Raw genomic sequence first — 49,748 nt, 5'->3', positions numbered from 1 at the left:
TCCTCGCCCCCACCCGACCCGCCTGGACCGACTCCCACGGCCGCGTCTTCTCCTCCGACTACGAAATCGGACCCGACGGCCGCATGCGACCCCGCATCCCACCCGACGGCGAATGGAACACCCACCACCCCGACGGCTCCACCCACCGCGCCGGCGACGACGGGTTTCCGCCCGGGAGCCACGACAAGGACGTCGACGCCGATGGCGCGCGTGCCCGCGGTGATGACGACGCGCACAAGAAGAAGGTCCACGAAGAACTGCTCGCCAAGCTCAACAAGCACGACGAAGAAGCCAAGAAACTGCTCGCCAAGTACTGGCGGCAGATCGAGGGCGACGACCAGGTCATCAGCCGCCGGCGGGCCGACGTCGAGCACGACGGGGTCGAGGTTCCCGTGCTGCGCCGGAACAAGCAGGGTGACTACGAGATCCACCACCCGGCGAACGAAAGCACCAACGTCCGGTCCGACTTCATCGCCGGCAGCCGGCGGACCGGGGGCCGCGACACCGCGCCGGAGCAACTCCTCGAAGACGCCGACGTCCTCGCCGCCGGGCGGCCGCACATCTGGTCCTATTTGGACGAGGCCAACAACGAACTGCGCGGGACCCCGTTGTCGCACAACCGGTTCGACACCCCGCTCGACGAGTTCGACCAGGCCGGGTTCAACGACGTGCAGAGCAACCACTGGAACAACAAGCTGGGCGAGCTGGCCGCCGACCACGCCGTGGCCGACGGGCTCGGGCGGCCCGAGTACGCCAACCGGCCGCTGCAGCCGGTCGATGTGCCCGACCGCGGCGCCCACCACTTCGACCGGGTCTACCAGGACGCCGACGGCAACTACGTCATCGTCGAGGCGAAGGGCCCGTCCGCCGGCTACAACGCCAACGGCGGTTACCAGCAGGGGCACCCCGAGTACGTCCGCAACATCCTCGCCAAGATGATCGAGCGCGGCGAACCCGAGGCCACCCACGCCCACGCGATGCAGGCGCAGCTCGACCAGGGCAAGCTGCGGTACTTCTACGTCAAGGCCCAGGTCGAGAAGGCCGACCTCACCGGGTACACCGAGGAGCAGCTGCGCGCGATGCCCGCCGCCCAACGCCCGGCGGACCGGTACGCCGGTTACGCCGCGCCGGAGTTCGACCTCACCCTCACGACGCGGCGATGACCGTCAGGTGAACGCCCCCGTGAGGGTGTCCATCTTGGTGCCCTTCGGCGGGAACTGCGGCAGGAAGTTCTTCTCCTTGGCGAAGGCGATGTACTTCTGCACCTCCGGCGTGAGCCCCTTGTACTCCGCGTTCAGCTCCAGGTGGTCGCGGATGGACCGCTCGAACGGGTTGGGCGAGTTCGGGAACTTGACGTTCGGGCTCGCGTTGACCGAGTACTCCACGTGCAGGTTCTTGATGTCGTCGCGGACCTTGTTGTACTCGCTGGGGCTGAAGCCGGCGCGGTTGAGGTCCGCGTCCGACGGGAGCTTGGACTTCAGTTGGTCGAGGCGCACGTTGGCGTTCTTCAACGGGCCCTCGAACGAACCGGACATGTTCTTGTTCGCCGTCGAGGTCAACGGCGTCATGTTGTCCGACAGGCCCGGCCCGCCGAGGTTGTCGTTCTGCAGGTGCCCGCGGATCCAGCGGTTCTTGCCGTCGGGGTTGTAGCCGTTGACCTTGTTCAGCTCGTTCTGCAGCTCCGGGCTGTAGCTGGAGTGCTTGGTGTTCTCCAGGTCCTTGACGTCGGTGAGCTCGCCCGGCTGCGGCTTCGACCCGCCGGGGCGCGGCGAACCGTCGAGGGTCTGCTTCCCGGACGACGTGCCGCCGCCCTGCGAGGTAGTGCGGCCGGAGACCGGGTCCTTGCTGCCCCACGGCTTCGAGGGACCGCTCGGCTGGTTCGACGACGTCCCGCCGGACCCGCTGCCCTTCTTGGGCTTGGTCTTCGGGTACGGCGCCGCCGCCTGCGTGGCCGCTTTCGAGCACTTGCCCGCGTTCGTGCGGCCGGAGAAGCGCCGCTGGTCGGCCGGGTCCGAGCCGAAGCCGCCGGAGGTGAGGCCGAGCGGGTCGGCCGCCATCAGCGGGTCGCCGACGTAGGTCAGCGGGTTCGGCGCCGGCGCGAGGCCGAGCGGGTCGGGCGAGATGTAGCGGGCGTTCGCCGGGTCGTAGTAGCGGAAGACGTTGTAGTGCAACCCGGTTTCGCGGTCGAGGTACTGCCCCGGGAACCGCAGCGGCGTCTCGGCCGCGCCCGCGCCGGACAGGCCCCACAGGCTCGTGCGCACGGCCCGGACCACGCCGTCCACGCCCACCAGCTCCACGGGCGTGCCGATGTCGTCGGTGACCAGCGCGGCCAGCCGCGTGCGGCCGTCCGGGGTGGTGACCGCCTGCGCCACCGGGCGGCCGTCGTCGGGGTGGTGCACCCACGTCCACGTCTCGACCGGCGCGCCGCCCAGCGTGTGCCGCGCTTCCACCAAAGCGTTGCCGTCCCAGGTGAATTCGACCTGCTCGGCGACCGCGCCCGCCGCGTCGAGGCGCTGCTTCGCGATCCGGCGGTCCAGCGCGTCGTAGTGGTAGCGCCACTCGGCGCCGTCGGGGGTGCGCACCGCCGTCAAGTGGTCCTGCGCGTCCCAGGCGAACGTCCAGGTCAGGTCGCCGACGGTGCGCCGCACCAGCCGGCCCTGGGCGTCGTGGGCGTAGCGCACCGCGCCCGCCGCTTCCAGCACGCCCCCGGTGTAGCGGCGCGGCCCGGCTTCGGGTCCGGTCCCCGGGGACGAGGACACGAGGTGGCCGAGGACGTCGTAGGCGTAGTGCTCGGCCACGCCGGGCCGGAGCACCGCGGTGATCCGGCCGGACGCGTCGAACTCATGCCGCACCACGCCTTCGGGGTCTTCACGCGCCAGGACACTGCCGTCCGGACGCCGGTGGTAGCGCCGCGTCCCGGCCGGTGTCCGCTGCGCGGCGAGCCGCCCCGCCGCGTCGAACTCCTGCTGCACCAACGGGTTCGCCCCGAAGGTGACGGCCACCGTGCGGCCCGCGTCGTCGCGCTGCAGCGCGAGGCTCGCGCCGGCGACGTCCAGCAGGTCGGCGCCTTCGATCCGTCGCCAGTGGACGTCCACTCCGGACGGTGTGCGCCGCCGGGTCGCGGTTTCGCCGTCGTAGCCGAAGGTCGTGGTGCGGCCGCCGGTGGTCTGCCGGACGACCCGGCCCCCGTCGTCGTGGGCCAGCTCGACGGCCGTGCCCGGGCCGGCGGCGTGCACGAGCCGGCCGACCGGGTCGTAGCGGTAGGTCTCGGTGCCCGCGGCGGAGGTGCGCTCGACGAGGTTGCCGAGCGGGTCGTAGCGGTACTCGACGACCTCGCCGGCGGCGTTCTCCAGCCGGACCAGCTGCCCGGCGGCGTCGTAGGCGCAGCGGGTGACCCGGCCGTCGAAGTCGGACTGCGTGAGCAGCCTGCCTTCGGCGTCGTAGGTGTACTCCCAGGTCCGCCCGGCCGGGTCGAGCACGGCGAGCAGCCGCAGTTCGGTGTCGTACCGGCGGGTGGTGCGCGCGCCCGTCGCGTCGGTCGTGGCGAGGACCAGGTCGAACGGCCCGCGCTCGGTGACGGTGACGCGGCCCAGCGCGTCGGTGTGCGACGTCTCCCCGCCTTCGCCGTCGTAGGTCCACAGCTGCCGGGAGCCGTCGGCGGCCACGACGGCGCGCAGGTTGCCCTCGACCGTCCAGGTCAGCGCGGCGCGGCCCCCGCCGTCGCGCACCGTGCGCGGCCGGCCGAAGAGGTCGGCGTCGCCGGGCGCCCACGGCTGCTCGGCGGCCGGCGGCCGCTCGGCGTCCTGGTCTTCGGCCACGCCGAGCGGATCGGTGTAGGGATCGGGCAGCGCGGTGGCCGGGTAGCGGCGGCGGAACACTCCCCCGCCGGCTGTGACCTCGATCTCGAGGGACGTTTCCGTGCGTTCGGTCAGCAGCACGCGGGTGCCGTCCGGGCGCCGCACCGCGCGCAGGATCCCGGCGTCGTCGTGCTCGAACTCCGTGCGCCGCCCGAGCGGGTCGGTGCGGGCCAGCAGCCGGTTGTGCGGGCCCCATTCGCTGCGCGTGACGCCGCCGAGCTTGTCGGTCTCGGCCACCACGTTGCCCGCCGCGTCGAACTCGAAGACCTTCCGGTGCCCGAGCGAGTCGGTGGTCGTGGTGCGGCCTTCGGCGTAGGCGAGGGACCCGTCCAGGTAGCCCTGGTCGCCGACGGTCCGGACGCAGCGGCCGGCGTCGTCGTAGACGTACCGGTACCAGGCACCGTTGTGGTCGGTCCAGCCGGTGAGCCTGCCCTCGGCGTCGTGGTCGTAGCGCGCGGGCCGGGGCGTGGAGTTGGTGCGCTGCGCGAGGTGGCCGTGCGCGTCGTAGTCGTAGCGCGCGACCGGGACGTCCCCGCCGGGCGAGACGGCCCGCACGGCCCGGATCCGGCCGCCCGCGGTCTCGAACGCGATCCGCGCGCCCGCGGAGTGGGTGAGCAGCAGGGGCGCGCCGGCGGGGTCGCGGTCGAGTTCGACGAACTCGCCGTCCTCGGCCCGGACTTCGCGCAGCAGCAGCTCACCGTCACCGGCGGGCGCGAACCGGCGGGCCTGCCCGCGGCCGGGGTCGGTGACCACGTAGTCGTCGCCGTCGGCGTGCAGCAGGCGCAGCGGCCCGTGCTGGGAAGCCGTGGTGGCGCCGGGCGCGGGCAGCGGGAAGGTCAGCACCATCGCGTCGGCCGAGTGGTAGCGCACCAGGCCGGCGTCGAGGGTCAGCCGTTCGTCGGGCAGCGCCGTCCAGGACGGGCCGAACCAGCGGCCGTCCCGGTAGGACGACACGTGGTTGCGGGTGATCAGCTCGCCGAGCGCACCGGGCACCACCAGGTCGACCTCGGTGAAGAGCACGTCGCCGGTCGCGACGTCGATCGGGTCGAACTCGCAGACCTTTTCGTCCGGTTCCTTGGTCTTCGCCGGGTCCTGACCGTCCTTGGGCTTGCCCTTCGGCGCGCCCGACGGCGTGGTCGAGTTCCCGTCAGGACCGCCGCGCGTCGCGGGCGGCGGCGCGTCCGGCCCGCCCTTGGGGGTGTCGTCGGGCCCCTTCGACGCCGGCGGCGGGTCGGTCTTGGGCGGGGTGTCGGGGCCGTCCTTGGCGCCGGAGGTGTGCGTACCGTCGCCGCCCTTGCCGCCCGGCCCGTCGAGGCCCTTGGGGTTGCCGTTGATGTCCGCGTGCTTCGGCGGCGGCCCGGCCTTGCCCGGCTTGATGTTCTTGAGCGCCTTCGCGGCGTCGGCGAACAGGTCCCCGGCCCGCTTCAGCAGCGGCACCAGCGCCTTGAGCGCGGTGACCAGCCGCTTGACCAGGTCGGCGATCTTGGAGGCGGTCTTGGCGACGGCGCCGATGACCTGCGGCACCACCCAGGTGAGGCCGATGCCGAGGGTGAACACGACCTGCAGCGCCCAGCTGATCAGGTGCCCGACCAGCTCCGCGATGATGTCCCGCACCAGCGCCCGCACCGCCGCGACGACTTCACCGGCGGTCTTGACGCCACTGGAAGCGCCTTCGCAGCCCTTCTGCGCGGTCTCGAGCAGGGTGACGGTGTCCTGCGCCCGCTGGCGGTAGCTGTCGGCGGCGTTGCCGGTCCAGGAAGCGGTGTCGGCCTTGACCATCCCGGTCAGGTCCTCGCCGATGCTGCCCAGCTCGGTCGCGACGTTCTTCCACGTTTCGGCCTGGGCGGCGATCTCGTCGGCGTTGCCGGTCAGGCCGTTGAGCGCTTCCTTGAGCGGGCCGACGTGTTCCATCAGCCACCCGACCCCGGCGGCGAGGATCGCCCCGAAGGGATCCATCGCCATGGAGAGGGCGTCGAGCGCGGTGCCGACGGCGCCCAGCGCGACCGAGGCCCAGTCGCCCGATTCGATCGCGGACTTCAGGTCGTTCGCCGACTCCAGCAGCGAAATGCCCGAATACGCCTTGGTCGAGTCCTTGGTCTCCGCGACCAGCGGGTTGCTGATGGCGCCCTACCTCCCCGTGAAACCGCCTGGAATCCCTCCATCAAAGCACGGAGCGCGCGGCGGGGTTCCGGGCACGCGCGGAAGTGGGGCGGCCGGTGCCCGAGCGCACCCGAAAGTGTGCCCGTGCTCCCTCGGCGGCTGTCCGGTCAGGCCCGCGTTGCCTGCGCGACCGGTCGCCCCCGTCGGCGGCATCGCGGTGGGTGGCGGTGTCTTGAATGAGTCATTCAGGACCTCCGAAGACCTGAATGACTCATTCAAGACGTCGGCGAAGCCGCCGCCACTGGGAAACCCTCGTTGCGGCATCCGGCGTAATTCGCCCCCGACCCGGTCACACCGGACGGCGTACCACCGATACGTCCGGCAGGGATCTTCGTCACGGGGGCGGGGAAGTTCACGAGGGGGAACGATTCGTGCTGTTTTCATCGCGTTCGAGAAGCCGGGCGGCCGTGGTCGCCGTGCTGGCCGCGGCGCTGGTCACCACCGGCGCCGGCGTCGCGCAAGCCGCGGCGCCGCCGGGAAACGACGACTTCGACGGTGCCGCCGTCGTCACCGCGCTGCCGTTCAGCGCGCAGGAGGACACTAGCGGGGCCACCGAGGCGGCCGACGACCCGGTCTGGTGCGAGGGGACCGCCTCGGCCGGGACGGTCTGGTTCCGGTACACCGCCACCGAGGACGGCCTGCTCCGCGCCTCGACCGCCGGCAGTGACCACCGGACGCTGCTGTCCGCGAACACCGGGGCGCGCGGGCACCTGCAGCCCGTCGCCGACGCCTGCGACTACGGCACGGACGCCACCATCACGTTCCCCGCCACCGCCGGCACGACCTACTCGTTCCAGGTCTCCGGCATCGAAACCCCGGGCGGCGCGCTGGCGTTCTCGCTCGGGACGGTCGCGCCGGCGGCCAACGACGCCTTCGCCGACGCCGAGCCCGTGGGCGCGCTGCCGTTCACGCGGCAGCCGGACCTCTCGGTCGCCTCCGCCGAAGCCGGGGAGCCGGACTCGACCTGCGTGGACGACGAGGCGCAGCCCTCGGTCTGGTACTCCGTGCCGGCCGCGGACGCGGCGCGTTCGCTCACCGTGCAGGCCCAGGGGACCTACGCCGCCGCCACCGTCTACGCCGGGAACTCGCTGACGGCGCTGACCCAGGTCGCCTGCGACCGGAACACCTCGAACCCGGTCGCGTTCCGGGCGGCGGCCGGCACCGGGTACGCCGTCCGCTTCACCGGGGCGCACCAGAGCTCCGGCGAGTTCAAGCTGGTGCTGGCCGAAGCACCGCCGCTGGACCCGGACGTCTACGTCTCGCCGAGGACGGCGACGGTGTTCGACAAGGTCGGCTTCTCGGCGTCGACGTGGAACTCGATCGACCGGCCGCTGGGCGGGACGTGGGACTTCGGCGACGGCCAGACCGCCCCGGTCGGCACCGACACCGTGTACCACCGCTACGCCGCCGACGGCGTTTACCCGGCCAAGCTCCACGCGACGTCGCCCGACGGGCGCACCGCGACGGTCGACGCCTCGATCACGGTCGTCACGCACGACGTCGGCATCGCCAAGTTCGTCGTCCCGACCGCCGCGCGGCAGGGCGAAAGCAAGCCGGTCTCGGTCGACGTGACGAACACGCGGTACGCCGAGACGGTCACCGTCGTGCTGTCCAAGCGGTCCGCGGACTCCTGGACCGAGGTCGGCCGGCTCACGCTGCAGGTGCCCGCGCGGGCCACCGGCAAGGTCCGGTTCCCGTTCTCCTACACCTTCGGCCCCGAGGACGCGCTCTCCGGCAAGGTCGCCTTCCGCGCGGAGGCCCAGCTGGCGTACCCGGTGGAAGACGCCTACCCGGCGGACAACGCGGTGGTCTCCATCGCCACCACCGTCACCCCGCCCGCCACCCGCATCACCGCCGTCTGACCAGGGGGAACACCGTGAAATCGTTCATCCGTCCCTTCGTCGCGGGCATAGCGGCCGTCACGGCCGCGCTGCTCGCGCCCGGCGTCGCCCACGCGGCGGCGCCGTCCAACGACGACTTCGGTGCCGCCACCGCCGTCACCGCGCTGCCGTTCACGGCGTCCCAGACCTCCAGCGAGGCCACGACCGCGCCCGACGACCCGGCGCCCTGCGGGACCGCCACCACGTGGACCGTCTGGTACGACTACACCGCCACCGCGGACGCGCTCGTCCGCGTGACGCCGTCGGCCCCCGTCGCCGCGCGGCCGTTCGTCGCCGTCTACACCGGCGACCGCGGCGCGCTGACGCCGGTGCCGGGCGCCTGCGCCGCGTGGAGCAACCCCGGAACGGCGACGTTCCACGCCACCGCGGGGACGACCTACCACGTCCTGCTCGGCCAGCAGTTCAACCAGGGCGACCTGACCGTGGCGTTCGGCACGGTGCCGCCGGCGCCGAACGACGACTTCGCGGACGGCGTGCCGGTCGCGGTGCCCGGGCAGTACGCCGGTGACCTCACGGTGGCCTCGGCCGAGCCCGGCGAGGTCCGGCCGAGCTGCGACCCGGCCGCCGACCGATCGGTGTGGTTCCGGTTCACGCCGGACCGCACCCGCCCGGTCAGCGTGCAGGCGCTCGCCGACTGGGGCCCGGGCATCACGGTGTACCGGGGCACGTCGCCGGCCGCACTGTCCGAAGTGGACTGCGTGGCCTCCGGCGACCGCCGCCCCGCGGTGTTCGACGGCGTCGCCGGGGAGACCTACCAGATCCGCGTGGCCGACGACGCCGACGCCGCGTCGCGCTACGACATCGAGCTCGCGGTGGCACCGCCGCTGTCGCCGTGGATCGGCGCGTACCCCGACACCCCGACGGTGTACGACGACGTCACCTTGACGCCGTACACGGGCGACCCCCTCCGCCGCGACTTCGTCAGCGGCGAGGTGCGTTTCGGCGACGGCGGCTCGGCCCCGATCACCGGCGCGCCGATCACGCACCGGTACGCCGCGGACGGCGAGTACCACGTCGAGGTGACCGGCTCGACCGCCGACGGCCGCACCGGAACCGCGTCCCGCACGCTGAAGGTCGAGACGCACGACGTCGCGCTGTCGGACTTCGTCGTGCCGGCGAAGGCGCGGGTGGACGAGACCAAGCAGATCAAGGTGTCGGTCTCGAACGCCCGCTACGACGAGACCGTCACGGTCACGCTGTACCGGCTGAGCGAGCACGGCTACTACCAGCAGGTCGGGCAGTCCGAGCAGTGGGTGCCGGCGCAGGCGGGCCGCAAGGTGGTCTTCCCCTTCGCCTACACCTACACCGCGGCGGACGTCGCGGCCGGCAAGACGTCGTTCAAGGTGGTGGCGACCATCGACGCCCCCTACCCCGGCGACGCCCGGCCGGCCGACAACGAACTCCTGGGGACGACGACGGTCCGGGCCGGCTGAGCCAGGCGAGCCGCCACGGCGATCGACCCGGCCGACGCAGCCGGGTCGATCGCCCCGGTCAGCTCGCGTGGACGAGCACCCCGCGGATGTTCCGGCCTTCGCGCAGGTCGTCGTACCCCTGGTTCACCTCCTCGAGGCTGTACCGCGTGGTGACCAGCTCGTCCAGCTTGAGCTGGCCCGCGTCGTAGAGCCGCAGCAGGCGGACGATGTCGTACTGCGGGTTGGACGAGCCGAACAGCGAGCCCTTGATCGTCTTCTCCATCAGCGTCAGCATCGCGCCGGACACCTGCACCGTCAGCTTTTCCGGGTTGGCCAGGCCGGTGACGACCACCGTGCCGCCCTTGCCGATCATGTCGAACGCCGCCGAGACCACCGGGGCGTCGACCGTGCCGACCGTGATGATCGCCTGGTCCGCGCCCTGGCCCCAGGACAGCTCGGTCACCTTCGCCGCCGCCTCCGCCGGGTCCGCGAACGCATGCGTGGCGCCGAACTTCAGGGCCGTTTCGCGCTTGAACTCCACCGGGTCCACCACCACGACGTACTTCGCGCCCGAGTGGACCGCGCCCTGCACGGCGTTGATGCCGAGGCCGCCGATGCCGAACACCACGGTGATGTCGCCGGCCCGGACGTCGCCCGCGTAGGTCGCGCTCCCCCAGCCGCTGGGGACGCCGCAGCCGACGAGCACCGCGGTCTCCAGCGGCAGCCAGTCGTCGACCTTGACCACCGAGTGCTGGGAGATCGTGGCGCGCTCGGAGAACGTGCCGAGCATGCACATCGCCCCGAAGTCCTGCCCGCCGCCGTGGAAGCGGAACGAGCCGTCCGGCATGTGGCCGTCGAGGATCGTCGCACCCATGTCGCAGAGGTTCTGCCGGCCGGTGGCGCAGTAGCGGCAGGTGCCGCAGTTCGGGATGAAGCTGCACACGACGTGGTCGCCCGGCTTGACCTTCGTGACGCCCGGGCCGACCTCCTCGATGATCCCGGCGCCCTCGTGCCCGCCGACGATCGGGAACCGCGGCGGCAGGTCGCCGTCGGTCAGGTGCAGGTCCGAGTGGCACAGCCCGGCCGCGGTGTACTTGATGAGCACCTCACCGGGACCGGGCCCGTCGAGGTCGAGCTCCATGATCTCGAACGGCTTGCCCGCTTCGAGCAGGACGGCTGCCTTGGTCTTCATGCGCTTTCCTTTCAGAGGGCGACGTTGACGGCCTTGGTCTGGGTGTAGAGGTCGAGCGCGGCGGCGCCCAGCTCCCGGCCCCAGCCGGACTGCTTGTAGCCGCCGAAGGGCAGCGCGGTGTCGAAGCCGTTGTACTGGTTGATCCACACCGAACCGGCCTTGAGCTGCTTGGCCGCGCGGTGCGCCTTCGAGAGGTCGCGCGTCCAGATCCCGGCGGCCAGGCCGTATTCGCTGTCGTTGGCCGCGGGCGCGAACCCCTGCTCGGCGTTGAACGGCAGCGCCGCGACGACCGGGCCGAAGATCTCCTCCCGCACCACGCTGAACTGCGGCTGGACGTCGACGAGCACGGTCGGCTCGACGAAGTAGCCCTCGTCGCCCCAGCGCTTCCCGCCGGTCAGCGCGCGGGCGCCGTCGGCGAGGCCCTGGGCCAGGTAGCCGGTGACGCGGTCGAACTGCTCCTGCGACACGAGCGGGCCGAGCTGGGTGGCCGGGTCGAGGCCGGGGCCGATCTTCACCTGGCTCGCGGCGTCGGCGACGGCCTGGGTGAACTCGTCGAAGATCCGGTCCTCGACGTACAGCCGCGTGCCCGCGACGCAGCACTGGCCGTGGTTGAACAGCCAGGCGTTGAGCGAACCCGGGACGGCGGTGGCGAAGTCGGCGTCGGCGAACACGACGTTCGGGCTCTTGCCGCCCAGTTCGAGGGAGACCTTCTTCAGGTTGCCCTTGGCCGCGTCGACGATCTTCTTGCCGACCTCGGTGGAGCCGGTGAACGCGACCTTGTCGACGCCGTCGTGCGCGGCCAGCGCCGCGCCCGCGTCGCCGAAGCCGGTGACGATGTTGACCACGCCGGGCGGGAAACCGGCTTCCTCGAACAGTTCCCCGAGCAGCAGCGCGGTGAGCGGGGTCTGCTCGGCGGGCTTGAGGATCACGGTGTTGCCCGCGGCGAGCGCCGGCGCGATCTTCCACGCGGCCATCAGCAGCGGGAAGTTCCACGGGATGATCTGCGCGCACACGCCGACCGGCTCGCGCAGCGTGTAGGCGTGGAATTCGCTGCCGGGCGGGGCGAACGGCATCGACACGCTGATCGTGCTGCCCTCGATCTTGGTCGCCCAGCCGGCGTAGTAGCGGAAGACGTCGGCGGCCCACGCCGTGTCGACGACCTGCGCGATGGTCGCGGACTTGCCGTTGTCGAGGGATTCCAGCTGCCCGAACAGTTCCGCGCGTTCGGTGAGCAGGTCGCCGATGCGCCAAAGCAGCCGTTCGCGCTCGTTGGGGCGCATCGTGGCCCACGGCCCGGCTTCGAACGCCCGGCGGGCCGCGGCCACCGCGCGGTCGACGTCTTCCGGGCCGCCCCACGCCACTTCGGTGATCCGCTCGCCGGTGGCCGGGTTGTGGGTGTCGAACGTCCGGCCGGTGGCGGCGGGGACCCACCGCCCGTCGATCAGCAGGTTCTTCGGGCCCGCGACGAACTCGCGGACCGGTGCCAGCAACGGGGTTTCGGCGACTGCCGTCATCGGGAGCTCTCCTCACGTCGGTGTGACGTGAGTCATGGTCACCCCGATCCGGCGGGGTCCCCTGCCCAGTTTCTGGACAGTTTCAGCCGGGCACGCCGAGCGCGCGCATCCGGCTGTAGAGCGTCGTGCGGCTGACGCCGAGCCGACGGGCCGCCTGCACCTTGTTGCCGTCCGTGCCGCGCAGGGCTTCGACGATCGCGGCGCGCTCGGCGCGTTCGCGGCCACCCAGGTTGGTCGTCTTCGGCACCGCCCGGTACTGCGGTGGCAGGTCGGTGAGGACGACGTCGCCGGTCGTGCGGCGCCCGATCACCTGGCGCAGCACCGTTTCCAGCTCGCGCAGGTTCGCCGGCCACGGCTGCGCGGCCAGTGCGGCGACCGCGCTGGAGGTGAAACGCAGCCGGCACCCGGGCCGGAGCTTCGCGGTGATTTCCTTGACCAGCGCGGGGAGTTCGGCCGCGCGCTCGCGCAGCGGCGGCAGTTCGACGGCAGCCCGGCAGGTCGACGCGAGCCCCGCGGTCTCCGGGGCCGACCGCGCGTCGGCGGGTCCGATGAGGACGGTCGGGCGGTCGCCCCGCGCGGCGAGCGTCCGGACCAGCCGCGCGCGCAACACGGGCGGGAGCAGGTGGATCTCTTCGACGACGAGCACGTCGCCGCCCGCGGCGGCCTCGTCGAGGCGGCGGGCCCACGCGGTTTCGCCGAGCACGGGCAGGTCGGTGGCGTCCAGGACGGTGCTCGCACGGCCGTCCGCGATCGCGTGGGCCGCCGACGTGCGCCCGGTTCCGGGCTCGCCGCCGATCAGGACCGCGCCACCCGTGCCGCGCAGGGAACGCAGCTGCCGCAACGGATCGAACTCTCGCACGGCCGGGGTGGGCGCCGCCGCGTCGGGTTCGAGCCGCAGCAGCGTGCCGTCGCCGGTGCCGGGGATCCGTTCGGCGAGCACGCGCACGCCCGCACCCGAGCCGAGCGACAGCCGCCGGGTCCAGGATTCCCGGTCCGGGCCGTCGAGGGCGAGCGCCCGCAGCACGCCGTGGTCGGCGGCGTCGAGCAGGTCGGTGGCGGCCTGGTTCATCAGCACGACGTCGGCGCCGAACACCAGCACCGGTCCCGGGCATTCGCGCATGGCGGTCTGGAAGGCGTTCAGCAGCCGGCGTTCGGACAGCCGCGCGCCTTCCAGCAGGCGGCGCTCGATGTCGCGGACCGCGCGGACGAGGAACGGCGCCAGCATCGGGTTGGCGTCGCGGGTGATGCCGGTGATGTCGAGGACGCCGGCGATGCGGCGGGTCACCGGGTGGTAGATCGGGTGGCCGTAGCAGCTGAACGCCTTGAGCGCCTCGACGTAGTGCTCGCCGCCGTGCACGACCATGCCGCGGCCGACTTCGAGCGGGGTGCCGAGGCCGTTGGTGCCCGCGGATTCCTCGGCGAAGTAGCGCCCGGGCAGCGCGCCGATGCGGTCGAGCGCGTGCTCGACGGCGGTGTCGTCGCACCAGCGGTCGACGATGTTGGCCGAGCTGTCGCCGAGGATCGTGCAGAACCGGGTGCCGCGCAGCTGGTCGGCCATCTCGTCGAGGACCGGCCGGGCGGCCACGACCAGCCGGCTGGACCGGTCGACGGCCCGGAACGCGGCCCGCTCGAGCGCGTTGTCCGGCGCGACCCCGCCGAGGCGCGCCCGGCGCCACGACAACGCGATCTCGGCGCGAAGCGACGTCGATTCCCGCACGTTCCCGTCGCCTCCTCGCTGACGGCGTCCGTTTGGGGGACAGTAATGGCACTCGGTGGCGAAATGGAAGACCTGGTCTGAACGGCGGTGCCAGAACACCCGATCGGCGTAATCAGGCGTGCCGGGTGGCGGCGGCCTTCTCGAGGCCGAGGAGGGTGATCGACTTTTCGCGCATCTCGACCTTGCGGACCTTGCCCGTGACCGTCATCGGGAACTCCTCCACGACGTGGACGTAGCGGGGGACCTTGTAGCGAGCCAGCTTGCCCTCACAGAACTCCCGCACCTTCTCCGCCGTGAGGGGTTCGGCGCCTTCGCGCATCCGGATCCAGGCCATCAGCTCTTCGCCGTACTTCTCGTCCGGGACACCGATGACCTGCGCGTCCAGGATGTCCGGGTGGGTGTAGAGGAACTCCTCGATCTCCCGCGGATACAGGTTTTCCCCACCGCGGATCACCATGTCCTTGATCCGGCCGGTGATGTTGAGGTAGCCGTCGCCGTCCATCACCGCCAGATCCCCGGTGTGCATCCAGCGCGCCTTGTCGATCGCTTCCGCTGTTTTGTCCGGCTGCTCCCAATAGCCGAGCATCACCGAATACCCGCGGGTGCACAGCTCGCCCGGCTCGCCGCGCGGCACGGTCAGGCCGGTCTCCGGGTCGACGACCTTGACCTCCAGGTGCGGCCCCACCCGCCCGACCGTCGACACCCGGCGCTCGATCGAGTCGTCCGCGCGGGTCTGCGTGGACACCGGGGAGGTTTCGGTCATGCCGTAACAGATCGACACCTCGCCCATGCCCATCCGGTCGATGACCTGCTTCATCACCTCCACTGGACACGGCGACCCCGCCATGATCCCCGTCCGCAACGACGACAGGTCGAAACTCGCGAAGTCCGGGTGGTTCAGCTCCGCGATGAACATCGTCGGCACCCCATACAGCGACGTGCACCGCTCCGCCGCCACCGCCTCCAGGGTGGCTTTCGGGTCGAACGCCGGCGCCGGGATCACCATGCAGGCACCGTGGCTGGTGCACGCGAGGTTGCCCATCACCATCCCGAAACAGTGATAGAACGGCACCGGAATGCACACCCGGTCCGCCTCGGTGTAGTTGCACAGCTCCCCGACGAAGAACCCGTTGTTGAGGATGTTGTGGTGCGACAGCGTCGCACCCTTCGGGAACCCGGTCGTCCCGGAGGTGTACTGGATGTTGATCGGATCATCCGCCGACAACCCGGCCTGCAGGTGCTTCAGCTGCTCCGGGTCCCCGCCCGCCGACATCAGGGCCTGCCAATCCGGCCCACCGAGGATCACCACGTGCTCCAGCGCCGCGCACTTCTCCCGGACCTCCTCGACCATGGCCGGGTAGTCGGAGGTCTTGAACGCATCCGAAGCGACCAGCAACCGGATCCCCGCCTGGTTGAGCACGTACTCCAGCTCGTGCGACCGGTAGGCGGGGTTGATGTTCACCAGGATCGCGCCGATCTTCGCCGTCGCGTACTGCAGGAACGTCCACTCCGCCCGGTTCGGCGACCAGATCCCCACCCGGTCACCCTTCCCGACCCCCCGCCCCACCAACCCCAGCGCGAGGGCGTCGACTTCGACGGCGAGTTCGCGGTAGGTCCACCGGCGCCCGGCGGTCCGGTCGACCAGGGCGTCCCGGTCCCCGAACGCGGCTACCGTCCGGTCGAAGTTGTCGCCGATGGTGTCCCCGAGCAGCGGGACCTCGGAAGCGCCGGATGCGTAACTGAGCATGGGGTCCATCCTCGCGTCCGGGCTGCGGCCGCCGGTGTCCAAGAACTGGACACCGGCGTCAGCCCTGACCGGTGTTTTCCTGCAGCTCGCGCCGCCGGGAGGCCCACCGCTGGGCCTCCGAGGCGACGATCTCGTCGACGGCGGCGAGCAACGCCCGCCGCTCCGCCTCGCCGCGGCGGTCTTCGGGCAGCAGGCGGTACTGGTGGACGACGCTCCGCAGCTCCGACCAGCGGCCGATGAACTCGACCCAGTTCTCGTGCCAGTCGAAGGACCGCCGCAACCCGGTGACGACCAGGGTGGCCGCGGCCAGCACGGCGGTCACCCAGGCAACCGCCCCGAGCGCGGCGGCGACCGTCGTGGCCGCGGACCCGAGCAGCAGCGCGACCTCGGTGGCCCGGTTCGCCACCCGGTTCCGATCGGCGTTCCGCCGGTACCACCCCAGCTCCCGCAACGCGACGGCCAAGGCGGGATCGGGCTCATCCCACGGATCGACAGCACCCTCGGCACGCGAAGTCATGGCGCGACAGTAACCACCCTCACCAGACCATCACCACCATCCCGGCCACCATGGCAACCTCAGCCCCTGCCGTGGCCACCACCTTGGGCTCCCACACCCGCCGGGTCCCGCGCGACGCCTACCGCGGTTACATCTTGGCCGCGCCCGCCTTGATCGCCGCCCGGATCCGGGAGTACGTCCCGCACCGGCAGACGTTCCGGATCTCGTCCAGGTCGCTGTCCGTGATCTCCCGCCCCTCCGCCCGGACCTGCCGCACCTTCGCGACCGCCGCCATGATCTGTCCCGGCTGGCAGTAGCCGCACTGGGCGACGTCGTTCTCCAGCCACGCCTCCTGCATCGGGTGCAGGTCCGCGCCGACCGTGCCCGGCAGGCCCTCGATCGTGGTGACCTCGTCCGTGGCCTTGACGTCGGCCACCCGGACCGAGCACGGGTTGAACGCCTTGCCGTTGAAGTGCGACGTGCACGCCTTGCAGACGTTGATGCCGCAGCCGTACTTGGGCCCGCGCACGCCGAGGACGTCGCGCAGCACCCACAGCAGGCGCACGTCGTCGTCGACGTCGACGGTCACCGGCTGCCCGTTGAGGACGAAGGTGTGCTTGCTCAAGGGGTTCCTCCTCAGTAGGTGTGGTCGAGGCCGTCGGCCGGCGACGCGGGCACGGGCGGGACGAACGACTTGACCTCGAAGCCGATCGGGTCGTCGTGGTTGATCGGGAAGCGCTTCGGGACCTTCCCCGTCGCGCGGGCGTACGCGCACGCCACGGCCGCGAACGAACACGCGACGCTCGCCTCGCCCGCCCCGCCCGGCTGGTCGCCGTGGGACGGCGTCACCACCACCGTGAAGTCCGTCGGCACGTTCCACTGGCGGGTGTAGAAGTAGTTGTCCCAGCTGGCTTCCAGGAAGTGCCCGTCCTTCAGGTGGACGCTGCTGGTGAGCGCGAGCGCCAGCCCGTCGGCGAACCCGCCCATCATCTGAGCTTCCAGCCCCCGCGGGTTCACCACGAGCCCGGCGTCGATCGCGACGACCGCCTTCGTCACCCGGGGGCCGCCGACGCCGTCGCGGATCTTGCGGTTCACCGTCTCCGGACGGCAGTCGATCTCGACCAGGCAGGCGCTCGCGCCCTTGTACTCCTTGTGGATCGCGATGCCCTGCGCGCAGCCCGCGGGCATCGCGCGCCCCCAGCCGCCGACCTCGGCGACCTTGCGCAGCACGCCCTTGACGACGTCGCTCTTGAGGAACTCCAGCCGGAAGTCCAGCGGATCCTTGCCGACGGCCTTGGCCAGGATGTCGACCATCAGCTCGGCCGCGCAGCCGACGTCCGGGGAGTAGACGTTGCGCATCGAGCCGGTGTTGAAGCGCTGGTCGGTCTCGGTGAGCAACTGGTCGACGACGCCGAAGTTGTACGGCACCTCCTGCGTGAGCGCGAAGATGGTCTCCGCGACGCCGAGGTTGCCCAGCCCGGTCGGCAGCTTCGTCGCGACCGAGCTGAGCGCTTCGCCGAGGCCGTGCCGGAACGACGTCTCGACCGAGGTGTGGCGCTGCTCGAACGTCAGCACGTTGCCGGCCAGGAGCGTCGCGCGCAGCCGCGAGGTGGCCATCGGGTGCAGCCGGCCCTGGCGCGGCTCGTCGGCGCGGTGCCACATCAGCCGGACCGGCTTGCCGAACGCCTTCGACGCGTGCGCGGCCTCGACCGCGTGGTCGCCGAACAGCTTGTGCCCGAACGAGCCGCCGCCGGTGATCACGTTCACCTTCACCTTGTCCTGCGGCAGGCCGACGGCCTGGGCGACCTCGCTCTGGGCGACGATCGGCGACTTCAGCCCGGCCCAGATCTCGGCGCTGCCGGACCGGACGTCGGCGACCGCGGCGTAGGGCTCGAGCGCGGCGCTGGAGCGGAACATGAACTCGAAGTCCGCGTCGACGGTCTTGGTCAGCAGCGGCACCTTCGGCACGGCCAGCGGCAGCTCGGCCTTGCGCAAGTTCGCCAGCACCGACGCGTCGTCCTGGCCTTCGACGCTGCCCGGGCCCCAGTCGACGCGCAGCGCGCGGACGCCGTCGATGCACTGGCCGAACGTCTCCGCGCGCACGGCGACGCCGGTCGGGATGAGCGCGACGTCGGTGACGCCGGGCAGTGCCAGGACGTCGGCCTTGTTGAGGATCGCCTTCGGGCGGCCGTTGAGCGTCGGCGGGCGGCAGACCATCGTCGGCAGCGCACCCGGGACGTCGAGGTCCATCGCGAACTGCTTGCGGCCGGTCACGATGTCGAGCGCGTCGACGCGGTTGCGCGGCTTGCCGAGCACCTTGAACTCCGACGCGGACTTGAGCGCGCTCGGGTCCAGGGTGACCTGCTTGGTCTCGCTCGCCGCGGCCTTGGTGGCCAGCTCGCCGTAGGTCGCGGACGAGCCGTCCGGCGCGCTGATCACCCCGGCTTTCGACACCAGCAGGGCGACGTTCGAACCCAGCAGGAGCGCCGCCGCTTCGAGGAGCTGCTGCTTCGCGATCGCGGCGGCGACGCGGATCGGCGTGAACGTCGCGATCGTCGTGTTGGACCCGCCGGTCAGCTGGTTGAACAGCAGCTCGGGCCGCGCCGGGGCGAGGGTGACGCGCACCTGCTCCACCGGCAGGTCCAGCTCTTCGGCGATGATCATCGCCGTCGACGTGGTGATGCCCTGCCCCACCTCGGCCCGCGGCAGCGCGAACGACGCCGTGCCGTCGGGGTGCACCGTGACGGTGATGAGCTGCGACGTCGGCAGCGCGGCGTCGGTGAGCGCGTCGTTGAGGTCGTAGAGCTCGGGCGGCTGCGGCAGCGACGGCACCGCGGCGGCGGCCGGGGTGCTCGTCCCCAGGTCCGCGGCGACGACCAGGGTGCCTGCCGCGAGGACGTAACCGAAGAATCCGCGCCGGGAGACGCCCCGGGGCGCGCTGCCGACGTCCGGAGCGTCGTGGCTGAGGGTCACGCTGCTCCCCTTTCGAGGTGGCGGGAAGGGAACCCACCGGTTCGGGCGGTGGTGGGAGATCACCTTGCCGTCCGGGGAGCGCGCCGGGTGTTCAACTTCTGGACACCCGGCGCGGGCCGCCGTGCGTACCCTGCCTCGACGTCAGCCGATGAGGTCGCGCTCGGCGTACTCGCCCTCGACCGGCCCCTCCCCCGCGTGCAGCTTCTCCTCGCGTTCCCGCAGCTCGACGCGGCGGATCTTGCCCGAGATGGTCTTCGGCAGGTCGGCGAACTCGAGCCGCCGGATCCGCTTGTACGGCGCCAGGTGCTCGCGCGCGTACCGCAGGATCGCGGCGGCGGTGTCCGCGTCCGGCTGGTGCCCGCCGGCGAGGACGACGTACGCCTTCGGCACGGCCAGCCGGACCGGGTCGGGCGACGGGACGACGGCGGCCTCGGCCACGGCTTCGTGCTCCAGCAGCACGCTTTCCAGCTCGAACGGCGAGATCCGGTAGTCCGACGCCTTGAACACGTCGTCGGCCCGGCCGACGTAGGTCAGGTAGCCGTCTTCGTCGCGGCTGCCGACGTCGCCGGTGTGGTAGAAACCGCCGCGCATGACCTCGGCGGTGCGCTCGGGGTCGTCGCGGTAGCCCGCCATCAGGCCGAGCGGGCGCTCGCGCAGGTCGAGGCAGATCTCGCCCTCGTCGCCGGGCTCGCCGGTCGCCGGGTCGACGAGCACGACCGGGTAACCGGGCATCGGGCGGCCCATCGACCCGGGCTTGACCCGCTGACCGGGCGCGTTGGCGATCTGGACCGTGGTTTCCGTCTGCCCGAAGCCGTCCCGGATCGTGACGCCCCAGGCGCGCTCGACCTGCTCGATGACCTCGGGGTTGAGCGGCTCACCGGCCCCGACGACCTTCTTCGGCGGCGTCCTGAGCGCGGTCAGGTCGGCTTGGATGAGCATCCGCCAGACCGTCGGCGGCGCGCAGAAACTCGTCACACCGCAGCGGTCCATCTGGGCCAGCAACGCCTTCCCGTCGAAGCGTTCGTAGTTGAAGATGAACACCGTGGCGCCGGCGTTCCACGGCGCGAAGACGTTGCTCCACGCGTGCTTCGCCCAGCCCGGCGAGGAGATGTTGAGGTGGACGTCGCCGGGTTCGAGGCCGATCCAGTACATCGTGGACAGGTGGCCCACCGGGTAGCTGGCGTGCGTGTGCTCGACCAGCTTCGGCAGCGCCGTCGTGCCGGAGGTGAAGTACAGCAGCAGGGTGTCCGAGGCCGCGGTCGGGCCGTCCGGCGTGAAGACCGGCTCGCTCTCGTACGCCTGCGCGAAGTCCAGCCAGCCGTCGGCGGGCTCGCCGACGGCGATCCGGGTGTAGCCGCCGTCCGGGAACTTGGCGGTGTCGCGGTCGCGGGCCACGACGTGCCGGACGCGGCCGCGCGTGACGCGGTCGGGCAGGTCGGCCGGGCCGAGCAGGGTGGACGCGGGGATCACCACGGCGCCGAGCTTCATCGCCGCGAGCAGCACCTCCCACAGCTCCACCTGGTTGCCCAGCATGAGCAGCAGCCGCTCGCCCCGCCGGACGCCCTGCGCGCGCAGCCAGTTCGCGACCCGGTTCGAGCGCTCGGCCAGCTCGGCGAACGTGTACTTCGCTTCGCTGCCGTCCTCCTCGACCAGCCACAGCGCGGGGCGCGTGGCGGACTCCGGGTCGGCGGCCAGCGCGTCGAACCAGTCGAGCGCCCAGTTGAACTCGGCCAGTTCGGGCCACCGGAAGCCGGTGACGGCCGTGTCGTGGTCTTCGCGGTGGTCAAGCAGGAACCGGCGGGCGGACCGGAACGGCTCGGCAGTCATGGGCTCTCCTCGTCGAGTGCGGGGCCGTATCATCCGGAGCACCCGACCGCGCCGGCTACCCCCGGGCGGGGGTACCCGAAAGGAGGTCCACCGTGGTGCTGCGGCCCGCCGACGGCGACCTCTACCGGCGCGCCCTGCGCGGCATCCGGCAGCGCACGGGGGTGCCGCTGGCCTTCGCCGGCCAGCTGCGCGACCGCCGCCTGGTGCTCTCCCACTTCCTCGGCGCGCGCACGAACGGGCTGCGCGACCTGCTGGTCGAGCCGGGCAAGGGCGTCGGCGGGACGGTGCTCGCCCGGGAGCACCCGCACGGCGTGTCCGACTACCGGGCCGCGCGGTCGATCACCCACGACTACGACGACCCGGTGCTCGGCGAGGGCATCCAGGCGACCGTCGCCGTCCCGGTCGCGGTCCGCGGCCGCGTCGACGGCGTGCTGTACGCGGCGGTCCGCGACGACCTCCCGCTGGGCGACCGCGCGACCGGCGCGCTGCTGGCCATCGCCGACGGCGTGGCGCGCGAGCTGGCGATCCGCGACGAGGTCGACCACCGCCTGGAACTGCTGGGCGCGGCTACCCCGGACGGGCTGCGCGCGGAACTGGCCGCCATCGCCGCCGACGCGCCCCCGGGTCCGCTGCGGGACCGCCTGCTGCGGGTGTGCGAGCGCTTCGGCGGCCCGGCCGCCGCGCCGGAGACGTCGTTGTCGGCACGGGAACTCGACGTCCTCGGCGAGGTGGCCCTGGGCTGCACGAACGCGGAAGCCGCCGCGCGGCTGGCGCTGAAACCCGAGACCGTGAAGGCGTACTTGCGCAGCGCGATGGCGAAGCTCGGCGTGCATCGCCGCCAGCAGGCGGTCCTCGAAGCACGCCGGCTCGGCGTCCTGCCCTAAGCGCGGAGCCGGGGGAACAGCCGCGCGCAGTTGCGCGTCGTCAGCTCGCGCCAGGTGGTGCCCTCGGGCTGCGGTGCGGCGTCGATGCTCGCCAGCTGGGCGGCCACCGCCGCCGGCGGGGTCCAGCAGAAGTCGCTGCCGTACAGCAGCCGGCCGGTGCCGAACGCGCGCTCGAACGCCGGGACCTGGTGCGGGAACGGCGTGCCCGCGATGTCGAACCACAGCTCGCCGATCTGCTCGGCCACCGTCGGGCCGCCCGCCTCCCCGGTGAACGCCGTGCGGAACAGCTCGAGCCGCTCGGCCAGCAGCGGCAGCACGCCGCCGCCGTGGGTGAAGATCCACGGGATGTCCGGGTGCCGTGCCGGAACGCCCGCGAAGACGAGGTCGCTGACCGCGCGCCCGGTGTCGTAGAGGAACTCGATCATCGGCCGCGGCCTGCCGAGCGAGATCGCCTCGGCGTGCGGCGGTGAAGTCGGGTGCACGAACACCGGCGTCCGGCGGCGGGCCAGCTCCGTCCACAAGGGAGTGAACGCCGGGTCGCCGAGGTAGCGGCCGGCCGCGTTGGTCTCGATCGTGACGCCGTCGCTGCCCAGTTCGTCCACGGCGTAGGCGAGTTCGGCGAGCGCACCGTCCACATCGGGCAGCGGCAGGGACGCGAAGTGCCCGAACCGGTCCGGGTGCGCGCGGCGGACCTCCGCGCCGGTGTCGTTGACGTGCCGGGCGAGCTTCCGCGCGGCCGCGTCGTCGCCGAAGTGGACACCCGGCGAGGAGATGGACAGCAGGGAAACCGCGACACCCCAGCGGTCCATCAGTTCGAGGTGCCGCGCCGCGTCCCAGGTGGGCCAGCCCGGCATGCCGTCCGGCGAGCCGTGCCCGGCCGCGATCGCGGCTTCGACGTACTCCGGGGTGAGGAAGTGCGCGTGGACGTCGACCAGCCCGCTCACGCGACCACCTCGCCGGCCGCCCAGACGCGGCGGACCTTCGCCGTCGCCGTGATGTCCCGGGTCGGGTCGCCGTCGACGAGCACCAGGTCCGCCCGCAGCCCTTCCCGCACGGCCCCGCGATCGGGCAGCCGGAAGTGACGTGCGGGCAGCTCGGTGGCCGCCCGCAGGACGTCCACTTCGGACAGCCCGGCGCCGGCCAGCAGCCCCAGTTCTTCGTGCAGGCTCGCACCCTGGACGACCGGGAACGGCAACATCGGCGCGGAGAACGCGTCCGTGCCGGCGAGGATCGGCACGCCGGCCGCGTGCAGCACCGAGACCGAGTCGCGACTCGCGTCGTAGCCCTCGGCGCCGAGCTTGGTCGTGAGCGCCGCCATCATCGTCAGCGTGGGCACGGCGACCTGGCCCCGCTCGGCCATCCGCGCCGCGGTTTCGGCGTCGAGGACACCGTCGCGCGGCACGTGGGTGACGACGTCGGCCCCGGCTCGCACCGCGCGGCGGTAGGCGTCGACCGACGACGCGTGGGCGACGGTGAGCTTGCCGTGCGCCTGGCCCTCGGCGACCACGGCGTCGATCGTCGCCTGGTCGAGCAGGTCGCCCTCGATGACGACCTTGATGTAGTCGGCCCCTTCGGCGACGCGGCGCGCGACGAACTCCGCGGCCTGCCCGGCCGCGGTCAGGATGGCCTCCGCGGGCATGCCGGGCAGCTTCGCGTGGTTGCCGCCGGGGCCGATCGCGGGCACGCCCGCGCTGCGGATGTCGGGCACCCGGCCGCGGAAGGAGTCGACGCGCTCGCGGGGCCAGCACGCCATGTCGAGCGCGGTCGTGATCCCGTGCGCGGCGAGCGCGCTCAGGTCGTCCGGGGTGAGCAGGTGGACGTGGGCGTCGAAGAGCCCGGGCAGCACCGTGGCGCCCTCGCCGTCGAAGGTTTCGGCGCCGGCCGGGTCGGCGCCGATCACCGCCCCGTCGAGCACGACGGTCGTCGGTGCGGTCAGGCCGGTGCCGTCGAAGACGCGCACGCCGGTCAACGCGGTCTTGGTCATGAGTCCTTCCCGGGCAGGCAGAGGCTGGTCTCCATCAGGATCTCGCGCGTGCGGTTGACGTGCGCCTCGAACCGGGCGACCGCCAGGTCGGGGTCGTGCGCCAGCGCCGCGTCCACCAGGCCCTGGTGCTCGCCCGCGACGTCGCGGTGGCGCTCCTCGCCGCCGGGGCCGGACCAGGCGCGGTAGAGCTCCGCCGCGTCGGACAGGCGGGTGCAGAGGTCGAGCAGCACCGTGTTGCCGCACGCCTTGATCAGCGTGTGGTGGAACTCCAGGTGCGCGCGGGCCCACTCCTCGTTGCGCCGCATCGGCGGGCCCGGCAGGAGCATCGGCTGCCCGGCGAGCCGGTGGTGCGCGGCCAGCACCTCGGACTCCCAGGTGACCCCGCCGCGCTGCACGGACAGCCGCAGCGCCGAGCCCTCGTTGATCACCCTGGCCTCGGTCAGGTCGGTGAGCGCCTGCATCGACAGCGGCGTGACGCGGAACCCGCGGTTGCGGTCGACCTGCACGAGGTCCTTGGCCGCGAGCAGCCCCAGCGCCTCGCGCACGACGCTCAAGCTGACCCCGTGCTCGGTGCTCAGGTCGGCGGGCTTCAGCCGCTCCCCCGGGGCCAGCTCGCCGTTGAGGATCGCCGACCGCAGCCGGGTGTACACCGACACGGCCAGGCTCTCGCCGCCCGCTCTCTTCGCCATGCCGAGACGATAACACACTCTTCGCGCAAGAATCGATTCTTGCCTTGACAGTCGGATAAGGCGGGCAGAGTATGAGATTCCTCCACCGAAAGGCACTTCTCATGCGGATCGCCAATCTCGACGGCAGGCTCGTCCTCCTCACCTCCGGCGGCGCCCTCGACGTCGAGCGCGCCAGCGGACAGCGCTTCTCCGCCGACCCCCATGCCGTCTACGCCCGCTGGGACGAGTTCACCGCCTGGGCGGCCGGTCTCGCCGACCCCGAAGCCGAAACGTTCGACGAGACCCGGCTGCGGGCGCCGTCGCCGACGCCGTCGCAGGTCTTCGGCGTCGGGCTGAACTACCGCGACCACGCCGCCGAATCCGGGCTCGGCCTGCCGGACTCCCCCGCCGTGTTCACGAAGTTCCCCAGCTGCCTGACCGGCCCGTACGGCGGGATCGCGCTCACCGGGTCCACTGTGGACTGGGAGGTCGAGCTCGTCGCCGTGATCGGCCGCGAGGCGCGGAACGTGCCCGCCGAGCGCGGCTGGGACCACGTCGCCGGGCTGACCGCGGGCCAGGACCTCTCCGACCGGACCGTGCAGCTGGCCGGCCCGGCGCCGCAGTTCAGCCTCGGCAAGTCCGCACCCGGGTTCGGCCCGACCGGCCCGTGGCTGGTCACGCCGGACGAGTTCGCCGACCGCGACAACCTCGAACTCAGCACGGAGGTCAACGGCGAGTCCGTGCAGAAGGGCCGGACCAGCGACCTCATCTTTTCGGTGCCCGAACTGGTCGCGCGGCTGTCGGCGATCCTGCCGCTGCGCCCCGGCGACCTGATCTTCACCGGTACGCCGTCCGGCGTCGGCATGGCGCGCAGCCCGCAGCGGTTCCTCGCCGCCGGGGACGAGCTGGTCACGACGGTCGAAGGCATCGGCTCGATGCGCCACCGGTTCACGGAACCGTCATGACCACTGTGGACGCCCACCGGTTCCGCGCGGTGATGGCCGCGGTCTGCGCGCCGGTCACGGTCGTCACCACGACCGCCGCCGACGGCCCGCGCGGCGCCACCGTCAGCTCGTTCACCTCGCTGTCCCTGGACCCGCCGCTGGTGAGCGTCGCGTTCGACCGGCGTTCCGCGCTGCTGGCCGAAATCCTCGCCGCGGGCCGGTTCGGCGTGAACCTGCTCGGCCAGGGCCAGGACGACCTCGCCGTCCGGTTCGCCACCCGTGGCGCCGACCGCTTCGGCGGCGAAACGGCGTGGTTCACCGACGAGGGCCTGCCCCGGCTGCGCGACGCCGCCGGCTGGGTGGCCTGCGACTTGGACCGGACCGTCGAGGCCGGCGACCACCTGCTGCTGTTCGGCCTGGTCACCGCGCTCGGCCGGGCCGAACTGCCGCCGCTCGTCTACGCCCACCGCACGTTCGGCACCCACTCGCGCTACGCCGAGCGGCCCCGCCCCCGCATCACCGACCAGATCGCCGCCTGCGCCCGCTGACCCGCCACGGAAGGACAACGCCGTCATGACCCTCGCGACCGAACAGCCCGCGCCCACCCTCGACCAGCTCCTCGCCCGCATCGCCGACATCCAGCCGCTGCTGGAGCGCAACGCCGCCCAGGGCGAGGCCGACCGGCGCGTGGTCGAGGAGAGCATCGCCGCGCTGACCGGCGTCGGCGCGTTCAAGATCGCCCAGCCCCGGCGCTACGGCGGGTACGGGCTCCCGGTCCGCGCGATGCTCGACGTCTCCGCCGCGGTCGCCGAAGCCGACGGCGGCACCGCCTGGGTGGTCGCGCTGAGCAACGTCTGCGCGTGGCTGGCCGGCCTGTTCAGCCCGCAGGCGCAGGACGACGTCCGGGGCGTGAACCCGGACGCGAAGGTGTCCGGCGTGCTCTCGCCGACCGCCGAGACGACCAAAGTGGACGGTGGCTGGCGCGTCACCGGCCGCTGGTACTACAACTCCGGCTCCTGGCACGCCGACTGGGCCGTCCTCGGCCTCCCGCTGACCGACGAACGCGGCGAGGTCGTCGACCAGGGCATGGCCCTGCTCCCCCGCACCGGCCTCGGTTTCGAGGACACCTGGTTCGTCGCCGGGATGCGCTCGTCGGGGTCCAACTGCCTGATCGCCGACGACGTCTTCGTGCCCGCGCACCGCGTGCTGTCGGTGCCGCCCGCGATCGGCGGGACGTACGCGAACGGCGATCCGGCGGAGGAGGTGTTCCGCGCCGCGCTGGTCCCCGTGCTCACGCTGGTGCTGGCCGGCCCGCAGCTCGGCCTCGGCCGCAAGGCGCTGAAGCTGGTGCGCGAGAAGGCTTCCCGCAAGGCGATCTCCTACACGACGTACGCGACGCAGGCGGAGTCGGTCGCCTTCCAACTCCAGCTCGCCGAAGCGGCGATGCGGATCGACACCGCCCACCTGCACGCCTACCGCGCGGCCGACGACATCGACGCGGCGTCGGCGGCGGGCACCTACCCCGGCGTCGAAGTGCGGGCCCGCACCCGCGCCGACACCGGCTGGGCCGTCGAGAACATCACCCGCGCGATCGACGTCCTGCTGTCGGCCCACGGCGCGGGCAGCTTCGCCGAGGTCAACCCGCTGCAGCGGATCTGGCGCGACTCGGCGGTCGCCGCGCGGCACGCGATCGTGCTGCCCGCGGTCAACTACGAGGTCTACGGCAAGGCGCTGCTCGGGCGCGAAGACCAGATCACCCCGCTCGTCTGACCCGGGAGGAACCGGCATGAGCCTGCACCGCCTCACCAAGATCACCATCGGCGTCCCGGACGTCGACGAAACCGCCAAGTACTACACGGAATTCGGCCTGACACCGACCGATTCCGGCTTCGCCACCGCCGACGGCGGCGAGCAGCTCGAACTGCGCCAGTCCCGGCAGCGCCGCCTGCTGACGCTCGGCATCGGCGCCGACGACCCGGACGACCTCGGCCGCATCACCGCGTCCCTGGCCCGGCTCGACGTTGAAAGCCGCATCGATGGCGACCGGCTGTGCACCAAGGACCCGGTCACCGGGCTCGACGTCGTCGTGTCGGTCGCGCCGCGGCTGCGCCAGGACCCGCCGGAACCGGTGGCGTACAACCAGCCCGGCACGATCCGGCGGGCCAACACCCGCGCACCCGGCATCGACCGCGAGCCACCGGTGCGCCCGCGCAAGCTCGGCCACGTCGTGTTCGGCTCGACCGACCAGGCCGCGACGCAGCGGTTCTTCACCGAGGGCCTGGGCTTCAAGGTCAGCGACGAGGCCCCGGGGCTGGCCGCGTTCATGCGCTGCTCGACCGACCACCACAACGTGCTGGTGCAGCAGGCCCCGGTGAGCTTCCTGCACCACACGTCGTGGGAGGTCGACGACGTGGACGAGGTCGGCCGCGGCGCGACCGCGATGCTGCGGGGCCACCCCGAGCGCCACACGTGGGGCCTGGGCCGGCACTACATCGGCTCGAACTTCTTCTGGTACCTGCGCGACCCGGCCGGCAATTTTTCCGAGTACTACTCCGACATCGACTGCATCCTCGAGGACCAGCTCTGGGAACCCCGGGTGGTCGCCGGGGAAAAGAGCCTGTACGCGTGGGGGCCGCCGCCCCCGCCGTCGTTCCTGGCACCGGAGGACCTGGCGGAGCTGATGACCGACGCCCACGACGGCGCGTGAGGGAGCCGGCCCCCGTCAGCCGGGTGTAACAACCCGCCCGCGTCGGCGACTTGATGTCGGTCGACGAAGGAGGCGGTCGGTGACGGACCTGACCACAGTGGAACCGTTCGAAAAGCTCGAGGCACTGCGAGCGCCGGGAAGCGCGGTGCTCTGTGTGGGCACCGGTGACCAGGGCGCCGAAGTCCTGGCGACCTGGCACGTGAGCCCCGGTGGCGACCCCACCGGGGCCTGGCTCGTTCCCGTGGCCGAGGCGTTCACCGCACCCGACGCGGCACGGCGTCTCCTCAGCCTCATCGAACGGCGGGCGATCGCGGCGGTCCATCCGGAGGAAGTGCAGGACTGGCTCAAGCGGTTGACCGCCGCGGCGGACTCCGGCATCGAGGACGGCTGGTGGCAGCGCCAGCTGTTTTCGCCGGTGGAGGCGTTCCGCGAAGCCGCCCAGCGACGACTGCGGTATGACCGCACGGTCGAGGCCGCCCGCCGGGAAAGCAAGACGATCACCCCGCTGCAGTGGACGCACGACCTCCCGCTCGACACCGAGATCGAGGACTTCGCGTCACTGCAGCGAGTGGCCCGCATCTCGCCCGCGCCCGGGACACCCGTGGTGTCCGAAGTCCTGTCGGTCGCGCGCACGCTGCGCTGGCTGGTGTCGGTCTGGGCGGAAACCGAGCAGGTGAAAGGCCGGCGCAACTACGTCCAGGCCGAGCACGGAGACGCCGAGCCACTGCCGCCCCGGTGGCTGGCCGCGGTTCAGGCCGCCGGCACCAACCGGCTGCCGCTGTGAAGCCCGTGCACGGCTACGCCGTCATCGACACCGAGACGACCGGGATCCGCACCGGCTGGCACCACCGCATCGCGGAGATCGCGGTCGTCCACGTGGACCCGCACGGGCGCACCACCGACGAGTGGGTGACGCTCGTCAATCCCGATCGAGATCTGGGTCCCCAGGCCATCCACGGCATCCGGGCCGCCGACGCACGCCGGGCGCCCCGGTTCGGGGACCTCGCCGGGGAGCTCGTCCGGCGACTGAGCGGGCGTGTGGTGGTCGCGCACAACTGGGCGTTCGACGCGATGCACCTGCGTGCGGAATTCGGCCGCCTCGGCATCGACACGCCGTTCGAAAGCGACGCCGGGCTCTGCACCATGCGCGCAGCGGGCCGGGCGCGGCTGGGTTCCGGGCGGTCCTTGATCGACTGCTGCGCCGCCGCCAGGCTGTCCGAGCGCTCGTGGCACACCGCATTGGACGACGCACGAGGAGCCGGCGACCTGCTCGGGTTCCTCCTGCGGACCGCACCGAACGCGGTCGCCACGACCGAAACCCAGCTCCGTGCCGCTCAGTGGGCTTGGCCACGGTTCGAGCCGGGTGCGGTCCGCACCGTCCAGCGCACGGCGATCGGGCAGGTCGAGCCGCACTTCCTCGCCAGGCTCGTCGAGCGGATGCCGCGGGACGGCGAACCGGTGGCCGACGCGTACTTCGCGATGCTCGACGACGCCTTGCTCGACCGGCAGATCTCCGCGACCGAAGGCGACGCGCTCGTCGAAGTCGCCCACGACCTCGGACTGCACAAGAACGAAGTCCTGGCACTGCACCTCAGCTACCTGCGCGACCTGGCGCGCGAAGCCTGGGCCGACCAGGTGGTCACCGACGACGAGCGGAAGGACCTGCTCACGGTCGCCACGCTGCTGGCCCTCGATCCCGGCATCGTCGAGACGATCCTCGACGAGGAACGCGACTCGGCGCGGGCGCCGGTGCCGGCGCCCGAGCGGAAGGCCGGCGGCCTCACCCTGCGGCCGGGTGACAAGGTGGTGCTCACCGGGACCATGCGGCGGGACCGCGCCGACATCGTGGCCGAGGCCGCCGCGGTCGGCGTCCGCGTCACCACCTCGGTCAGCAAGCAGACACGGGTGCTCGCCGCGGCCGACCCGGATTCCCTGTCGGGCAAGGCAAAGCGGGCCCGTGAATGCGGTGTCCCCGTGGTCTCGGAGGCGGCTTTCCTCAAGGCGCTCGCCAAGCTCGAGCCATGAGCTGATCCGGTCAGCTGGGCAGGTGCATCGTCTGCAGTGCCTGGTACGCCGTCAGTCCCTCCGGCCCCAGCTCGCGGCCCAACCCCGAGTCCTTCACGCCGCCGAACGGGGCCGCCGGGTCGACCGTGTACGTGTTGACGCCGATCGTGCCCGTGCGGATCCGGCTCGCGACCGCCTGGCCTCGGGCCGGGTCGGTGGTCCAGACCGTGCCGCCGAGGCCGTACGGGGAGTCGTTCGCGATGGCGATCGCCTCTTCGTCGGTCTCGTACTTGATGATGGACAGGACCGGGCCGAAGATCTCCTCGCGGGCGATCGTCGAGTGGTTGTCGACGTCGGCGAACACCGTCGGCTCGACGAACCAGCCGCGGGACTGCCCGGCCGGGCGGCCGCCGCCCGTGGTGAGGCGGGCGCCCTCGGCCAGGCCCTTCGCGATGTAGCCCTCGACGCGCTCGCGCTGGGCCGCCGAGGCCAGCGGGCCGATCTGGGTGGCCGGGTCGAGGGCGTCGCCCACGGCGAGGCTCGCCGCGAAGCCGGTGAACGTCTCGACGATCTCGTCGTAGCGGCTCGCCGGGGCGAGGATGCGCGTGGTCAGGTGGCAGGTCTGGCCGTTGTTGACCATCGTCGACAGGAACAGGTCCTGCGGGTTGGCGGTCAGGTCGGCGTCGTCCAGCACGATCGCCGCGGACTTGCCGCCCAGCTCGAGCGTGACCGGGCGCAGCAGCCGGCCGCACGTCTCGGCGATCTGCCGCCCGGCCGCCGTCGAGCCGGTGAACGCGACCTTGTCCACGCCCGGGTGCGACACCAGGTGGGCACCGCCTTCGCGGCCGCTCTGCACGACGTTGACCACGCCCGGCGGGAAGCCGGCCTCGTCGACGGCTTCGGCGAACAGCTGCGCGTCCAGCACCGTGCCCGGGCTCGGCTTGAGGACCAGCGTGCACCCCGCCGCCAGCGCCGGGCCGAGCTTGAACGCGGCCAGCGTCATCGGCAGGTTCCACGGCACGATCGCGCCGACCACGCCGACCGGCGTCCGCCGCACGCGGACCTTGCCGCCGAGCAGCCCGTCCCGCGCCTCGTCGAGCACGGCAGTGCGGATCAGGCCCGCGTAGTAGCGCAGGATCAGCTGCGGGAACCCGCCCTCGACGGCGTTGGCGATCGAGATCGGCAGTCCGTTCTGGCTGCTCACCCGGCGCGCGATCTCCCCGGCGCGCGCGTCGAGCGCGACCGCCAGCCGCTCCATCACGGCCGCGCGCTCCCCCGGCTCCCAGGAACTCCAGCCGACGGGATCGTCGAACGCGGCCCGCGCGGCGGCCACGGCCGCGTCGATGTCGGCCTCGACCGCCTCCGGCACCCGCCCGATGACCTCTTCGGTGCTGGCGGAGACGACCTCGATGGCCCGAGCCGAAGCCGGCGCGACCCACTTGCCGCCGATGTACAGGGATTCGTAGACCAGGTCCACGGTCCGACTCCGTCCTTCGACCGGGCAGTGCCGCCAGTAAAGCAGCGCCCGGGCGCCGGGGATTATCCGTTCTTGCGGTACTTCGGGCGCCGGGTCAGCGGTGCGCCCCCGCGGCGCGGGCCGGGTCGCAGCGGACCGGCATGCGCTCGGCCGCCGGTTCAAGCGACACGGCTGTCACCGGCCGAGCCGCACGTCAGCGATGCGCCCCCGCCGCCCGGAACGAAGCGATCCGGATCCGCAGCCCCCGCAGGTGGACCAGGTCTATGGCGAACCCCGCCTCCTCCACCCGGCACGGGCCCGCCAGGTGGACCGACCCGTCCGCCGGGTCGTGGCGCGGCTCCGACCACACCGCCGCGTCGCCCGCTCCCGCGTCGCGGCGGCCGCGGGCCAGCCAGTAGACCGGGAGCTTCATCACTTCGCCCAGCGCCTTGTCCAGCGCGGCGAGGTCGGCCTCGGCGATCGCGAACCCGCGGCCGTGCCAGACGCGCGGGGGTGTCGAGGCGTGCGTGAACGTCGCGGTGTCGCCGGACGCGGTGATCGTCCAGTCGGCCACGGTCGTGCGGGTCGGCATCACGGCTCCCTGCGGTCGCGGCCCCCAGGTCGGCACACCGTATGCGAAACCCCGCGCCACCGGCCGGAACACGCGGCGAGTTCAGCTTCCGTTCACCGGGTGATCACCTCGCGGCCCGGTTTGTGCCAGGCTGGGCCCATGCACGCCGAAGCACCGCGCTCCGTGGCCGAGCTGGCCGCCGACCCGGCTTGGGAGGTCACCCGCACCGGCACGACCGGGCAGTGGCTCACCGCCGAACGCGCTCTCGAGCGGGACGGCCACCGGCGGCTCGTCGGTCTCACGCCCATCAGCCCCGGTACGGTCGCGCTCATGCTGTGGTCCGGCGGCGAGGTCGTCGACCACTTCCGCGGCAGCGAGGCCGAGGCCTGCGCGACGGCGCACCGGTGGGCCGCCGAGTTCCTCGCCGGCGAACGCTAGCCCCGGGGACACCGGGAATTCGGCCGGAACCCGCGAACGAGCCACCTCCGCCCGGTACGTTGCCCCGCGTGAAGCCGAAGCTGCCCGCCGCGCTGTTCCTGTCCGCCGTCCTCACCGCCGCGCTGAGCACGCCGGCCGCCGCCGGAGCCCTGGAGCTCGCGCCGGGCGTGACGGTCGCCACCACCGTCACCGGCGAGGGGACCGGCCACAACACGTGGACGGTCACCACGCAGGTGCCCGGCGGTTCCAGCCCCGACCCGGACGCGCCACCCGCCGCGCTCGGCACCCGGGAGCACGCCGAAGCACTGGTGACGGCGTTGCGCGGCAAGGGTTTCGCCGCCCGCGCCGAACAGGTCGACTGGCCCGCCTTCGCCGACACGCCCCGCGGCGCGCTCGGCTGGCGCGTGCGGGTCGGCTCCTTCACCGACCGAGCACAGGCCGCCGCCACCGCGAGCGCCCTGAGCGCGAACGGGTTCACCGGCAGCGTCGAATGGACCGGGCAGGACGGCCCCGCGGCCGGGGGCCCGCAGCGCGTGCGCGTCGCCGTCGTCGACCCGAAGCGGTTCACCGGGCGGGTCGCCGCCTCGCACGGGGAGTCCGTGGCCGGGCGGCGCACGACGTCGGCGCTGGCGGCCGCCGCCGGTGCGCTCGTCGGGACCAACGGCGGCTTCTTCGTCATCGACCCGCGCGACGGCATCCCCGGCGAGCCCGCCGGCGCCGGCGTCTACCAAGGCGTGCTGCAGAGCGAAGCCACCACCGGCCGTCCGGCGCTGCTGCTGGGCGAGCGCCCGTCGATCGGCGTCCCGCGCACCGCGATCACCGTCGGCGGCCACCCGGTCAACGGCGTCAACCGCAAGCCGGGCGTCATCCGCAACTGCGGCGAGCCGGGCGACGTCCCCACCGACCGGCCGCTGCACGACACGACCTGCACCCACCCGGACGAGCTGGTGCTGTTCACCCCGCAGCTCGGCGCCCCGACCCCGGCGGGCGACGGCGTCGAAGCCGTCCTCGACGCCCACGACGTGGTCACCGCGGTGCGCCCGACGGGCGGCGACGTGCCCGCGGCCGGCCACACCGTCCAGGGCATCGGCGCGGCGGCGGCCTGGCTGACCGCGCACGCCCGGCCGGGCACCCGGCTGCGCGTCGACACCCGGATCTTCGCGGACGGCCGCCCGGTCCACCCGGCGGGCGTGGTCAACGGCGGCCCGTGGCTGGTCCGCGACGGCCGCGTCTCGGTCAACGCGGCGGCGGACGGCATCGTGCACCCGGGCGACCCGTCGTTCGTCTACGGCTGGGGCGTCAAGCGCAACCCGCGGACGATGGTCGGCCTCGACCGCCGGGGCCGGCTGCTGATCGTGACGGCCGACGGACGGCAGCCCGGCTACGCCGAGGGACTGTCGTTGGTCGAAGGCGCCGAACTGCTCAAGCGCCTGGGCGCGGTCGAGGCGATCAACCTCGACGGCGGCGGCTCGACCGCGATGGCGATCGGCGGCAAGCTGGTCAGCTCCCCCTCGGACGCGACCGGCGAGCGCCCGGTCGGCGACGCCGTCCTGGTGCTGCCCCGCCGGTGACCCGCCCCCCTCAGGGGTTGAGCACGACGATCGCCGCGTTCAGGGCCGTCGCGAACAGCGTCCACGCCAGGTACGGCAGCTGCAGCGCCGCCGCGAGCCGTGACCGGCGGCGGAAGACCACCAGCGTGCCCGCGACGACGACGTCCAAGACCACGATCTCCACCAGCGCGAGTGTGTACGCGCCCGCCGCGAAGAACAGCGGTGTCCACGCCGCGTTGAGGACCAGGCCGGCCGCGTACCACGTGAACTCCCGCCGGGTTCCCGCCGCGCGCCAGAACAGCCAGCCCGAGATCGCGATCAGGAGGTACAGCACCGTCCACACCGGACCGAACAGCCAGGACGGCGGCGCCCACGGTGGCTGGACCAGCGCGCCGTAGACCTCTCTCGACCGCGTCGCAGCCAGCCCGCCCACGACGGCCACCACTGCCACCGCGGCGAGGAAGCCGGCCAGGACCGCCGCCGGGGCCGGGCGGGAGCGGGGCAGCGTGGTCACGTCGGTTCTCCTCCAGGACTCGCGATGCACGGTCGATGCGGGGTACCCACAGCTTCGGCACGCAAACCCGGCCGCTGGGCGTGCGGCTCAGCGGAGGCCGATGAGCAGCCGGTCGGCGGCGTCCCAGTGCTCGAACTTGCCGTCGTACACGAAGGCCTGCGGGATGACCCACTTCGCGAGCATGTCCATCGGACCGGCCGCCATCAGCCGTTCCGGTCCGTCGTAGTAGTCCTTCCGCCACTCCTGGACGATGCGGCAGGCGGCGTCGATGTCGACCGAGTAGTAGTCGTGCGTCACCGGGTCGATGACGTGCACGCCCACCGCCGTGGCGACGCCGTAGACGGCTTCGGTGCGGCTGTCCATCCTGGCCGCGTCGTAGCCGACCTTTTCGGACTCCGGCAGGTCGGGGTTCTGCACCTGGTACAGCAGCGAGAAGATCCGGGTGCGCATCAGTTTCCAGTACCAGCGGTACGACTCGCTCGCGAACGCGAAGCGGCCACCGGCGATGCCGCACCTGGTCACCAGCGTGGCCAGGTTCCGCAGCAGTGCTTCTTCGTACTGCAGGACGGCCGCGTAGCGGTGGCGGAAGTCGATCGCGAAGTCGGCGCTGTAGTACGGGTCGTCCTTCAGGTTCTCCATCCGGTCGAGCATGCGGTCCCGCAGTTTCTGGTACTCGGGCTCGTCGGGAAGCCGGAACTGGGACGCGTCGACGACGTACTCGGCGCCGTGCCGGGCCACCAGCTGGGCCGCCCGCTCGTCGAGCTGCACGACGTCGAGGTCGACCACGCCGGTGACGAACAGCGGGATGATCTCCCGGTTCGGCGGGAGACCCGCCGGGAGCCCGTCGAGCTGCCGGTGCAATTGGGTGCACAGGGTTTGCAGTGAGCGCAAATAACTGCCTTGCGAGAAATCCGCGTACAACCGGTTGGCGAGATCGGCGGGCAGTTCGGAATCGTCCAACCGTACCGGCAGGATGATGTCGCGCTTTTCGGCGCGCTCCATTTCCAGCGCCTGGTCCAGCTCCCGCTTCACCCAGTCCGACGCCAGCATCTCGGCCGACATGGCCACGAGCACGAAGGACGACGCGCCGACGCTCGCGCGGATGGTTTCGGTCAGCCGTGCCCCGACGTCGAGCCGCCATTCGTCGTACCACACCTCGAAACCGCGCTGGGCCAGGTCCATCGCCAGGCGCTTGACGATCGCCTTGTTCGACGACGAGTGCGAAACGAAGATGGCGGCCATGGTCTTTCACCTCCGGCGACGGGCGGACCGTTCACCAGTTTAACCGCGCACGGAAAAATCGTTCCGTAACGATTGGCCGTACTCGCGAAGAAACCGGCCGCCCGCGGATTCGCGGTGGCCGGCTTCTTCCTCGACCCGGCTACTGCGCCGCCATGCGGTCGCGGAGGCTGCGGGGGCGCATGTCCGTCCACACCTCGTCGACGTGGTCCATGCACTCCTGGCGGGTGCCCGTCGTGCCGTCCGGGCGCCACCCCGCGGGTACCTCCTTGTCCGCCGGCCAGAGCGAGTACTGCTCCTCGTCGTTGACCAGGACCTGGAAGGTGGTGTTCTCGTCCATCAGGGGTTCCTTTCCGTTGCGGGATCGAGTTCGCGTGCCTGCGTCGCGGCCGGGAAGCCGCGGAGGGTGCCGCTGCACGTCGTCAGGAGGGTGACCAGCGCGATGGCCGCCGCGCAGGTCAGGACGGCCGCCGGGCCGGGGAGGGCGTCCACCAGCCAGCCGCCGAGGGCCGGGCCGAGTGCCGCCGCGAGGCCGCCCGTCACGCCGAGGACGCCGCCGAGGCGGCCGCGGAGGTGGTCGGGGGTGAACAGGAGCTGGTAGGTGCTGATCGTCGTGTTGGCCGCCGGCGGCAGGAACGCGATCACGGCGAACAGCACGCCCATCAGGTATCCACTGTGGACGAAGACGGCGAGCGGGGTCAGCAGCGTCAGCGCCCAGAACACGCCGGCGATCAGCAGGTACGGGCTGAGCTTGCGGTGCAGGTACGGCGCGGCCAGCGAGCCGAGGATGCCGCCCGCGCCGAGCATCGCCGCCATCACGCCGATTTCGCCGGACGGCACGCCGCGTTCGTTCGCCAGCACGATGATCACCAGGTAGTACGCGGAGAAGAACAGGTTCAGGCTCACCACGCAGAAGACCGTGACGCGCAACCGCGGCTGCTGCCACACCCACCGCAGCCCTTCGAGGATCTCCCGCCCCAGGTGCGCGGGCGCCCGCCCGGCCGGCGCGGGACGGCCCGGCAGCCGCACGAACACCAGCGACACGAACGCGAACACGTGCGCGAGCACGTCGAAGGCGAAGGGCACCAGCCGCCCCAGCGCGAACAGGAACCCACCGAGCGCGGTGCCGGACAGCTGCCCGGCACTGGTCCGCGCGGCGTTCATCGCCACCGCGGCGGGTACCTGCGCGTCGGCGACGAGCCGCGGCAGGCTCGCTTCCTCCGCCGGTTCGAACAGCGCACGGCACACCCCCATCACGACGGCGACCACGACCAGCAACCCGACCCCGGCCGTCCCCCACCACAACGCCAGCACCAGCCCGACGGCCGCGACCGCTTGCACCGCTTCGCAACCGAGCATGACGAGCTTGCGCGGCCACCGGTCGACGAGCGCGCCGGCGGGCAACCCGGCAACGAGCTGGGCGATCGCGACGGCGCCGACGACGAGACCGGACTGCGCGGCCGAGCCGGTGAGCGCCAGGACGAGGAGGGGGAAGGCGATCATGGTGGTGCTGAAGCCGGCTTCCGAGACGACTTGGCCGGTCCAGAGCAGGCGGTAGTCGCGGTTGCGCCCGAGCCGGGGTGCGACGGATGGCCGGTCGCGGTCGCCCGCGCTGCGGTCTGGTGCGGGGGCGGAGCCCGCAGCGGGACCGCCCGCCGCAGCACCACTCACGTCTGCGCCGCCACGGGCACCCGCAGCGCCACCATGTGCGGCTCCAGCGCCACGGCCAGCACCGACCCCCGCGGCGCCGGCGCACGAGGCACCGGAACGGGCAGCACCACTCACGTCTGCGCCGCCACCGGCACCCGCAGCGCCACCATCCGCAGCTCCAGCGCTACAGCCAGCCCCGGCGCCTGCAGCGCCGATCGCGGTGGAGCCGGCGGCAGCGCCACTGCCGTCACCCTCGCCGCGGGTGCCAGCGCTCGCAGCACCGGCGCTCGGGGCATCGGAACGGGCAGCGCTCGCACCGGCACCTGCAGCACCAGCACCCGCGGCACCGGCGCTCGGGGCACCGGAACGGGCAGCGCTCGCACCAGCGCCCGCAGCACCGATCGCGGCAGGGCCGGACCCAGCACCACCACGACCGTCAGCCTCGCCGGTGAACCGCTCGCCGCCGGTCACGGTCGGGCTCCTCGGCAGTCCGCCGCGATGGCCCGCAACGCCTCCGCGAAGTCGTTCGCGACGCCTGTCACCGTCGCCCTCTCGTGCAGGTCCGGCCGGTAGAACCAGGAAAACTCCAGCCGCCCCTCCCGCACCCCGCCGACGACCTCCAGCACGTGGGCCGGCAGGTTCGCCGGGTCCTGCTCGCGCCCGATCGGCGGGTGGGCCCGCAGGTACAACCCGTCGCCAGATCCCGCGTGGTCGCCCTGGCCGAGGTAGTTGAACGCCACCTCCGGCGTCCGCGCGCCGAGGGACGGGTCGCGGTAGCAGCGCAGGGCGCCGAACCCGAAGCCGTTGCCCGGGACCGCGCGCAGCTGACGGCGGACCGCCTTCACCAGCTCACGCCACCCCGCCGCCGGATCCACCGTCAGCGCCACCGGGAACATCGTCGTGAACCAGCCGACCGTCCGGGAAAGGTCCGCGCCCTCGAGGATCTCTTCGCGCCCGTGCCCCTCCAGGTCGACCGACACCGCGGGCTCCCCGGTCCAGCGGGTCAGCGCCCGGGCCAGCGCCGCGAGCAGGACGTCGTTGATGCGCGTCCGGTACGCGCCGGGCGCCAGGTGCAGCAACGCATCCGTCGCCCGCGAGTCGACCGCGACCGTGACCACGTCGGCGCCCGGTGGTGCCGCTGTCCGGTCGCGCGGGACCGCGCAGCCGGGCAGATCGCGTTCCCAGTGCTCGCGCTCGCCGTCGAGACCACCGGAGACGACGAACTCGCGCAGCCGGTGGGCCCAGTCGCGGAAGGACGTCGTCTTCGGGCCGAGGTCGGGCTTCTCCCCCGCTTCGATCTGCCGGTACGCCCGCTCCAGGTCCTCCAGCAGGATGCCCCACGACACCGCGTCGACGACGAGGTGGTGCGCGGCCAGGAACAGCCGCCGGCCGGACAGCAGCGCGCGCAGCTGGGGCGGACGTGCCAGGTCGAAGCTCGCCTGCGCGTCGTCCGCCGCCTGCTCGAGGTCGGCCGCCGGCACCACCCGCAAGACCGCGCCCGCCTCGACCGGCGCGTTGTGCTGCGTCCAGCCGTCCGGGGTCCGCTCGAAGCGCAGCCGCAGCGCGTCGTGGTGCGCGAGCACCGCGTCGAGCGCTTGCCGCAAGGCTTCTTCGTCGACCGGACCGGCCAGCTCGACCAGCACGGACTGGTTGAAGTGCGCCGGGTTCGCCGGTTCCGAGTCGAAGAACCACCGCTGGATCGGCGTCAGCGGGACGTCGCCGACGACCGCCTCCCGCTCCTCGACGGCGTCCTCCGCCGCGTGCACGACGGTGGCCAGCTCGGCGACCGTCTGGTGGGTGAACAGGTCCTTCGACCGCAGCGCCAGCCCGGCCTGCCGCGTCCGGTGCACGACCTGGATGGCGAGGATCGAGTCGCCGCCGAGTTCGAAGAAGTTGTCCGTCACGCCGACGCGGGGCAGGCCGAGCACCGCCGACCACACCCCGGCGAGCGTCGTCTCGACGTCCGTGCGCGGGGCCACGAACTCCCCGGTCCGCACCTCCGTCAGGTCCGGTTCCGGCAGCGCCGCCCGGTCGACCTTCCCGTTGGCGGTCACCGGCACCGCGGCCAGCGGCACGAACACCGACGGCACCAGGTAGTCCGGCAGCGCGTCACCGAGGTACGCCCGCAGCTCGGCCACCTCGCCGACGACGTAGGCGACGAGCCGCTTGTGCCCCTCGATCTCGCGGGCGACGACGACGGCTTCCCGCACGTCCGGGTGCTGCCGCAGCGCCGCCTCGATCTCGCCCAGCTCCACCCGGAACCCGCGGATCTTGACCTGCTCGTCGGCGCGCCCGGCGAACGTCAGCTCGCCCGCCGCCGTCCAGCGGACGACGTCGCCGGTGCGGTACATCCGGGTGCCCGGGGCGCCGAAGGGGCTGGCGACGAACCGGTCCGCGGTCAGGCCCGGCCGGTCCAGGTAGCCGCGCGCCAGGCCCGGCCCGCTGACGTACAGCTCGCCGGGCGTCCCGATCGGCACCGGCCGCAGTGCCGCGTCCAGCACGTGCACCTCGGTGTTCGGGATCGGCCTGCCGATCGGCGGGGTGCCGCCCGGTTCGAGCGGGCCGCTCCACGACGTGACGACCGTGGCCTCGGTCGGGCCGTAGGCGTTGATCATCCGGCGCCCGGGCGCCCACCGCGCCACCAGCTCGGCCGGGCACGCGTCCCCGCCGACGAGCAGCGTGCGGAAGCCCGGCAGGGCGACGTCGGGCACGGTCGCCAGCGCGACCGGCGGGAGCAGCGCGTGCGTGATCCCTTGGCGCCCCAGCACATCCGCGAGCTGGTCGCCGAGCAGCGGTCCCTCGGGCGGCACGACCAGCGCCGCCCCGGCGGGCAGCGAGAGGCACAGCTCGAGGATCGACGCGTCGAAGCTCGGCGAGCTGAACGCGAGCACGCGGTCCCCGGCGCGCACGTCGCAGTGCGCGATCTCGGCGGCGGAGAACGACGCCAGCCCGCGGTGGGTGACGACGACGCCCTTGGGCCGCCCGGTCGAGCCGGATGTGTAGATCACGTACGCCGGGGTGTCCGGATCGACCGGACGCCCGAGGTTCGCGTCCGGGTAGCCCGGCGTGTCGAGTTCGGCGTCGACCACGAACACCGGATCGGCGTCCTCGAGCATGAACCGGATGCGCTCGGCCGGGTAACCGGGATCGACCGGCAGGAACGCGGCGCCGGTCTTGGCCACGGCGAGTTCGGTGACGACCAGCGCGACCGACCGCGGCAGCCGCACGCCGACCACCCGCTCCGGCCCCGCGCCGCGCTCGGCCAGCAGCCGGGCCAGGCGGTTCGCCCGCGCGTTCAACTCCGCGAAGGTCAGCGTGCCGTCCTCGGACACCAGCGCGGCCGCGTCCGGCGTGCGCTCCGCCTGCGCCTCGACCAGTTCCGCGAGCGACGCGGGCGCGACGTCCCGCGCGGTGTCGTTCCAGGCGCGCAACCGGTCCGCTTCGGCGGCGGGCAACGGCGGGAGCGCGGCCAGCGGCCGGTCCGGCTCGGCGACGAGCGCGGTCAGCAGCGCCCGCAGGCGGGCCACCAGCCGGTCGATGGTCGACGCGTCGAACAGGCCGGTGCTGTAGTTGACCGCGCCGTGCAGCGCGCCGCCGTCGTCCTCGAACTGCACGAGCAGGTCGAACGGCGCCGACCCCGCGGGCAGCGGGACCTCCCCCGCGACGAGCGTCCCGCCGCCGGGCCGGTCGCCGGTGTTCTGCAGCACGACCATGGCCTGGAACAGCGGGGTCCGGCTCGGGTCGCGGACCGGCTGCACCGCGTCCACCACCCGCTCGAACGGGACGTCCTGGTGCGCGAAGGCGTCCAGCACGGTCTCGCGCACCTCGGCCAGGAACTCGCGGAACGACCGCCGGGTGTCCACTGTGGACCGCAGGGTCAGCGTCCCGACGAAGAAGCCGACGAGCCGTTCCAGCTCGGCGCGGTCCCGCCCGGCCGTGACCGTGCCGACGGCGACGTCGTCCTGCCCGGCCCACTGCGCCAGCAGCACCTGGCACGCGGCCACGAGCGTCATGAAGAGCGTGCCGCCCTGGGCACTCGCCAGCTCACGCAGTTTCGCGGCCACATCGGCCGGGACGTCGAAGCCGAGCCACTCCCCTTCGGTCGTGCGCACCGGCGGGCGCGGGCGGTCGGTGGGCAGCTCCAGCGGGGCGAGCCCGGCCAGCCGGTCACGCCAGTACCCCAGCTGCTCGGCCGGTTCGGACCGGTCGCGCTGCCAGGCCGCGAAATCCGCGTACTGCACCGGCAACGGCGGCAGGTCCGGCTCGGCGCCCCGGACGTGGGCCGCGTAGCAGGCGTCCAGCTCGGTGGCCAGGACGCCGGCCGACCAGCCGTCGGTGACGATGTGGTGCAGTGCCAGCAGGAGCACGTGCTCCTCAGGCGCCCGCCGGAACAGCCGCGCCCGCAGCAGCGGGCCGATGCGCAGGTCGAACGGCCGCAGGGCCTCCCGCGCGAGTGCGTCCTCGTCGAAGTCCTCGACGGGCAGTTCGACCGCGTACGGCTCCCCCACGTACTGGACGCCGCGGCCGTCGACCGCGCCGAACGTCGTGCGCAGCGACTCGTGCCGCGCGACCAGCGTGTCCAGCGCCCGCCGCAACGCCTCGACGTCGAGGTCGCCGCGCAGCAGCAACGCCGTGGGCGAGAGGTACTCGGTGCCGCCGGGTTCGAACTCGTCGAGGAACCACAACCGCTGCTGGGCGAAGGAAAGCGGCAGCGCGCCGTCGCGGGCGACGACCGGGATCGGGTCGACCGGGACCTGCCCGGTGGGCAGCGCGGCGGCGAACGCGCCCAGCGTCGGCGCGGCGAAGAGCACCCGCGGCGAAACCTCGACGCCGAGTTCGGCCCGCACCCGCGACGCGATCCGCATGCTGAGCAGGGAATCGCCGCCCAGCTCGAAGAAGCTGTCGGTGACCCCGACGCGGTCGACGCCGAGCACGGAGGCCCAGATCGCGGCCAGCCGCCGTTCGACGTCCGTCCGCGGCGCCACGAACTCGGCGGCCGCTTCCCGCCCGGGTTCGGGCAGCGCGCGCCGGTCGACCTTGCCGTGGCGGGTCAACGGCAAGGCGTCGAGGGAGACGTACGCCGTGGGCACGAGGTGGCCGGGCAGCCGGTCCCGCAGCCAGTCGCGCAGCCCCGCGGTCTCGCCGACGACGTAGGCGACGAGCCGGCCGTCGCGGGCGGCCACGGTCGTGTCGGCGACCGCCGGGTGCCGGCGCAGCACGGCTTCGACTTCGCCGGGTTCGACGCGGAAGCCGCGGATCTTGACCTGGTCGTCGACGCGGCCGAGGTAGTCGAGCCGGCCGTCATCGGTCCAGCGGACGCGGTCGCCGGTGCGGTACCTCCGGCTCCCGGGCGGCCCGAACGGGTCGGCGACGAACCGGTCCGCGGTCAGCCCCGCGCGGCCGAGGTAGCCGCGGGCGAGCTGGGGCCCGGCGAGGTACAGCTCCCCCGGCACCCCGGCGGGGACCGGTTCGCCGTCGTCGTCGAGCACGTACGCGCTCAGGTTGGGCAGGGGCCGCCCGATCAGCGGCCGGTCGCCGGTCACCGGCGCGTGCACGGCGTCGACGGTCACCTCGGTCGGCCCGTAGTAGTTGAGGCAGGTGACGCCGGACGCGGCCAGCTCCTGCCAGAGCGCTTCGCCGGTCGCTTCACCGCCGACCATCACCGTGCCGGGCCGGTGCTCGCCGGTCAGCAGCCCGGCGTCCACGAGCTGGCGCAGGTAGGCCGGGGTGAGGTCGAGCAGGTCGATCCGGTGGCCGTGGAGGTAGCGGACGGCGGCCGCCGGGTCCAGCCGGGTGTCGCCGTCGAGCACGTACAGCTCGTGCCCGTCGGCCAGCGCCAGCAGCCCTTCCCACGACGTGTCGAAGGACAGCGACGCGGTGAGCGCGAACCGCTGCCGCGTGTGGCCGAAGAAGGCTCCGCGGTGCGCGGTCAGGAGGCTCATCAAGGCGCGGTGCTCGACCACGACACCCTTCGGCGTGCCGGTCGAGCCGGAGGTGTAAATGACGTACGCGGCCGTGTCCGCACTCGGCCGCCCCGGTACCGGCGGCGGCACCGCATCCGCCGGACGGCCGAGGACGACCACCGGCCGCGCGTCGTCGAGGAGGAACCGCACGCGTTCCTCGGGCAGGTCCGGGTCGATCGGCAGGTACACCGCGCCCGCCTTGAAGATCGCCAGGACGGCGATGACGGCCTCGGCCGAGCGCGGCAGCGCCACCGCGACCACCCGCTCCGGGCCCGCACCCCGGTCGGCGAGTTCCCGGGCCAGGCGGGTGGCCCGCGCGTCCACCTCGGCGAAGTCGAGGACGGTGTCGCGGAAGACGAGCGCGGTCTCGTGCGGGATGCGGGCGGCGGTCGCCTCGAACACGTCGAGGATCGTCCCCGCGGGGACCTCGCGCGGCTCGCCACGGCCCCAGGCCAGCAGGTCGCGCCGCTGCGCCGGGGTCAGCGACGACAGCTCGCCGAGCCGGCACTCCGGGTCGGCGGCGAAGGCGCGGACGAGCCCGGCGAGCTGCCCGGCCAGCCGCCGCGCGGTGGTTTCGTCGAACAACCGCGGGTCGTAGGACAGCTCCAGGCCCAGCCGGTCGTGCAGGTAGGCGGTCAGGTTCAGCGGGAAGCTCGTGGTGTCGAGGGAATCGACGTCGGCCACGCGCACGCCGTCCTGCCCGCTGTCCTCGATCGGGTAGTTCTCGAACACCACGACGCTGTCGAACAGCGCGGTGCCCGCCGGCACGCCGGAGAACGCCTGCACCTGCGACAGGGCCAGGAAGTCGTGGCGGCGCGCCTCGGCCTGGGCCGCCTGCAGCTCTTGCAGCCACGCGGCCACCGGCTGTCCACTTCGGACTTCGACGCGGGTCGGCACGGTGTTGATGAACATGCCGATCATGCTCTCCACGCCCGGCAGGTTCTCCGGGCGGCCGGACACCGTGGTGCCGAACAGCACGTCGGGTTCCCCGGCGTAGCGGGACAGCAGGAGCGCCCACGCGCCCTGCACGACGGTGTTCACGGTCAGCGCGGCCGCCTTCGCCGCGGCGTGCACGCCGGCCGACTCCTCCGGGGTCAGCTCGACGAGCACGGCGTCGGCGGATTCGGCGCGGTGGGCTTCGCGCGGACGGCGGTCGTACGGCAGCGGCGTCGGCGTCGTGAAACCGGAAAGTGCCTCACGCCAATGGTTTTCGGCTTCGCTGGCGTCCTGGTCCGCGAGCCAGGCCAGGTAGTCGCGGAACGGACGGCGGGGCACCAGCCGCGCGGCCCGGCCCTCGGCGATGGCCGTGTACTGCTCGACGACCTCGCCGAAGACCTGCGCCGTGCTCCAGCCGTCGAGCAGGACGTGGTGGGAGGTCCACAGCAGCTGGACCTCGTCGTCGGTGAGCCGGGCGATGGCCAGGCGCATCAGCGGCGGTGAAGTCAGGTCCATGCCCGCGGCCAGGTCGGCGGCCAGCAGGTCGGCCAACGCCGCTTGCTGCTCGTCCGGGGTCTGGCCGCGCCAGTCGTGGTGCGCGACCGGGACGCGCACGTCGCGGTGGACGCGCTGGAGCGGTTCGTCGACGCCGTCCCACACGGTGCTGGTCCGTAGGATCGGCGTGCGGTCGACGACCCGCTGCCACGCCTGCGCGAGCGCCGCCGGGTCGGCGACCCCGGCCAGCCGCAGCCGGAACTGGTCGAAGTAGGCGTTCGAGCCGTGGTCGACCAGGCTGTGGAACAGCATGCCCGCCTGCAGCGGGGTGAGCGGGTAGATGTCCTCGACGTCGCGGCCGTCACCCACCAGCCGGTCGACGCCGGCCTGGTCGAGCCGGGCCAGCGGGAAGTCCGACGGCGTACGCCCGCCCGCGCCGGCGCAGTGGTCGATGATGCCGCGCAGGGCTTCCAAGGTCTCTTCGGCGAGGGCGCGGATCGTGCTCTCCTCGTGGACCTCGGTCGAGTACTCCCACGTCAGGTGCAGTTCGCCACCTTCGACCACGCCGACGACGTCGAGCAGGTACGGCCGGAGACCGTCGGGGTCGCTGTCGTGCCCGAGGCTCTCGCCGCGGCCGCGGTACCAGCCGCCGTCGTCGCTCGCGACGTCCCAACGGCCGTGGTAGTTGAACGAGATCCGCGGCGTGGGGTGGTCGTGGAAACCAGCGTCGCTCAGGTAACGCAGAGCTTCGTACCCGGCCCCCTTGTCCGGCACCGCGCGCAGCTGTTCCTTGACGCTCTTGAGGACTTCACCCCAGTCGCCGCCGGGGACGGTGAGCGCGAGGGGGTACTGGGCGGTGAACCAGCCGATCGTGCGGGACAGTTCGTGCGGCGCGGCGATTTCCTCGCGGCCGTGGCCTTCCATCGCGAGAAGGACCCGCTCGTGGCCGGTCCAGCGGGCGACGACGTGGCCGAGCGCGCTCAGCAGGACGTCGTTGACCTCGGTCCGGTACGCCGAGGGCACGTCCTGGAGGAGCGCTGCGGTCTCGGTCCGGCCGAGTGACACCGAGACCGCGCGCCCCGAGCGGGTGGTGGCGCGCCCGGAGCGGTCGACCGGGAGTTCCGTCGGTGCCTCGCGCAACGCCGTTTCCCAGTACGCGGCCTGGTTGTCGAGGCCTCCTCGCTGCGCGTACTCCGCCAGAGTGCGGGCCCAGTGCGTGAACGACGTGCCGACCGGTTCCAGTGCTTCGCCGTGGTAGGCGCGGTCGAGGTCGGCGAGCAGGACGCGCCACGACACGCCGTCCATCACCAGGTGGTGCGCGGTCAGGAACAGCTGCGGCGGGCGATCGGCGAAGGTGAACAGCACCGCGCGCCAGACCGGCCCGGCGACGATGTCGAGCGACGTCTGCGCGCGCAGCGCCTCGGCGTGCATGGCGGCGGGCAGGTCATCCACTTCGGACAGGTCGACCTGGCGCAGCAGCTCGGCGTCCTCGGTTTCGGCGGGCTCCTGGGTCCAGCCGCGGCCGTCGCGGGTGAACCGCATCCGCAGGGCGTCGTGCCGCTCGGTGACGCGGCGCAACGCGGAGGCGAGCGCGGGCACGTCCACAGAGGACAGTACGAGGTGGACGGACATGGTGAGCCGCCACGGCTCGGCCAGGTGCTCGAACAGCCACGACTGGATGGGCCCGAGCGGTGCCGGGCCACTGGGTTCCGGCGCGACGGGCGCCACCGGGGCGCCGGCGGTGACGACGCGGGCGAGTTCGGCGATGGTCTGGTGCCGGAACAGGTCCTTCGACGACACCGTCAGCCCGGCCTGCCGGGCCCGGGCGACGACCTGGATGCTCAAGATCGAGTCGCCGCCGAGGCCGAAGAAGTTGTCCTCGACGCCGACCCGGTCGACGCCGAGCACCGCCGACCACACGTCGGCGAGCGTGGTCTCGACGTCGGTGCGCGGGGCCACGTACCGGGTTTCGGTGCGCGCGCCCGGCTCGGGCAGCGCACGCTGGTCGAGCTTGCCGTTGGCGTTGAGCGGCAGCTTATCCAGCGGGACGAACACAGCCGGGACCATGTGCGCGGGCAGCGCCCGCGCGAGGAACTCCCGCAGCGCCGTCGTGCCGGGGACCGCACCGGTCAGGTAGGCGACGAGCCGGCGCGCGTCGCCGGTGCCGTGGGCGAGCACCGCGGCACCGGTGACGTCGGGGTGCGCGCTCAGCGCCGCCTCGACCTCGCCCAGCTCGATGCGGAAGCCGCGGATCTTCACCTGCTGGTCGGCGCGGCCGCGGTAGTCCAGCTCTCCGCCGGCGGTCCAGCGCAGCAGGTCGCCGGTGCGGTACATCCGCGTGCCGGGCGCGCCGAACGGGTCGGCGACGAACCGGGACGCCGTCAGGCCCGCCCGGTTCAGGTAGCCGCGCGCCAGGCCCGCGCCGGCGACGTACAGCTCGCCGGTGACGCCGGGCGGGACCGGCTCGAGGTCGGCGTCGAGAACGTACGCGCGCAGGTCCGGGATCGGCACGCCGGCGGTGGCCGGGCCGTGCTCGTCGAGCAGGCGGTAGGTGACGTGCACGGTGGTTTCGGTGATGCCGTACATGTTGACCAGCGCCGGCCCGTCCGGGTGCCGCCGTCGCCAGTCGGCGAGCCGGGACGCGTCCAGCGCTTCGCCGCCGAAGATCACGTACCGCAGGCTCAGCGGCGGCGACGGCAGCGTGCCCAGCCGGTAGAACGCCGACGGTGTCTGGTTCAGGACGGTGACCCGCTGCTCGGCCAGCAGCGCGAGGAACTCCTCCGGCGAGCGGACGGCGTCGGCGGGTACGACGACGAGCCTGCCGCCGTGCAGCAGCGCGCCCCACAGCTCCCACACCGAGAAGTCGAAGGCGTAGGAGTGGAAGAGCGTCCAGACGTCCTGCTCGCCGAACCCGAACCAGTGCGCGGTCGAGGAGAACAGGCGGGTGACGTTGGCGTGCGGGACGAGCACGCCCTTCGGCACGCCGGTCGAGCCCGAGGTGTAGATGACGTACGCGGTGTTGCCGGGATCGACGCGGACGCCGGGGTCGGTGTCGGGTTGCCCGTCGGCGGCGACGTCGTCGACGACGCACACCGGGTCCGCGTCGGCGAACATCGCCTCGATCCGCGCCACCGGGTAGGCGGGGTCGATCGGCAGGTACCCGGCACCCGCCTTGAGCACGGCGAGCACGGCCACCACGAGGTCGGCCGAGCGCGGCAGCCGCAGCGCGACCAGCTGCTCCGGCCCGGCGCCCTCGGCGACGAGCCGGTGGGCCAGGCGGTTGGCGCGCCGGTCCAGCTCGCGGTAGGTCAGCTCGGTGGTCCCGCCGGTCACCGCCACGGCGTCCGGCGTGCGGGCGGCCTGCGCGGCGAACAGCTCGGGCAGCGTCGGCTCCACGGCGGCGGCCGCGGTGGGGTTCCACCGGGTCAGCACGAGGTCGCGGTCGGCGGCGGTGGTCCACGACAGCCGGGCGAGCGGGCGGTCCGGGGCCGCGGCGATGCCGTCGAGCAGGGTGCCCAGCCAGCCGGTGAGCCGCTCGATCGTGGCCGCGTCGAAGAGGTCGGTGTTGTAGTTGACGACGCCGTCGAGCCGCCCGGCCGTCTCCTGGAAGTGGACCATCAGGTCGAAGCCCGCGGTGACGACCGGCGGCGCCAGCTCCTCGACGTCGAGCCCGGGCATCGCGGGCCGCGCGTCCGGGGTGTTGTGCAGCACGACCATCGTCTGGCACAGCGGGGTGCGGCTGGTGTCGCGGCCGGGCTGCAGGTCGTCGACGACGCGGTCGAACGGGACGTCCTGGTGGGCGAACGCGTCGAGCACGGTGTCGCGGACTTCGCCGAGGAACGCGCCGAAGTCCCGGCTCAGGTCCACAGTGGACCGCAGGACGAGCGTGTTGACGAAGAACCCGACCAGGTCTTCCAGTTCGGTGCGCTCGCGGCCGGAAACGACCGTGCCGACGGCGATGTCGCGCTGGCCGGACCAGCGGGCGAACAGCAGCTGGCAGGCGGCGAGCAGGGTCATGAAGAGGGTGCCGCCGTGCTGCCGGGACAGCTCCTGCAGCCGCGCGGTGGTCCCGGCGGGGATCCGGAACTCGTGCAGGGCGCCGTTCTTCGTGCGGACCGCCGGGCGCGGCCGGTCGGTGGGCAGGTCCAGCGCCGGGACGCCGTCGAGGCGGTGGCGCCAGTAGCTGAGCTGGTCCTCGAGCCCTGCGAGGCGGTCGCGCTGCCAGACCGCGTAGTCGGCGTATTGGATCGGCAACGGCGGCAGTTCCTCACCGCGGTAGAGCGCGGCCAGCTCGCGCAGCAGCACGCCGGCCGACCAGCCGTCGGTGACGATGTGGTGCAGCACCAGGGTGAGCACCTGGTCCTCCGGCGCGAGCCGGGTGAGCGCGACCCGCAGCAGCGGCCCGGTGTGCAGGTCCACCGGTCCGGTCGCGCCGGAGAGCGCCGACTCCAGGTCGCCGTCGGTGACGGGCACGCGGACGGCGTGCGGCGGGTGGACCACCTGGACGCCGTGGCCGTCGACCGTGGCGAACGTCGTGCGCAGGGACTCGTGCCGGGCGACCAGCGCGGTGAACGCCCGGTCGAGCGCGGCGGTGTCCAGCTCGCCGCGCAGGCGCAGGACGGTCGGCGAGACGTACTCGGTGCTGCCCGGTTCGAACTCGTCGAGGAACCAGAGCCGTTGCTGGGCGAAGGAAAGCGGCGCTTCGAGGCGGCCGCCGTCGCGCGGCAGGCGCGGGATCCGCTCCCCGGCCGCCGCCGCGTCGGGCAGCTCGGCGGCCAGCCGGGCGGGGGTCGGGGCGGTGAAGACCAGCCGGGCCGGGACGTCGACGCCGAGCGCGTCCCGCAGCCGGGCGACCACGCGGATGCCGCGCAGGGAGTCGCCGCCGAGGTCGAAGAAGTCGTCGTCGGCACCGACGCGGTCGACGCCCAGTACTTCCGCCCAGACGTCGG

General features: G+C 72.9%; 32 protein-coding genes (1 of these 32 only partly in view). 12 read left to right on the top strand and 20 right to left on the bottom strand.

Annotated features, from left to right (window positions below):
- The coding region (locus tag EIY87_RS48650; protein ID WP_225440235.1) for a hypothetical protein at positions 1 to 1,163 on the top strand (1,163 nt) is incomplete at its 5' end.
- Positions 1,164 to 1,166: 3 nt separating this feature from the next.
- Here EIY87_RS48650 and EIY87_RS35575 read toward each other — a convergent pair.
- Positions 1,167 to 5,978, bottom strand: coding sequence for an RHS repeat-associated core domain-containing protein (locus EIY87_RS35575; protein ID WP_449657971.1), 4,812 nt, complete (start codon positions 5,976 to 5,978; stop codon positions 1,167 to 1,169).
- 446 nt (positions 5,979 to 6,424) lie between these two features.
- Between EIY87_RS35575 and EIY87_RS35570 the strand changes: the two genes are divergently transcribed.
- Together EIY87_RS35570 and EIY87_RS35565 are read left to right on the top strand one after the other, a co-directional pair.
- Entirely contained in the window at positions 6,425 to 7,879 is a 1,455-nt protein-coding gene (locus EIY87_RS35570) for a PKD domain-containing protein (RefSeq protein WP_125314275.1), read from the top strand.
- A 14-nt stretch (positions 7,880 to 7,893) separates the two neighbouring features.
- On the top strand, positions 7,894 to 9,351 hold the full coding sequence (locus EIY87_RS35565) for a PKD domain-containing protein (RefSeq protein WP_125314274.1): 1,458 nt from the start codon (positions 7,894 to 7,896) through the stop codon (positions 9,349 to 9,351).
- A gap of 58 nt (positions 9,352 to 9,409) precedes the next feature.
- On the opposite strand, the gene EIY87_RS35560 is transcribed toward EIY87_RS35565, so the two are convergent.
- From EIY87_RS35560 to EIY87_RS35525, 8 genes are all read right to left on the bottom strand, one after another.
- Complete coding sequence (locus tag EIY87_RS35560; protein WP_125314273.1) at positions 9,410 to 10,522, bottom strand: NDMA-dependent alcohol dehydrogenase; 1,113 nt, start codon at positions 10,520 to 10,522, stop codon at positions 9,410 to 9,412.
- 11 nt (positions 10,523 to 10,533) lie between these two features.
- Entirely contained in the window at positions 10,534 to 12,036 is a 1,503-nt protein-coding gene (locus EIY87_RS35555) for an aldehyde dehydrogenase family protein (RefSeq protein ID WP_125314272.1), read from the bottom strand.
- Positions 12,037 to 12,118: 82 nt separating this feature from the next.
- Entirely contained in the window at positions 12,119 to 13,753 is a 1,635-nt protein-coding gene (locus tag EIY87_RS35550) for a sigma-54-dependent Fis family transcriptional regulator (protein WP_125314271.1), read from the bottom strand.
- Positions 13,754 to 13,865: 112 nt separating this feature from the next.
- Complete coding sequence (locus EIY87_RS35545; protein WP_191984383.1) at positions 13,866 to 15,500, bottom strand: AMP-binding protein; 1,635 nt, start codon at positions 15,498 to 15,500, stop codon at positions 13,866 to 13,868.
- 58 nt (positions 15,501 to 15,558) lie between these two features.
- Positions 15,559 to 16,017, bottom strand: coding sequence for a DUF4231 domain-containing protein (locus EIY87_RS35540; protein ID WP_125314269.1), 459 nt, complete (start codon positions 16,015 to 16,017; stop codon positions 15,559 to 15,561).
- Positions 16,018 to 16,144: 127 nt separating this feature from the next.
- Entirely contained in the window at positions 16,145 to 16,621 is a 477-nt protein-coding gene (locus EIY87_RS35535; RefSeq protein WP_125314268.1) for a (2Fe-2S)-binding protein, read from the bottom strand.
- A gap of 11 nt (positions 16,622 to 16,632) precedes the next feature.
- Positions 16,633 to 18,969, bottom strand: coding sequence for a molybdopterin cofactor-binding domain-containing protein (locus EIY87_RS35530; RefSeq protein WP_125314267.1), 2,337 nt, complete (start codon positions 18,967 to 18,969; stop codon positions 16,633 to 16,635).
- Positions 18,970 to 19,110: 141 nt separating this feature from the next.
- The gene (locus EIY87_RS35525; protein ID WP_125314266.1) at positions 19,111 to 20,796 is read right to left on the bottom strand and encodes an AMP-binding protein; all 1,686 of its coding nucleotides are present in this window, start codon (positions 20,794 to 20,796) and stop codon (positions 19,111 to 19,113) included.
- 92 nt (positions 20,797 to 20,888) lie between these two features.
- On the opposite strand from EIY87_RS35525, the gene EIY87_RS35520 reads away from it, so the two are divergent.
- Positions 20,889 to 21,680 carry a LuxR C-terminal-related transcriptional regulator gene (locus tag EIY87_RS35520; protein ID WP_225440233.1) on the top strand — a complete coding sequence of 264 codons (792 nt, stop codon included), beginning with the start codon at positions 20,889 to 20,891 and terminating at the stop codon, positions 21,678 to 21,680.
- Here the strand turns inward: EIY87_RS35520 and EIY87_RS35515 are convergent.
- From EIY87_RS35515 to EIY87_RS35505, 3 genes are read right to left on the bottom strand one after another with little or no spacing between them, the layout of a single operon-like run.
- Entirely contained in the window at positions 21,677 to 22,624 is a 948-nt protein-coding gene (locus EIY87_RS35515) for an amidohydrolase family protein (protein WP_125314265.1), read from the bottom strand. The two genes, EIY87_RS35520 and EIY87_RS35515, sit on opposite strands and share 4 nt — an antisense overlap.
- Positions 22,621 to 23,664: an amidohydrolase family protein gene (locus EIY87_RS35510; protein WP_125314264.1), complete on the bottom strand. Its 1,044-nt coding sequence runs from the start codon at positions 23,662 to 23,664 to the stop codon at positions 22,621 to 22,623. The genes EIY87_RS35515 and EIY87_RS35510 overlap by 4 nt, the downstream gene beginning before the upstream one ends.
- Entirely contained in the window at positions 23,661 to 24,353 is a 693-nt protein-coding gene (locus EIY87_RS35505) for a GntR family transcriptional regulator (protein WP_125314263.1), read from the bottom strand. Before EIY87_RS35505 ends, EIY87_RS35510 begins: the two co-directional genes overlap by 4 nt.
- 101 nt (positions 24,354 to 24,454) lie before the next feature.
- Between EIY87_RS35505 and EIY87_RS35500 the strand changes: the two genes are divergently transcribed.
- From EIY87_RS35500 to EIY87_RS35475, 6 genes are all read left to right on the top strand, one after another.
- A complete protein-coding gene (locus EIY87_RS35500; RefSeq protein ID WP_125314262.1) occupies positions 24,455 to 25,297 on the top strand; it encodes a fumarylacetoacetate hydrolase family protein in 843 nt (280 codons plus the stop codon).
- A complete protein-coding gene (locus EIY87_RS35495) occupies positions 25,294 to 25,824 on the top strand; it encodes a flavin reductase family protein (protein ID WP_125314261.1) in 531 nt (176 codons plus the stop codon). Before EIY87_RS35500 ends, EIY87_RS35495 begins: the two co-directional genes overlap by 4 nt.
- Positions 25,825 to 25,849: 25 nt before the next feature.
- Complete coding sequence (locus EIY87_RS35490) at positions 25,850 to 27,046, top strand: acyl-CoA dehydrogenase family protein (protein WP_125314260.1); 1,197 nt, start codon at positions 25,850 to 25,852, stop codon at positions 27,044 to 27,046.
- A 16-nt stretch (positions 27,047 to 27,062) separates the two neighbouring features.
- The gene (locus tag EIY87_RS35485; RefSeq protein WP_125314259.1) at positions 27,063 to 27,983 is read left to right on the top strand and encodes a VOC family protein; all 921 of its coding nucleotides are present in this window, start codon (positions 27,063 to 27,065) and stop codon (positions 27,981 to 27,983) included.
- Between the two features lie 79 nt (positions 27,984 to 28,062).
- A complete protein-coding gene (locus EIY87_RS35480) occupies positions 28,063 to 28,767 on the top strand; it encodes a DUF6218 family protein (RefSeq protein ID WP_125314258.1) in 705 nt (234 codons plus the stop codon).
- Entirely contained in the window at positions 28,764 to 30,008 is a 1,245-nt protein-coding gene (locus EIY87_RS35475; protein ID WP_125314257.1) for an exonuclease domain-containing protein, read from the top strand. The genes EIY87_RS35480 and EIY87_RS35475 overlap by 4 nt, the downstream gene beginning before the upstream one ends.
- A 10-nt stretch (positions 30,009 to 30,018) precedes the next feature.
- Here EIY87_RS35475 and EIY87_RS35470 read toward each other — a convergent pair whose 3' ends face one another.
- Both EIY87_RS35470 and EIY87_RS35465 read right to left on the bottom strand, forming a co-directional pair.
- A complete protein-coding gene (locus tag EIY87_RS35470) occupies positions 30,019 to 31,464 on the bottom strand; it encodes an aldehyde dehydrogenase (RefSeq protein ID WP_125314256.1) in 1,446 nt (481 codons plus the stop codon).
- Between the two features lie 193 nt (positions 31,465 to 31,657).
- Positions 31,658 to 32,035, bottom strand: a complete 378-nt coding sequence (locus tag EIY87_RS35465; RefSeq protein WP_125314255.1) for a hypothetical protein — start codon at positions 32,033 to 32,035, stop codon at positions 31,658 to 31,660.
- 138 nt (positions 32,036 to 32,173) lie between these two features.
- On the opposite strand from EIY87_RS35465, the gene EIY87_RS35460 reads away from it, so the two are divergent.
- Both EIY87_RS35460 and EIY87_RS35455 read left to right on the top strand, forming a co-directional pair.
- Positions 32,174 to 32,452, top strand: coding sequence for a hypothetical protein (locus tag EIY87_RS35460; RefSeq protein WP_125314254.1), 279 nt, complete (start codon positions 32,174 to 32,176; stop codon positions 32,450 to 32,452).
- A gap of 68 nt (positions 32,453 to 32,520) precedes the next feature.
- Positions 32,521 to 34,023: a phosphodiester glycosidase family protein gene (locus tag EIY87_RS35455; protein WP_158641422.1), complete on the top strand. Its 1,503-nt coding sequence runs from the start codon at positions 32,521 to 32,523 to the stop codon at positions 34,021 to 34,023.
- A gap of 10 nt (positions 34,024 to 34,033) precedes the next feature.
- Here the strand turns inward: EIY87_RS35455 and EIY87_RS35450 are convergent, their stop codons facing one another.
- The 6 genes from EIY87_RS35450 to EIY87_RS35425 all read right to left on the bottom strand — a co-directional run.
- On the bottom strand, positions 34,034 to 34,516 hold the full coding sequence (locus EIY87_RS35450; protein WP_125314252.1) for a TspO/MBR family protein: 483 nt from the start codon (positions 34,514 to 34,516) through the stop codon (positions 34,034 to 34,036).
- 87 nt (positions 34,517 to 34,603) lie between these two features.
- On the bottom strand, positions 34,604 to 35,758 hold the full coding sequence (locus tag EIY87_RS35445; RefSeq protein WP_125314251.1) for a toll/interleukin-1 receptor domain-containing protein: 1,155 nt from the start codon (positions 35,756 to 35,758) through the stop codon (positions 34,604 to 34,606).
- 139 nt (positions 35,759 to 35,897) lie between these two features.
- Positions 35,898 to 36,095: an MbtH family protein gene (locus tag EIY87_RS35440; protein WP_125314250.1), complete on the bottom strand. Its 198-nt coding sequence runs from the start codon at positions 36,093 to 36,095 to the stop codon at positions 35,898 to 35,900.
- Complete coding sequence (locus tag EIY87_RS35435) at positions 36,095 to 37,426, bottom strand: MFS transporter (RefSeq protein ID WP_125314249.1); 1,332 nt, start codon at positions 37,424 to 37,426, stop codon at positions 36,095 to 36,097. The genes EIY87_RS35440 and EIY87_RS35435 overlap by 1 nt, the downstream gene beginning before the upstream one ends.
- A 110-nt stretch (positions 37,427 to 37,536) precedes the next feature.
- Positions 37,537 to 37,836: a hypothetical protein gene (locus EIY87_RS35430; protein ID WP_125314248.1), complete on the bottom strand. Its 300-nt coding sequence runs from the start codon at positions 37,834 to 37,836 to the stop codon at positions 37,537 to 37,539.
- A 36-nt stretch (positions 37,837 to 37,872) separates the two neighbouring features.
- On the bottom strand, positions 37,873 to 49,748 hold the 3' portion of the coding sequence (locus EIY87_RS35425) for a non-ribosomal peptide synthetase (RefSeq protein WP_125314247.1). 2,860 nt of this gene lie beyond the right edge of the window; the window shows 11,876 of its 14,736 coding nt (coding positions 2,861-14,736); its start codon lies beyond the right edge, outside the window — the gene reads right to left on this strand; its stop codon occupies positions 37,873 to 37,875.

Source organism: Amycolatopsis eburnea (genome assembly GCF_003937945.1).
Lineage (GTDB): Bacteria > Actinomycetota > Actinomycetes > Mycobacteriales > Pseudonocardiaceae > Amycolatopsis > Amycolatopsis eburnea.
Note: the sequence above shows the minus strand (reverse complement) of the source record. Positions and strands in the feature narration are given on the sequence as shown.

Coding starts and splice junctions, on each gene's coding strand:
- EIY87_RS35495 (WP_125314261.1), top strand. CDS start 25,294: ATGACCACTGTGGACGCCCACCGGTTCCGCGCGGTGATGGCCGCGGTC.
- EIY87_RS35490 (WP_125314260.1), top strand. CDS start 25,850: ATGACCCTCGCGACCGAACAGCCCGCGCCCACCCTCGACCAGCTCCTC.
- EIY87_RS35485 (WP_125314259.1), top strand. CDS start 27,063: ATGAGCCTGCACCGCCTCACCAAGATCACCATCGGCGTCCCGGACGTC.
- EIY87_RS35555 (WP_125314272.1), bottom strand. CDS start 12,036: ATGACGGCAGTCGCCGAAACCCCGTTGCTGGCACCGGTCCGCGAGTTC.
- EIY87_RS35505 (WP_125314263.1), bottom strand. CDS start 24,353: ATGGCGAAGAGAGCGGGCGGCGAGAGCCTGGCCGTGTCGGTGTACACC.
- EIY87_RS35510 (WP_125314264.1), bottom strand. CDS start 23,664: ATGACCAAGACCGCGTTGACCGGCGTGCGCGTCTTCGACGGCACCGGC.
- EIY87_RS35465 (WP_125314255.1), bottom strand. CDS start 32,035: ATGCCGACCCGCACGACCGTGGCCGACTGGACGATCACCGCGTCCGGC.
- EIY87_RS35560 (WP_125314273.1), bottom strand. CDS start 10,522: ATGAAGACCAAGGCAGCCGTCCTGCTCGAAGCGGGCAAGCCGTTCGAG.
- EIY87_RS35545 (WP_191984383.1), bottom strand. CDS start 15,500: ATGCTCAGTTACGCATCCGGCGCTTCCGAGGTCCCGCTGCTCGGGGAC.
- EIY87_RS35540 (WP_125314269.1), bottom strand. CDS start 16,017: ATGACTTCGCGTGCCGAGGGTGCTGTCGATCCGTGGGATGAGCCCGAT.
- EIY87_RS35525 (WP_125314266.1), bottom strand. CDS start 20,796: ATGACTGCCGAGCCGTTCCGGTCCGCCCGCCGGTTCCTGCTTGACCAC.
- EIY87_RS35445 (WP_125314251.1), bottom strand. CDS start 35,758: ATGGCCGCCATCTTCGTTTCGCACTCGTCGTCGAACAAGGCGATCGTC.
- EIY87_RS35440 (WP_125314250.1), bottom strand. CDS start 36,095: ATGGACGAGAACACCACCTTCCAGGTCCTGGTCAACGACGAGGAGCAG.
- EIY87_RS35460 (WP_125314254.1), top strand. CDS start 32,174: ATGCACGCCGAAGCACCGCGCTCCGTGGCCGAGCTGGCCGCCGACCCG.
- EIY87_RS35500 (WP_125314262.1), top strand. CDS start 24,455: ATGCGGATCGCCAATCTCGACGGCAGGCTCGTCCTCCTCACCTCCGGC.